General features: G+C 68.3%; 49 protein-coding genes (1 of these 49 running past the window's edge). 20 read left to right on the top strand and 29 right to left on the bottom strand.

Annotated elements, in window-relative coordinates:
* The 7 genes from ITJ67_RS01450 to ITJ67_RS01420 form a co-directional block, all read right to left on the bottom strand.
* A protein-coding gene (locus ITJ67_RS01450; RefSeq protein WP_160071026.1) for an N-acetylneuraminate synthase family protein crosses the window boundary here: on the bottom strand, window positions 1-830 show its 5' portion. Its footprint begins 1,417 nt before the window's first position; 830 of the gene's 2,247 nt are visible here — the first part of the coding sequence; it begins with the start codon at window positions 828-830; the stop codon falls past the left edge of the window.
* On the bottom strand, window positions 827-1,582 hold the full coding sequence (locus ITJ67_RS01445) for a cytidylyltransferase domain-containing protein (protein WP_194676507.1): 756 nt from the start codon (window positions 1,580-1,582) through the stop codon (window positions 827-829). The genes ITJ67_RS01450 and ITJ67_RS01445 overlap by 4 nt, the downstream gene beginning before the upstream one ends.
* Entirely contained in the window at window positions 1,579-2,544 is a 966-nt protein-coding gene (locus ITJ67_RS01440) for an RNA-binding protein (protein WP_160071028.1), read from the bottom strand. The genes ITJ67_RS01445 and ITJ67_RS01440 overlap by 4 nt, the downstream gene beginning before the upstream one ends.
* 65 nt (window positions 2,545-2,609) lie before the next feature.
* The gene (locus ITJ67_RS01435) at window positions 2,610-3,605 is read right to left on the bottom strand and encodes a CgeB family protein (protein ID WP_160071029.1); all 996 of its coding nucleotides are present in this window, start codon (window positions 3,603-3,605) and stop codon (window positions 2,610-2,612) included.
* Between the two features lie 69 nt (window positions 3,606-3,674).
* Window positions 3,675-4,217 carry a hypothetical protein gene (locus ITJ67_RS01430; protein WP_160071030.1) on the bottom strand — a complete coding sequence of 181 codons (543 nt, stop codon included), beginning with the start codon at window positions 4,215-4,217 and terminating at the stop codon, window positions 3,675-3,677.
* Entirely contained in the window at window positions 4,217-5,815 is a 1,599-nt protein-coding gene (locus ITJ67_RS20085; protein ID WP_160071031.1) for a polysaccharide biosynthesis tyrosine autokinase, read from the bottom strand. Before ITJ67_RS20085 ends, ITJ67_RS01430 begins: the two co-directional genes overlap by 1 nt.
* A gap of 150 nt (window positions 5,816-5,965) precedes the next feature.
* Window positions 5,966-7,108 carry a glycosyltransferase gene (locus tag ITJ67_RS01420; protein ID WP_160071032.1) on the bottom strand — a complete coding sequence of 381 codons (1,143 nt, stop codon included), beginning with the start codon at window positions 7,106-7,108 and terminating at the stop codon, window positions 5,966-5,968.
* 220 nt (window positions 7,109-7,328) lie between these two features.
* Here ITJ67_RS01420 and ITJ67_RS01415 point away from each other — a divergent pair, with 220 nt between their 5' ends.
* The gene (locus tag ITJ67_RS01415) at window positions 7,329-8,549 is read left to right on the top strand and encodes an O-antigen ligase family protein (RefSeq protein WP_194676506.1); all 1,221 of its coding nucleotides are present in this window, start codon (window positions 7,329-7,331) and stop codon (window positions 8,547-8,549) included.
* Between the two features lie 306 nt (window positions 8,550-8,855).
* Here ITJ67_RS01415 and lepB read toward each other — a convergent pair whose 3' ends face one another.
* On the bottom strand, window positions 8,856-9,527 hold the full coding sequence (lepB, locus tag ITJ67_RS01410) for a signal peptidase I (protein ID WP_160071034.1): 672 nt from the start codon (window positions 9,525-9,527) through the stop codon (window positions 8,856-8,858).
* 59 nt (window positions 9,528-9,586) lie between these two features.
* Window positions 9,587-10,735 carry an ATP-binding protein gene (locus ITJ67_RS01405; protein ID WP_160071035.1) on the bottom strand — a complete coding sequence of 383 codons (1,149 nt, stop codon included), beginning with the start codon at window positions 10,733-10,735 and terminating at the stop codon, window positions 9,587-9,589.
* A gap of 223 nt (window positions 10,736-10,958) precedes the next feature.
* Between ITJ67_RS01405 and ITJ67_RS01400 the strand changes: the two genes are divergently transcribed.
* Complete coding sequence (locus ITJ67_RS01400) at window positions 10,959-11,948, top strand: nucleotidyltransferase family protein (RefSeq protein ID WP_194676505.1); 990 nt, start codon at window positions 10,959-10,961, stop codon at window positions 11,946-11,948.
* Between the two features lie 43 nt (window positions 11,949-11,991).
* Here ITJ67_RS01400 and ITJ67_RS01395 read toward each other — a convergent pair whose 3' ends face one another.
* Together ITJ67_RS01395 and ITJ67_RS01390 are read right to left on the bottom strand one after the other, a co-directional pair.
* On the bottom strand, window positions 11,992-12,333 hold the full coding sequence (locus ITJ67_RS01395) for a PqqD family protein (RefSeq protein WP_160071037.1): 342 nt from the start codon (window positions 12,331-12,333) through the stop codon (window positions 11,992-11,994).
* A 114-nt stretch (window positions 12,334-12,447) separates the two neighbouring features.
* Window positions 12,448-14,064, bottom strand: coding sequence for a sugar transferase (locus ITJ67_RS01390; RefSeq protein ID WP_236558277.1), 1,617 nt, complete (start codon window positions 14,062-14,064; stop codon window positions 12,448-12,450).
* Between the two features lie 314 nt (window positions 14,065-14,378).
* Between ITJ67_RS01390 and ITJ67_RS01385 the strand changes: the two genes are divergently transcribed.
* Window positions 14,379-15,491, top strand: a complete 1,113-nt coding sequence (locus ITJ67_RS01385) for an LCP family protein (protein WP_160071039.1) — start codon at window positions 14,379-14,381, stop codon at window positions 15,489-15,491.
* 341 nt (window positions 15,492-15,832) lie between these two features.
* Window positions 15,833-16,840: a helix-turn-helix domain-containing protein gene (locus tag ITJ67_RS01380; protein ID WP_194676504.1), complete on the top strand. Its 1,008-nt coding sequence runs from the start codon at window positions 15,833-15,835 to the stop codon at window positions 16,838-16,840.
* 102 nt (window positions 16,841-16,942) lie between these two features.
* Here ITJ67_RS01380 and ITJ67_RS01375 read toward each other — a convergent pair whose 3' ends face one another.
* Both ITJ67_RS01375 and ITJ67_RS01370 read right to left on the bottom strand, forming a co-directional pair.
* On the bottom strand, window positions 16,943-17,965 hold the full coding sequence (locus ITJ67_RS01375; RefSeq protein WP_160071041.1) for a hypothetical protein: 1,023 nt from the start codon (window positions 17,963-17,965) through the stop codon (window positions 16,943-16,945).
* A 488-nt stretch (window positions 17,966-18,453) separates the two neighbouring features.
* Window positions 18,454-19,302: an endo alpha-1,4 polygalactosaminidase gene (locus ITJ67_RS01370; RefSeq protein WP_194676503.1), complete on the bottom strand. Its 849-nt coding sequence runs from the start codon at window positions 19,300-19,302 to the stop codon at window positions 18,454-18,456.
* Window positions 19,303-19,534: 232 nt separating this feature from the next.
* Here ITJ67_RS01370 and ITJ67_RS01365 point away from each other — a divergent pair, with 232 nt between their 5' ends.
* Complete coding sequence (locus tag ITJ67_RS01365; RefSeq protein WP_160071043.1) at window positions 19,535-19,756, top strand: hypothetical protein; 222 nt, start codon at window positions 19,535-19,537, stop codon at window positions 19,754-19,756.
* A 22-nt stretch (window positions 19,757-19,778) separates the two neighbouring features.
* On the opposite strand, the gene ITJ67_RS01360 is transcribed toward ITJ67_RS01365, so the two are convergent.
* The 7 genes from ITJ67_RS01360 to ITJ67_RS01330 form a co-directional block, all read right to left on the bottom strand.
* Entirely contained in the window at window positions 19,779-20,636 is an 858-nt protein-coding gene (locus ITJ67_RS01360) for a fumarylacetoacetate hydrolase family protein (protein WP_194676502.1), read from the bottom strand.
* A gap of 16 nt (window positions 20,637-20,652) precedes the next feature.
* The gene (locus ITJ67_RS01355) at window positions 20,653-21,822 is read right to left on the bottom strand and encodes a glycoside hydrolase family 88 protein (RefSeq protein ID WP_194676501.1); all 1,170 of its coding nucleotides are present in this window, start codon (window positions 21,820-21,822) and stop codon (window positions 20,653-20,655) included.
* A 32-nt stretch (window positions 21,823-21,854) separates the two neighbouring features.
* Window positions 21,855-22,517 (bottom strand): ferredoxin-NADPH reductase, encoded by a 663-nt coding sequence (locus ITJ67_RS01350; protein WP_160071046.1) that lies wholly within the window; start codon window positions 22,515-22,517, stop codon window positions 21,855-21,857.
* 2 nt (window positions 22,518-22,519) lie between these two features.
* On the bottom strand, window positions 22,520-23,437 hold the full coding sequence (locus tag ITJ67_RS01345; protein WP_228502158.1) for a carbohydrate ABC transporter permease: 918 nt from the start codon (window positions 23,435-23,437) through the stop codon (window positions 22,520-22,522).
* Entirely contained in the window at window positions 23,437-24,384 is a 948-nt protein-coding gene (locus ITJ67_RS01340) for a carbohydrate ABC transporter permease (protein WP_160071047.1), read from the bottom strand. The genes ITJ67_RS01345 and ITJ67_RS01340 overlap by 1 nt, the downstream gene beginning before the upstream one ends.
* 67 nt (window positions 24,385-24,451) lie before the next feature.
* Window positions 24,452-25,744: an ABC transporter substrate-binding protein gene (locus ITJ67_RS01335; protein WP_160071048.1), complete on the bottom strand. Its 1,293-nt coding sequence runs from the start codon at window positions 25,742-25,744 to the stop codon at window positions 24,452-24,454.
* A 63-nt stretch (window positions 25,745-25,807) separates the two neighbouring features.
* Window positions 25,808-27,736 (bottom strand): DUF2264 domain-containing protein, encoded by a 1,929-nt coding sequence (locus ITJ67_RS01330; protein ID WP_323741352.1) that lies wholly within the window; start codon window positions 27,734-27,736, stop codon window positions 25,808-25,810.
* 149 nt (window positions 27,737-27,885) lie between these two features.
* Here ITJ67_RS01330 and ITJ67_RS19495 point away from each other — a divergent pair, with 149 nt between their 5' ends.
* The 11 genes from ITJ67_RS19495 (at window position 27,886) to ITJ67_RS01275 (ending at window position 42,767) form a co-directional block, all read left to right on the top strand.
* Window positions 27,886-30,405 (top strand): heparinase II/III domain-containing protein, encoded by a 2,520-nt coding sequence (locus ITJ67_RS19495; protein ID WP_228502157.1) that lies wholly within the window; start codon window positions 27,886-27,888, stop codon window positions 30,403-30,405.
* Window positions 30,402-31,502, top strand: a complete 1,101-nt coding sequence (locus tag ITJ67_RS01320; protein WP_194676499.1) for a substrate-binding domain-containing protein — start codon at window positions 30,402-30,404, stop codon at window positions 31,500-31,502. Before ITJ67_RS19495 ends, ITJ67_RS01320 begins: the two co-directional genes overlap by 4 nt.
* A 216-nt stretch (window positions 31,503-31,718) precedes the next feature.
* A complete protein-coding gene (locus ITJ67_RS01315; RefSeq protein WP_194676498.1) occupies window positions 31,719-32,840 on the top strand; it encodes a TerC family protein in 1,122 nt (373 codons plus the stop codon).
* Between the two features lie 281 nt (window positions 32,841-33,121).
* Window positions 33,122-34,120 (top strand): LacI family DNA-binding transcriptional regulator, encoded by a 999-nt coding sequence (locus ITJ67_RS01310; protein ID WP_236558281.1) that lies wholly within the window; start codon window positions 33,122-33,124, stop codon window positions 34,118-34,120.
* Window positions 34,121-34,172: 52 nt separating this feature from the next.
* Window positions 34,173-35,822 (top strand): ABC transporter substrate-binding protein, encoded by a 1,650-nt coding sequence (locus tag ITJ67_RS01305; protein ID WP_194676497.1) that lies wholly within the window; start codon window positions 34,173-34,175, stop codon window positions 35,820-35,822.
* 124 nt (window positions 35,823-35,946) lie between these two features.
* Window positions 35,947-36,924 (top strand): ABC transporter permease, encoded by a 978-nt coding sequence (locus ITJ67_RS01300; protein ID WP_160071055.1) that lies wholly within the window; start codon window positions 35,947-35,949, stop codon window positions 36,922-36,924.
* Between the two features lie 9 nt (window positions 36,925-36,933).
* Window positions 36,934-37,953 (top strand): ABC transporter permease, encoded by a 1,020-nt coding sequence (locus tag ITJ67_RS01295; RefSeq protein ID WP_160071056.1) that lies wholly within the window; start codon window positions 36,934-36,936, stop codon window positions 37,951-37,953.
* Window positions 37,950-38,855 (top strand): ABC transporter ATP-binding protein, encoded by a 906-nt coding sequence (locus ITJ67_RS01290; RefSeq protein WP_104298238.1) that lies wholly within the window; start codon window positions 37,950-37,952, stop codon window positions 38,853-38,855. The genes ITJ67_RS01295 and ITJ67_RS01290 overlap by 4 nt, the downstream gene beginning before the upstream one ends.
* Window positions 38,852-39,790 carry an ABC transporter ATP-binding protein gene (locus ITJ67_RS01285; RefSeq protein WP_194676496.1) on the top strand — a complete coding sequence of 313 codons (939 nt, stop codon included), beginning with the start codon at window positions 38,852-38,854 and terminating at the stop codon, window positions 39,788-39,790. Before ITJ67_RS01290 ends, ITJ67_RS01285 begins: the two co-directional genes overlap by 4 nt.
* Window positions 39,787-41,289, top strand: a complete 1,503-nt coding sequence (locus tag ITJ67_RS01280; RefSeq protein ID WP_160071058.1) for a glycoside hydrolase family 32 protein — start codon at window positions 39,787-39,789, stop codon at window positions 41,287-41,289. Before ITJ67_RS01285 ends, ITJ67_RS01280 begins: the two co-directional genes overlap by 4 nt.
* Before the next feature lie 32 nt (window positions 41,290-41,321).
* Window positions 41,322-42,767 carry a glycoside hydrolase family 32 protein gene (locus ITJ67_RS01275; protein WP_194676495.1) on the top strand — a complete coding sequence of 482 codons (1,446 nt, stop codon included), beginning with the start codon at window positions 41,322-41,324 and terminating at the stop codon, window positions 42,765-42,767.
* A 19-nt stretch (window positions 42,768-42,786) separates the two neighbouring features.
* On the opposite strand, the gene ITJ67_RS01270 is transcribed toward ITJ67_RS01275, so the two are convergent.
* From ITJ67_RS01270 to ITJ67_RS01250, 5 genes are all read right to left on the bottom strand, one after another.
* On the bottom strand, window positions 42,787-43,755 hold the full coding sequence (locus ITJ67_RS01270; protein ID WP_323741351.1) for a PfkB family carbohydrate kinase: 969 nt from the start codon (window positions 43,753-43,755) through the stop codon (window positions 42,787-42,789).
* A gap of 32 nt (window positions 43,756-43,787) precedes the next feature.
* Window positions 43,788-44,117 (bottom strand): putative quinol monooxygenase, encoded by a 330-nt coding sequence (locus tag ITJ67_RS01265; protein ID WP_160071061.1) that lies wholly within the window; start codon window positions 44,115-44,117, stop codon window positions 43,788-43,790.
* A complete protein-coding gene (locus ITJ67_RS01260) occupies window positions 44,110-44,910 on the bottom strand; it encodes an ATP-binding cassette domain-containing protein (RefSeq protein ID WP_104305877.1) in 801 nt (266 codons plus the stop codon). Before ITJ67_RS01260 ends, ITJ67_RS01265 begins: the two co-directional genes overlap by 8 nt.
* A complete protein-coding gene (locus tag ITJ67_RS01255) occupies window positions 44,907-45,941 on the bottom strand; it encodes an ABC transporter permease (RefSeq protein ID WP_104332576.1) in 1,035 nt (344 codons plus the stop codon). Before ITJ67_RS01255 ends, ITJ67_RS01260 begins: the two co-directional genes overlap by 4 nt.
* A 66-nt stretch (window positions 45,942-46,007) precedes the next feature.
* A complete protein-coding gene (locus tag ITJ67_RS01250; protein ID WP_194676493.1) occupies window positions 46,008-47,117 on the bottom strand; it encodes a substrate-binding domain-containing protein in 1,110 nt (369 codons plus the stop codon).
* Between the two features lie 101 nt (window positions 47,118-47,218).
* Between ITJ67_RS01250 and ITJ67_RS01245 the strand changes: the two genes are divergently transcribed.
* Window positions 47,219-48,271 carry a LacI family DNA-binding transcriptional regulator gene (locus ITJ67_RS01245; protein WP_323741350.1) on the top strand — a complete coding sequence of 351 codons (1,053 nt, stop codon included), beginning with the start codon at window positions 47,219-47,221 and terminating at the stop codon, window positions 48,269-48,271.
* A gap of 149 nt (window positions 48,272-48,420) precedes the next feature.
* A complete protein-coding gene (locus ITJ67_RS01240; RefSeq protein ID WP_194676492.1) occupies window positions 48,421-51,309 on the top strand; it encodes a glycoside hydrolase family 32 protein in 2,889 nt (962 codons plus the stop codon).
* Between the two features lie 161 nt (window positions 51,310-51,470).
* Here ITJ67_RS01240 and ITJ67_RS01235 read toward each other — a convergent pair whose 3' ends face one another.
* The 4 genes from ITJ67_RS01235 to ITJ67_RS01220 form a co-directional block, all read right to left on the bottom strand.
* On the bottom strand, window positions 51,471-53,282 hold the full coding sequence (locus ITJ67_RS01235; RefSeq protein ID WP_194676491.1) for a glycoside hydrolase family 35 protein: 1,812 nt from the start codon (window positions 53,280-53,282) through the stop codon (window positions 51,471-51,473).
* Between the two features lie 63 nt (window positions 53,283-53,345).
* Window positions 53,346-54,293 carry a sugar kinase gene (locus tag ITJ67_RS01230; RefSeq protein ID WP_194676490.1) on the bottom strand — a complete coding sequence of 316 codons (948 nt, stop codon included), beginning with the start codon at window positions 54,291-54,293 and terminating at the stop codon, window positions 53,346-53,348.
* Entirely contained in the window at window positions 54,290-54,931 is a 642-nt protein-coding gene (locus tag ITJ67_RS01225; RefSeq protein ID WP_228502156.1) for a bifunctional 4-hydroxy-2-oxoglutarate aldolase/2-dehydro-3-deoxy-phosphogluconate aldolase, read from the bottom strand. Before ITJ67_RS01225 ends, ITJ67_RS01230 begins: the two co-directional genes overlap by 4 nt.
* Window positions 54,928-55,677, bottom strand: coding sequence for an SDR family oxidoreductase (locus tag ITJ67_RS01220; RefSeq protein WP_194676488.1), 750 nt, complete (start codon window positions 55,675-55,677; stop codon window positions 54,928-54,930). Before ITJ67_RS01220 ends, ITJ67_RS01225 begins: the two co-directional genes overlap by 4 nt.
* A gap of 96 nt (window positions 55,678-55,773) precedes the next feature.
* On the opposite strand from ITJ67_RS01220, the gene kduI reads away from it, so the two are divergent.
* On the top strand, window positions 55,774-56,607 hold the full coding sequence (gene kduI, locus ITJ67_RS01215) for a 5-dehydro-4-deoxy-D-glucuronate isomerase (RefSeq protein ID WP_194676487.1): 834 nt from the start codon (window positions 55,774-55,776) through the stop codon (window positions 56,605-56,607).
* 26 nt (window positions 56,608-56,633) lie between these two features.
* A complete protein-coding gene (locus ITJ67_RS01210; protein ID WP_194676486.1) occupies window positions 56,634-57,407 on the top strand; it encodes an IclR family transcriptional regulator in 774 nt (257 codons plus the stop codon).
* Window positions 57,408-57,671: the final 264 nt, after the last annotated feature.

The following is a 57,671-nucleotide window of genomic DNA, read 5'->3' as shown; positions in this document are numbered from 1 at the left end:
AGGATCTCCGACTCCCGCGACATTCCGGTCGACAGGATGAGCGGGAGCCCACGCGAGCCCGCATCGCGGAGCAGCTCGTGATTAGTGAGATCGGCCGAGGCGATCTTGAGGCCCTCGATGCCGTAGTCGACAAGCGCCTGGACGCTCGGTCCGTCCCACGGCGTGCACATGAGGTCGACACCGCGGTCGCGCGCGTGGTCGAAGACCGTGAAGAGCTTCTCCGCGGGGAGGGAGACGCGCGAGAGGAGATCCAGCGTGTACTGCGCCCCGAGGTCTTCACCGGCCGTCGACCCACCGCTCTGGCGATACAGCGCATCCATGTCCCGCAGCTGGAACTTCACGGCGTCGGCGCCCGCGTCGGCCGCGAGGTCGACGAGTCGCTTCGCGAGGTCGACATCGCCGTTGTGGTTGTTGCCGATCTCCGCGATGACAAACGCGGGGTGGCCGGCACCGATCTGGTGCCGACCGATGCGCAGCACATCATTGCGGTCGATGGCGACGGCGATCAGGTGGCCCGTCTCATCGACGAGCGGCAGATGCGTGATGCCGCCGTGCCCGAGCAGCGGAGCCAGGTCGGACGGCGTCGAGGTCGCCGGCGCGGTGCGGGTGCTCGTGTTGGCGACTTCGACGCACGTGACATCGAGGGAGGCCGTCGGGTTCGCGACGATCCAGCGGCGGAAGTCACCGTCGGAGAGGGAGCCACGAAGACGGCCGTGCTCGTCGACGCAGAAGACGATGCGCTGCTGGTTCGCGCTGATCTTCTGCAGACCAACGACGATCGGGTCCTCCGCGAAGACGATGTAAGGGGTGAGGTTGCGCTCGAAGATCACTGAGCGGAGTCCTTGTCTGTCGATGCTGCGGTGTGCGCTGACGGGGCGGCGGCCGCGTCAGGGTGAAGCTGGGAGAGCTGGTGGTCTGCGATGGAGAGATCGAGCTCGGTGTCGATGTCGACGCCCTCGAGGTCGTCCATCTCGAAGATGCCGATCGTGCCGCCGAGCCGGTTGTGGTCCCGCTCGTAGATCTCGGTCTTCGTGAGGTAGAGCGAGCCCGTCTCGCGGTAGAACATCTGCGTGCGCTGCAGCTCCTGGCGGCGAGGCCTCGCGCCGATCGTGAAGTGCGCCTTCGGCTGGTCCTCCTCGGATGCTCCGTACTGCCAGAGGAACGGCGTCTGAGGCACGGCACCCACCATCGAATCGACGCCGGTCGCCGCGAACTGCGAGATCGCACGGTCGAGGGTGCCCGGGAGCCGCACGGGCGAGGTGGCCTGAAGGAGCATGACGGCATCTGGTCGTCGCCCGGCAGCCGTGTACTCGGCGATGGCGTGCTCGACCACCGGCTCGGTTGCCGTCGTGTCTTCAGCGAGGTGCGCGGGACGCAGCCACGGCACCTGCGCGCCGGCTGCTCGCGCGATGGCGGCGAGGTCCTCGTCGTCGGTGGAGACGAGGACATCCATCTGCGGACGTGCTGAGAGGGCCTGCTCGATGGTCCAGGCGACCAGCGGCCTACCGGCGACGTGGCGCCTGTTCTTGCCGGGGATGCCTTTGGAACCTCCCCGAACGGGGATGACGCACAAGATCCTCATACTGTTTCCTCCAGAATCCGCGCGATGCTCGCGGCTATCAACTGTGCTGGCTCTGTCTGGGGAACAGGCGGGGCAGGAGTCGAATCGCTGCCCCACTGCGAAAGACCATACCGTGTCCAGAAGTCGCGCACCCACGCGGGCGGGTCGACGCACGTCACCCAGGCATCCTGGCCGGCGGCGGCGGCTTCGAGGACGCCCGTGGAGAAGACCGAGACGACCGGCCGGTCAAGGGTCGCGAGCGACTGACCGGAGCTCTCGAACCGCACTCCGCGCCGCTGCCAGGCGCGGTGCTGCAGGCGTGAAAGGCGGTCGGTCTCCGCTGGGTGCGGACGATACTCGGCACCCGTTGTCGTGCAGAACGTCCGAGCGGTCTTCGCCGACGTCCACCGCGACAGCTCAGCACCGTGCAGCTGTCCGAGGAACACCGGAGTCGCATCTCCGGGCCCTGCGGGACGACCGCTGCCGCGCCGCGAGGCATGCCAGAGCAGCTGCGCACCGACGACCTCATGCGTCACATCGTCTCGTCCCGACTTCCAGAACTCGGCGTCCTCCTGAGAGAACGCGAGCAGGTGGCTGCCGCGAGCCAAGGGCGGTGCGAACGGTGTCGTCAATCCATGCTGGGCCACGACGAAGCGTGCGCCGAGCTGCTTGCTCCACCGGTAGCCGAGAGCCCCTGCGGGAAGGAAGTGCCCCGCCGTGAAGACGGCGCGAACTCCGCGGAGCTCACCAGGAAGCTCCACCCCGTCGAGGCGACGGCTCGTCCAGCTGCCCGCGAGCATCCCACTGAGGTCTTTCGGCGCCAGAACGGCGACCTGTTCGCCTTCGAGGAAGCGCAACGGCTCCGCGTACGCCGCGACCGCGCTCGGGGTCGGCACGTCGATGAGGACAAGCAGACGCGGTTCGGGCCCATTGACGAGGAGGGTGAACTCCGGCTCCCCAGAGGGGCGCCGCACACGGCTCATGATCTGGCGTTTGAGGGACCTCGAATTCTGCCAGCGCTGCCACGCTTCGAGATCTTCTGGAATGTTCAGTCCCACAACGCCTCCAGGGCTCGAGCGCGGTGCTCGAGGGTGTGCTCGGCCAACGTCCGTCTACGAGCTGCCTCACGCACCTGATCGGCCCATGCAGGCTCGCGCTGCGCGCGACGCGCCGCGTCCACGATCTCCTCGACGCTCTCGAACACCAGCACCTCCTTGCCGACCTCGTAGAACTCGCTCACCTCGGGCCTGTCGACGAGTTCGAGCCCGCCGACACCGGCGGCCTCGAAAGTTCGCATCGTGAAGCCGTCCTGATTCGCGTGCACGTTCAACGTCGCGAGGCTTCCCGCCATCACGCCGTACGCCGCGCCTCGCGACAGGTCTCCGCTGGCAGGCACGCCTGCCGCGCGGAAGCGTCGCGTCCTCACGACGTCGGAGAGCCTCCGTGACCAGTCGCGGCCGTACGCGCGCACGGGAACCCCAGAGCCCTGGATGCCTCGCACCAGCTGCTCGCGATTCGGGTAGCGGGCACCGACCAACGTCACAGCCGGCACCTCGACGCGCACGAACGACTGGCTCGAGTCGAAGCCGAGGGGAACGAAGACTGCATCCGCGCCGTGTTCCCGAAGGAGGCGCACGTCGCCGTGGCTGTAGCTCGCGATGCGACCAGTCGACGCCAGGAACTCCGGGGTGTACCTGGTCCTGCGGATCTCGTCGTACAGCCAGATGACGGATGGCACCGACTCCGCGCTCAGCGCGTCCCACCAGGCTTCTCCGAGCTGGTCGCCCTTGATGACGAGGACCGCATCGAAGCTCTCTCCGCGCAACTGCTCCACGGCGCGCAGGGTGGCCTTCTCTGCCGCGGCACGAGACCGCAACGACTCCGGGAGGTCATGGAGCAGCTTGTTCTGAACCCGATCGGCGAACGTCGTGTGGCTGTCGTACCGGTGCACCCTCACCGAGTAGCCGATCGACTCGAACGCCGAGGCAACCGCCTTCCAGTACCCATGGAAGTCGGGACTCACGATGAGCAGGCGCTTCAGCATGCGCCAGCTCTCCCGCAACCCGCACTCGCACGGCGCAAGCGTGACATGTCCACGTTCATTCCCTCGAGGTCAGGTCGTCTGCAGACGGGGGGTCCGTGCGATCGCGTCGATGCCCGGGAGGATGGTCGCCAGGAGGGCATCGATCTCGGCAACTGCCTGCTTGGCCACCGCGGGGCCGCGGCCGTACGGGTCCGCGAAGTCGAGGTCGCCGCCCGGCGGGGTCTTGACATGCGCGAGGAAGGGCAGCGGCGCCGCGCGCCGCGGGATGGTCTCGAGCAGACGTGCCGCGCTGCGGATCGTGAACGTGTTTCGAACGGCCTTGGGCGATTCGCTGAGCATCCACGATCGGTGGGCACCCTCGAATGCGAGCACCAGGTCCGCGTCCTTCAGCATGGAGACGTCGACCTGCCGCGCCACGTGGGGCGTCGGCTCGACGCCCCGATCACGGACGGCCGCCGAGATGGTCGGGTCGATGTCTTCGCCGACGAGAGCGCGGACGCCCGCGCTCGACACCTGCCAGTCGCTCTCGGGCCCGAGCTGGGCACGCGCGAGGAACTCGGCCGCGGCCGAGCGCGCGATGTTCGCGTGGCAGACGAAGAGCAGGCTCGGCACTAAGCGCCTCTGCGCGATCGACGGCTCTGAGGCTGTTCGGTCGCAACGGCGGTCGGAGCCGAGGCCTGGACGGGGGCTGCCTGCGCCTGCTCGGGAACAGCCTGCCCGGTGGCCGGCTGGGACGGGCGAGACGGCGAGAGCGACTCCCGCTGCGGTGCGACCACGTCAGGCTGGGCGCCGAAGTGCTCCGAGGGGTCGGTGTGTCCCTTGACCGCCTTGAACTTCGGCATGCCCTTCTTGTCTGCCGTGACGTAGTAGCTGCGGTTGCGGCGGTACTCGTAGCCGTCTGCACTGTCGCGCGGGGGCACCATGTTGAGCACCGTTCCGAGCATGCGGCTGTGCACCTGCTTGAGCATGTCGCGCGCAGCCGCCACGTCCTCGCGGCGGGTCCGACCCGCGGAGGCGACCAGCACAACGCCGTCGACGCGCGTGGACAGCACGGCGGCGTCGGTGACGGGCAGCAGCGGGGGCGCGTCGATGACGACGATGTAGTCCTTGGAGAGCAGGCTCACGATGGATTTCATGGCCTCCGAGCCGAGCATCTCCGACGGGTTCGGGGGGATGCGTCCGGACGGCAGCACATAGAGCCCAGGGATCTTGGAGCCGACGAGCGCATCCTCGAGCGACACCTGGCCGCTGAGCACCTCGCTCAGGCCGATCTTGCCGTCGATGCCGAGGACAGTCGCGACCGTCGGACGGCGAAGGTCCGCGTCAATGAGGATCGTCGGCGTGTTCGATTGCGCCAGGACCTGCGCGAGCGAGGTCGCGACGGTCGACTTGCCCTCACCCGCGTTGGCGCTCGTCACGACGATGGAGCGGATCTCCTCATCGACGCTGGCGAAGCGGAGGTTCGTGCGGAGTCGCCTGAAGGACTCGGCGGCGATGGCGTCGGCGTCGTTCGTGCCGCGGTTCTTTCCCATCAGCTGCGGCGACTTCGGGATGCGGCCGAGCGTTCCCGCGCCGGAGGCCGTCGCGAGGTCCTTCGAGTCGCGGACCTTCACGTCGAGGGAGCGACGGAGAAGCGCGAAGGCGTAGGCGAGCACGAGGCCGATGGCACCGCCGATGATGAGGTTGTTGCGGAGGTTGGGGCTGACCGGTGATGTGGGCTCGACGGCGTTCTGCAGGGGAACGACGGTGACTCCGGAGGCTCCGCCGCCGACCTGCGTCTCGATCTCCGTGATGACGTCGGCCATCGCCTGCAGTGCCCCGTTGGCAAGCGCGACCGCCGATGAGGGCGTGCTGGCACTGGCGCTGACCTGGATGAGGTTGCTGCTTGGGGCAACCGTCGCGGAGAGGCGACCGTTCAGGGTTTCGCCCGCGGCGAGTCCAGAGTTGGGGTTCTCAGCGATCTTGTTGTAGACGGGCTGGCTCGTGATGAGGGGGAGGTACGAGTTCGCCTTGGCGATCGCCGCCTCCGAGCCGTTGATGTATCCGAGTTCCGCGGAGCCACCGGCGATGACAAATCCGGCTGAGTCGGCTTCGTACACCTTCGGCTGGATCTGCGTGTAACCGAAGGCGGCCAGCAGCCCGATGATGACTCCGACAGCGAGGATCTTCCAGCTCTTGCCGGTGAGACGCAAGAAATCGAGTACCGTCACAGCGCGTACGCCTCTCCTAGACACAACATTCCGCGCACGGGAATAAGACCCGGGCGCGAGGACAACTCACAGTAACAACTGGATGCACCGAACGCCATCCGCTGGCCGTTCATGCGGTCCAGGGATGCGACCTCGCGCGACACGCGCATGTCACTTCCCCCCGCGTCGCGTGGCCGCTTCGTCGACGAGCTCGCGCAGACGCTGCGCGAACGCCTGTTCCGAGAATCCGTGGGCGTGGGTCTTGATGGCCGCGACGTCCCAGACCTGGAAGCGAGAGGCCGCGACGGCGTCCGCGATCGCGGCGGCGGTCGGCACATCGAAGAACCGTCCTGTGGCACCCTCGCGCACCGTGTCGAGGTACCCGCCGGCTCGGAGGGCGATGCTGGGCTTGCCCCACGCTGCCGCCTCGATCACGGTCAGTCCGAAGTCTTCATGCGAGGGCGCGATCAGCGCACGGCTCCTGGCGTACAGCCAGCGAAGGTGCTCATCGCTGATGCCAGAGACGAGGCGGACGTTGTCGGGCAGCGTCGCCGACAGCTCAGCCCGCTGGGGACCGTCGCCCACGATGACGAGGCGCTCGTTCGGCAGGCCAGCCACGGCTCGAATCGCGGCGTCAACGTTCTTGTAGGGAAGCAGGCGCGACACGAGCAGGAGGTGTCCACCGCCGCCGACGAAGTCAGCGAGCTCTGGCATGGCACTTCGCGGCCCGCTGATATCAACGCTGTGCGGCGGGAACAGCAGCTCGGACGAACGCCCGTACACATCGGAGACTCGCTGCTGCACGATGGACGAGTTCGTGATGTAGGTGTCGACGCTGGCGGCTGCCTTCTGATCCCAGCGCTTGAGGAACGGCGTGAGCACGCGTAGGCCCATACGCGTGGGTGAGAGACGGCCGGCGTCTCCCAGGTACTGGTCGCTCAGGTAGAGATAGCGGGCCGGGGAATGGCAGTACGCGATCGTTCGTCCGGTAGTTCGAAAGCCGTGCGCCCACCCGGTCGTCGATGCGATCACCACATCAGCGTCGATGTGAATGCCCGAACTCGCGGCCGCCAGGAGCGGCAGCGCCTTGCGGTGGTCTCTCCGGAGCGGCCCGACCCTGTTCAGCGGCGACGTGACGATGTCGATATCGCGGAACTCGGGAAACGTCGTCTCCGGCTCGTAGAGCGTCGTGAAGACCTGCGCCTCGGGAAACGCTCGACTGAGGGAGAGCACAACACGTTCAGCGCCTCCGCGCTGCGTGATGTAGTCGTGGGCGATTGCGACGCGGGGACGCGGGGAGCCAGTCGCGCGCATTCCACCACCTCGGTTTTCGTTCATGGGCCACCAACGGGAGGTGAAATGCAGATTCCCCGAAAGCGGGTCCTGCAATTCCAGAAACCCGGCTCCCTACATTCTATGTAGGCAGGCTAAGCCCTGTGTCCGAGGAGCAGGGATCCCGCAGAACGACTCCCCCCTGAAACCGCTCTGCAGCGACGCTGTTGGCCAGCACCAGCAAACACCGTAGCATCGGAACGTGACAGAGCATTCTCCGTTGGCAGGGGCCAGCAGCAAAACTCCGGACTTCGTTCGAGATTCCATCTTTGCCGTCGGCAGCACCCGCATCATCGATGCCGTGCTGATGATGTTCTTCGTCGTCCGCATCGCGACACCCGGCATCGGATTGCCCGTGAACGACATCGCCGGGCTCCTCCTCGTCGCCGTCGCCGCCTTCCGCCGGCCCACCAGGCAGCTCAGCGGCACGACCTGGTTCGCGGCGATCAGTATCCTCCTCGTCACGTTCCTCGCCATCGTGGCAATCGCGACGGGCCCGACTCAAGCAGACATCACTCGCCTCGGCCGAATCCTCATCATGCTCTTCCTGGCCGGCTTCATCGCCAGCGGACGCATCGACATCGTCTCGGGACTCAAGGGTTTCTCGGTCGGGCTGCTCGCCAACATACCGCTCTTCTACGCGGGGCTCGCCCCGGATACCTACGGCGGTCTCCTGACGGGGTTCCTCAATGACAAGAACGTCGCGGGATTCACGTACGCGATCCTGACGGTGCTCCTCTTCCTGATCTACCGGCGCCTCTGGACCCGGATCGTTCTCACCGGCCTCGGCTTGGGGGCGGTCGTGCTGACCGACTCGCGAACCTCCATGGCCGCCCTGGCCGCGGCTCTCATCTGGCTGGTCTGCGCGCGCTTCCTTGGCCCGTTCTTCCGCATCATCCTCGCCGGAGTGCTGCTCGGCGGGTTCTTCTACGCCGAGGACAACCTCTCGCAGGTCGGCGCTTACGCCGCACGGTCCGGATCAGACGAGCTGCGGGAGCGAATCGACGCCGCATCGCTCGAGAAGACGCTGGCTGCGCCCTGGTACGGCCACGGACTGGGAGAAGCGACCACCGAACTCGCCGGAGATGTCTGGTTCTATCACAACTCCTACTGGGGGCTCATCACGGAGGGCGGCTACGCCTTCCTGCTCGCCATCCTCGCGCTCCTCGCGTTCGCTGGATTCCAGTTCCTGGGGAAGGGCAGGCAGACACCCGAAGCGCGCATCGTCGAGGCCGCGACCATCGTCATCCTGCTCTGCTCGTTCCGCCTGGGAGAGGTGTTCATCACCCTCCCGACCTTCATCGCCATCGGCATCGGCCTCGGCATCTACTCGCAGCGACACTCGGACTGGCTCGTCCGCCAGGCGGCAGCTGGTCCGGAGGTCGAAGGGGCGCTCTTCCCCATCCAGCAGCGCGTCAGCTAGGTCGCCGCACCCGGCAGCGTCCGGCAGCCCACGAGACGACGAAGCACCCGACCCGCACGCAGCGGGTCGGGCGCTCTGCTTCCAGCACAGGGGGCCGAGCTGGAAGCGTCTGGGCCGGGGCGTCTCCCCAGACACGAGAACCGGCCCGTGCCGCGAATCGGCGGCCCGGTGCCCCAGGCGCCAGCAGCGCGACAACACATCCATTGTGCTGCGAACACGGATGATGCTCACGCGAAGGGGAGCTTCTGGCGCGATTGGAGCACAAAACGGCCGACGACACCTCGCCACCGCAGTGCCGGTGATGGGTCAGACGGCGCCGAACCGCGGAATCGGCCACACGATGGAGAAGACCTCACCCACGACGTCGTCATCGCGGACGGTGCGCAGGCAGGATGCGTCCACTCCCCCGCCGCGGCACGCAGCGAGCGAATCGGACGAGTTGGTGCGGTTGTCGCCGAGGACCACGATCTGCCCCTCGGGCACCGTGAACTCATCGAAGCAGCGCAGAGAAGCCGGCGATGTGGAGCAGTCGAGCGTGCCTGGCACGAACTCGAAGTCGAGGTCGACGTAGGAGCTCTCGTCGAGCGCGGCGCCGTCCACGACGATGCCACCCGTCGCCGGGTCGACCGCCATGGTCTGTCCTCCGGTCGCGATGACGCGCTTCACGAGGATGTGCGAGAAGCCCTGCCCGATGCCGAAGACCTCACCCACCACGCGAGCAGCGAATCGCAGCGGATCGCTGGGAGCCTCTGGCGGCGCCTCGTCCCACGTGTCGGAGGCCGCGAACACGACGATGTCACCCGTGACCGGCTCGGCATCGCCGAGGTAGGCGAGGCGATTGACCAGGATGCGGTCGCCGACGGCGAGCGTGTCGTCCATCGAGGCGGACGGGATGGCGTACACCTTCACGAAGAACGCCTGCACGAGCGCGAGGACCGCGAATGCGGCGACAAGATGGAAGAGCGGATGCGACGTCACGCGTCGCAACCGTGAACGCGGTGCCCTTCTGACAGGGGCGTTCGCGAGGTCGTCGTCGCTCACTGACCCGCCGTATTGCCGACGACCGCGGCCTGCACCCGTTCGACGAGATTCGCCTCCACGAGACCTTCGAGGGCCACCTGCACCAGGTTGCGCGCATCCGGGACTTCACCGTACTGCTCGATGAGCGCTGCCGTGAGGGTCGTGAGGGTCGTCCAGTCGCCGAGGAGCTCCCAGAGGCCAGGCGCGATGCCGGCCAGCTGCCGGACGATGCGCGACTCGAGCGTGACCGCCTCGTTCGCGAACAGCAGCCAGTGGACGCCAGGAGCACGCCGGTAGGAGTCCTCTCGGACCGTGGCCGAGGGTGTCGTCGTGTCTGCCACGCTGTGACCAGATGTCCACGGTTGGACGTCGCCCTGAGCGGCGAGGATCTCGGGGACAAGCGCGACAACCTGCGAGGCCTCGGAGTACGTGACCCGGCGCACGCCGTCAGTCGCGTCGATGAGCTCGGCAAGCTGCACCAGCGGATCCGGCAGGGCCGGCAGGTAGCTGAGCTCCGGAACCATCGAGCCGATCGCGCTGCCTGTCGCGACGGGCGAGAGCTGCGGGCCGTCGACGAGCTCGTGCTCGTCGACGCGGTGCAGGAGGACGATCGCCGCGATCTTGAGCGGCGACTCCGGGAGGGGGCGCAGCCCGAGCTTCGCAGGTGAGAGCTGCGCCTTGGGCCGGGCCGAGTCCACGATGACCGAGAGCGGCTTGCGGTAGGGCAGGACGTTGCCGTCGAAGTCGACGGCGAGCGTCTCGTCCGTGACGTAGCCGAATTCGCGGCCGAGCGTCTTCGCGAGAGTTGTCTTGCCGCGGCCAGAAGGACCGACGAACGCGATGACTCGACCATCGTCGAGCGCGACCCCCGCCGCGTGGATCATCACCAGGCGACCGCCGTTGTGCTCGATCGCATCGAGGGTCACCATGGTCGAGATCTGCGAGGCCAGATCGGCGGCCGAACCGCTCACCACGTCGGTCGCTTCGGGTTCGCTGAAGGGAGCGAGCGCGAGACGATGTGATTCGTCAGGCTCACCTTCCCCGGGCTGGCCCGTCACGTCTGCCCAGGACTCCCGCAGATCCGCCTCGAACTCCGCCGAGATGCTCTCATCGAGGCGAAGCTCTACGTCTACGCCAAGGGGATTCAGGCGCAGTGTTCTCGTCATGCTGGCAACTGTACCAAGCAGGCTGAGCCCCAGACGGCTCAGGGGAGCACTCCCCGTTCCTGCGCCTCGAGCTGTCACCCGACAGGGAGGCTTCGAGAGCACCTTCGAGCCGGTCGGAATGTGCCTTCCGGCGCCCCGGAAGTGCACGCCCACACACTCGCAGACCTCGATATGCTCGCTCTGGCGAGTTCTCTCGGCTCGCGACGCAGATCTAAGGACCTCAGTGACCGCAGCAGCCGCGTCCCCGGACGCCGCGACCATCGCCTTCTCGGTGAATGATGGGGTCGCGCTGTCGACGGCGCTCACGCAGCATGTTGCCCGCGAGCAGGGCATCCGGATGCTCGTCATCAAGGGGCCGATCTCGGCAGATCTCGGACTGCGCACGCGTCGCTACTCCACCGATGTCGACATCATCGTCGAGCCCGACCGCGCGAAGGACCTCATAGAAGCACTCCGGGCGTACGGGTGGAGCCCTCGCCCCTGGCCCGACTTCCCGAAGCTGCTCGAGCAGCACTCCCGCACCCTCATCCACGAGTCCTGGCCCAACGACATCGATGTGCATCACTACTGGCCCGGCTTCCTCGGCAGCCCGCAGGAGGCTTTTGATCGCCTGTGGGTGCACCGCATCCAGGTCACCGTGGCCGGCCACCCCATCGACACCCCCGATCGAGCGGGCAGCGCGCTCGTCCTCGCCCTGCATTCCCTCCGCGAGGAGGGCCAGGTCTCAGCGGATTCGCGTCAGATGACGGAGTACAGCGAGCTCGTCAGCGCCCTGAAGAAGATGGACAGCTCCGACACGGAGTTCATCTCGGACGCGCGCTCGACCGCCTCCCTCATGGAGCAGATCCTGCAGGACGCAGTCGGAACGGACTCCACGCAGACCGCGCGTCGTTTCCTCACGGACCTCGGACACGACGTCCCGCTTGTCCCCAACTCGAACGCGAGCGAGGCGCTGCGCCTGTGGCGCCTCAACGCGAAGGCAGAGCATGCGATGACCGGGTGGATGCTCAAGCTGCAGCGGGCTCCTCTCCTCGAGAAGCCGGGCATCGCGGCTCGCGCGTTCTTCCCGTCTCGCGCGGATCTCGCGGCTATCGACCCCGAATTGCGCAACGGCTCGATCAGCGTCGTCAGAGCTTGGTGGAAGCGCGCGAGTCGAGGACTGCACGGTCTTGTGCAGGCCAGGCGCGACCTGAGGGCGTTCGACAAGCGCTAGCGGCGCCGTTCGTCCAGCCCATGCGGACCGCGCGTCGCAGCTGCTACGCGGAGGTGGGCGAGTCGAGGATCTGCAGCAGTTGGGCGTCCAGCAGCTGCGTTACGAAACCGAGCACCTGCTCGCCGATGACCTGCTCGTCGAGGCCGTAGTCGGCAGCGAGCTCCCGCACGATGAGCTCCAGCGAGCGGACGCCGTCGAACTCGTCCCAGATGACGGCCGCGGTCCCACTCAACACAAGCGGCTTGCAGCTCGTGTCGACGAGCGACAGCACGGTCACGTCTCCGCTTTCGTCGTCGCGAACAAGCGCCAGCTCAGGCACCGGGGCGATCACGGCCTCGAAGAGCTGCGCGCTCTCACGACGCTGATCACCTGTCCCCTGATCCATCCGGCCAGCCTACTGTTCGGCTGAGATCAGTCGCACGCAACAGACCGGCGCACGCAAAGAAGCAGCGGCGACCCATCTGATGGGTCGCCGCTGCTCGATGTGCGTGCTTCGTTCCTAGTAGGCGCCCTCGCTGGCGACGACCGCACGAGCAGTGCGGAAGAGGATGACGAAGTCGCCGGCCATTGACCAGTTCTCGACGTAGTAGAGGTCGAGGCGCACTGTCTCCTCCCAGGTCAGGTTGGAGCGGCCGCTCACCTGCCAGAGGCCCGTGATGCCGGGCTTGACCATGAAGCGACGGTGCACGTGGTCTTCGTACTGCTTGACCTCGCGGTCCAGCGGCGGGCGGGGGCCGACCAGCGACATGGAGCCGCCGAAGACATTGAACAGCTGCGGGAGCTCGTCGATCGAGTAGCGGCGGATGAACTTGCCGACCTTCGTGATGCGAGGGTCGTCCTTCATCTTGAAGAGGATGTCGTTGCCCGCGTCGCGGCGCTCGCTCTGCAGCTTCTTGAGCACCTCTTCAGCGTCGGCTCGCATGCTGCGGAACTTCCACATCGTGAAGCGACCACCGCTGTAGCCGACGCGTTCCTGCTTGAAGAACACGCCGCCAGGTGAGGTGACGGCCACGGCGATCGCCGTTCCGACGAGGAGGGGCGAGAGCACGAGGATGAGGAGGCCGGAGACGAGGATGTCGAATGCCCGCTTGAGGAGGAGCCCCATGCGCGTGAACTTCGGGGAGTCGACGTGCAACAGCGGCAGGCCGGCGACCGGGCGCGTGACGATGCGCGGACCGCCCACGTCGAGCAGACCGGGCGCGACGATGAGGAAGTGGCGGTCAGGGTCGAGGTCCCAGCCGACTTCGCGCAGCCACTGCGTCGAGGTGACGTCGTTGCCTGCGATGACGACGGTGTCGGCGCCGATGGCGTCGAGGGAGCCAGCCAGGTCTTCCGGGTTGCCGCCGATGGGGACATCCGTTCCCGGTAGGAAGTCGGGAGAGTTGGGGTCGAGCTCGCCGCTCTTCCCGTCGATGAGGCACGCGCCGACGACGTTGTAGCCAGCGGCTTCACGACGCGAGAGGTCGCGGTTGAGGTCGAGCACCGAGTAGCGCGAGCCGACGAGCAGCACACGTGCCTGCAGGTTTCCGCCCTTGCGCTGGCGGACGAGCCACTGGCGGCCGATCCAACGAGAGAGGAGAAGTGCGACGGTGCCGACAGGGAAGGCGATGAGCACGTAGCCACGTGCCAGCTCGAACGCCGAGAGGTAGGCGAAGATCGAGACGATTCCCGCGAGCATGAGCGAGGCGTTGAAGATGCCGCGGTACTCCTCGAACCCTGAGCCCAGGATGCGGTAGTCGCGGGTATCGAAGAGGGAGAGCATCCAGGCCCAGCCGACGACGATGACAGCCGAGACGAGCCAGTAGGACACTTCGCTGCTGATGAAGCCGCTGCCGCCGGCGGGAACGGCCGCGTTGCCGCCACCGAGCCAGACGAGCTGGGCTCCGACCATGACGACTGCCAGCACGGCGAGGTCGGTCAGGACGAGGAGCTGCGCGTACCCCTGGCGCCAGTTGGCGCGGCGCTTGATGTTTCGCTGGACGCGAGCGTTCGGATCTGAGGAGGTCTGCGCGAAGTGCGGTTCGACCGAGGGCACCGTGTCGCTGTCTCGCGAATCGTCAGTCGCGGTTGCGACTGGGATCTGCGAGGTAGCGGGCCCTGAGGTGGGTGGCGTCACGTGTGCTCCAATAAGAGATGAGTACTTCTTGGTGCGCAGACCGCGTCGGTTCCGGGAATGCGCTTCGGGTCTCCGCGGCCACTGGCCGCGCTCTGTATGGGCCTGTGGGCTCATCGTAGAGATCCTGGGTGCCAGCTGAGACTATCTCAACGTTCACGCATAACGAAAGGGTCACCCAGGTATTTTTTCCGCATCTCTGGCGTGTTTTCCTGACCGAAACATACTTGTTGTGCATTCACGTTCGATTTCAGGGAAGCGAGACACCGCTCGGCCCGACTCGTGCTCGAAACTTGCGTCGTGTCATACTCGCCTGCATGGAGCAGACCCCAGGACAGGCTTCGTCGCGCCCACGAAGCGACGACGACGCCCTCACAGATCTCTTCGAGCACGAAGCCGATGGCGGTTCGAGCGGCACGCGCCGCGGAGCCCGCGAGGACGGCAAGAAGAAGCGTCGCGGGCCGAAGATCCTGCTGTGGACGCTTGTCGGCGTCCTGATCGTCGCAGTGGCCGGCGCCGGGATCATCTGGTGGAATGTGAACCAGGCCTTCGATGGCATCGAGAAGATCGACAATGCCCTCCCAGATGACTACGAGGGACGCCCAGAGCAGGTCGTCACCGAGGCGGGCTCGCCCATGAACATCCTTCTGCTCGGCAGTGACTCGCGTGTGAGCGGGAGCACGTCGATCATGACCGACCTCGGCAGCCGCAGCGACACGATGATGCTCGTGCACATCCCCGCAGATCGCAGCGACGTGCAGGTCATCTCCATCATGCGCGACAGCTGGCTCGCGATCCCCGGCCACGGCGAGGCGAAGATCAACGCCGCCCTCTCCTTCGGCGGCGTCCCGCTCGTCGTCCAGACCGTTGAGGGCCTGCTCGGACTCCGCATCGACCACGTCGGAGTGGTCGACTTCGATGGCTTCGCTGGCATCACGGACGCGCTCGGCGGCGTGACCATCAACAACGATGTCGCCTTCAACTCCTCGCACATGCAGGGCAAGACCTTCGAGGCGGGGCCCATCACGCTGACCGGCGATGAAGCGCTCGCCTTCGTGCGAGAGCGCTACGCCTTCACCGACGGCGACTACCAGCGCGTGCGCAACCAGCAGGCCTGGGTCAAGGCGGTGCTCGACAAGATGCTCACGGCGGAGACCCTGACGAACCCGGGCAAGGTTCAGGAGATCATCACGCAGTTCTCCCCCTATGTAGCAGTCGACAACACCTTCGACCTGCAGACCATGCTGAACCTCGGCCTCTCTATGCGCGATATCCGCGGGAGCAACGTCCGCAGCTTCACCCTGCCGACCAACGGCACCGGCATGGTCGGCGACCAGTCGGTCGTGTTCCTCGACACGGTCAGCATCGGGGAGCTCAAGAAGCACCTCGTGACCGACACCGTCAGCGAGTACCAGCCCACCGGGCGATAGCCAGACCGCTCCGCTTCTCCGCCCCGCGCATCCGACTGGATGCGCGGGGCGATTTGCGTCTCCGTATCCACGTATCCCTGAATCCACCCGAGTCTGCGAACACCTACATGTCCGAGGCACATGCTCGGGAGCGAAGCACGTCTCCGTCGCGAGGCCGAGCAGAAGTCCACGACAATCGCCAGAACATGGCATCTCCCGCCGAAAAGTGCGACGTATTTTCTGGTGATGCGGCAAAGAGTGAGACTCAATACAGCTTCGTTCAACCCGCAGATCCTTCCGCGGTCACAGCAGGGGTTCTCCCCGTTCCACCGAAGCCCGCCGTGATGTGAGTCGGAAAGGAGATGACGGCCGTGATCTCGGAGCTCGATGTCGCACTGCGTGGTGAGAGGGCCGTCGACTGGCTCCAGTCACGAGGCCTGCAACTCGTGACCGCGGACGGCGAAGTGAAGATCTTCGCCGACCTCGCGACGAGCCCCACGATCGTCATCGGCCGCATCTGGGTGACCCCCATGGTGGTCCAGATCAAGCCGCGCCCCCAAGACGACAACGGCCTGGTCTTCCTGAGCTTCGCGATGCGCGGCACGACGAGGCTGAACGGCCAGAACGAATCCGAGGGCTCCGCACCGTCGCCGTTCTACGTCCACGAGTCCGCTGAGCCGATGCGCGTCGAATCCACCGACGCTTCCACTCGCCTCCTGTTCGGGATCCGACGGTCGAAGATCAAGGCGGTACTCGGCAACGACCTCAACTACACGGGACCGCGCACGCCGAACTCGCACCTGCGCAAGGTCCTGACCAGCGCAGCAATGGCATCCCTCGATGGGTCGATCGACGAGGACAACCCTGGCTTCCCCGCCTGGCGGACCGCGATCGAGAACCTCGTGATCGCGGTGTTGCGCTCGTCGATTCGCGAGAGCACCGTGGCGGGCCCCTCGAAGACCCTGCTGATGCGCGCCCACCAGCTCATCGCGGAGCAAGCTCACGACGCGAACTTCTCAGTGGTCGATCTCGGACAGCAGCTCGGCATCTCGCAGTCGCACCTCCACCGAGTGTTCCGGGAGACCGGCACGACGCCCGCGAGGCTGCTGCGCGAGACCCGTCTCGCGCTGGCGGAGGACTTCCTCGGGACGGGCGACCCGACGGTGCAGGATCTGAAGGCCGCGGCCGCCTACAGCGGGTTCAGGAACCTCCGGATGTTCCGCAGGGCGAGCGCAGACGAGTCAGGGCAGGCCGAGGCTCAGGCTGGAGCCGCGGCCGCAGAACCGCCCTCGGAATCCCCCTCGGAGAACGCGGCGGAGAACACGGCGGAGAACACCTCGGAGAACGCGTCGGGGTCCGCCCTGGTCTGAGTCCGCAACGACGGGCTACTTCGTCACCGATGAGCACAGGAAAGGCACCCGGCACGTGGCCGGGTGCCTTTCGTTGTTGCTCAGTGGGGCGTCAGCCGGAGATCACGCTCGCCACGTCACGATGACCGTGCCGTTGTGGCCGCCAGGGCCGATCGGCAGCACGTTGCTCGTGCCCGTGGTCGTGACGACCACGCCGCTCGCCGCTGTGAAGTTGGAGCCACCGCCACCGCCGCCGGCTGCCTCGACAACCAGGTTGGCGTTCGACTTCTGGATGGCGCCACCCGAGCCGCCGCCCGCGTAGCCTCCGCCACCAGCACCGGTCGATCCACCACCGACGGTGGCGCCGGCCGCGCCGTTCCCGCCGCCGTTGGCACCCGCGCCATGGTTCTGGCCTGCCGCTCCGGCCGAGCGCACGATCGTTGCACCGCTCGGGTTCGTGGCAGGGAAGTTGGCCGTCGAGACTCCGCCCGCACCACCGGTGGCGCCTGAGGCCGCGGAGCCCGGAGCACCGACGAAGACCTGACTGGTGGAGGTCTGGGTCACCTGGCGGGTCATGCCGTTCGAGCCTGCCGCGCTGGATCCGGTCGACGGCACCTGGGTGTTCGTCGCGTAGCGGTCGATCACCGTGTAGGTGTTCTGCGTTCCGCTGACCACGGAACGACCGCCGCCGCCACCGGCAACGACGAGCACGGTGCCCTCGAGTGCGATCGAAGACCCGCCACCGCCGCCGTAGACGGGGCCAGAGCCTCCGCTGCCGTACCCCGTGCCACCGACTCCTGCGGCAGTCGCGCCGCCGCCGACGATGATGTTGAGGTTGCGGCTCGTGGTCGACGCGGGCAGCGTGATCGTGCCGACCAGGCGCCCGCCCTGGTGGGCTGGGCTTGCGGACGTGGCGGTCGCGCCTCCACCGCCGCCGATGACGGTGAACTCGACGGTGCGCACCTGAGGGGTGATCCGGATGCTCGTGGAACCCGGCGTCGAGAGCGTGCGGGTTCCGCCCGAGCTGGACGCGACGGCGAGGGGTGTCGCTGCCGCGAGGGCGATGATGGGTGCCGACCATGCGGCTGCACCGAGGAGCTTTCGGCGGTTGAGTTCGGACGGGTTGGCGTCTGGATTCTTCGTCAAGATGACCTTTCTTGCACGCCGAAGGTCCACGTGAGAGTTCGGCGTGGTTGTGGGGGTTTGGGGGCCGCGGACCAGCGGGTCAGCGGAGGCGCGCACCTCGGTCGGCGTTGAAGCCGGTGGTGAAGGACGTCTGGGTGTCGTCGGTGGCGCCGGAGACCAGGTGGCCGCGGATGCAGATGCGGATGCGCGCAGCGGCCCAGCCGCGATGGCGGAGAGGCTGCCGGCTGCGACTATGAGGGTTGAGCGGCTCGCCGAAGATGCAATACGGGGGCGTTGTTCATACGTCCATTTCATTCTTGGAATAGCGCGCGACAAAATACTGACTTCCGGGCGCACAAAAGTGCCCGAGTCCGATGAGTTCATCGCGGCAGGCAACCGGCATCGGTCGACTGAGGGGGTAGAACGATTCTACGATTACACGGCTAAGTGCGCTAGTTAAGCGAAGTAACTAATCGGTAAACCGTGGACAGCGCCGTGGGAGCCCTCGCTCAGCACTGCAGCCTGAAGTAGTCCGATGCATCCGGAGCACCAAGATCACGGTCGCGGATGACCGTGAGCGGAGCCCGGCTATCGTCAGCGCAGACCTGCTCAGGCGATCCTGCGAGGTCATCGGTGTACTCGATCTGCAGGACGAGATCACCGTAGGCGCTCGCGTACGCGTCGCACTCCCCGTACGCGCCGCACTCCTCCGCGACGGCGAAGTCGAAGCCCAGCTCGGCTCGGCCGCGGTCGGCGAGCTCGGCCGCGTTCTTCTGCCCGATCGCGAGACCAGCAGCGTGGGCGGCGTCGACGTAGGCCGCCGCGAGCTCGAGGGCCCCGCTCTCGTCGATGCCAGCTCCCCCGCCGCTCGTGGACGCGTCGAAGCGCGTGAAGGTGTCGAGGTTGTCGATCTCGACGGCGTCGAAACCCGACTCGGCGCAGCCCGTGATGATCGGGGCCATCACGTCGAGGATGCCGTCGCGCTGCTCGGCCGTCGACGGGTCGAGGATGTACTCGTCTGGCCAGTCCGGGTCGACGATCGGCTGACCGGCGGCGTCGAGGAGCAGCAGTTCGCTGCGCTCGTCGAGCCAGGCCGCGGACTCCCCCGGCTGCGTCTGGAAGCCGTTCACGTAGCAGATGCTGTACGCCCCGGAGTCGGGTGCGGCAGTGGCGTCACGGGCGACGACGTCGAGGCCGCCGTCGATGTCGTACGGCTCGCCGAGCTGGTAGTCGAAGGTGCCGCTCGTGGGCGGGAGGGGCACGGTCGACTCGGCGGACGTCTTTGTCCCGCCTTGCGCGCAGCCGCTCAAGGCGAACACACTCACGACGAGAAGCAGAGCTGCTGGAAAGACGCGCATGGAGTCATCATGCTCCAAGGCACATCACGGTTCTTTGTGTATTCCCGCCGATTTCACCTCGCCTTTCACCCCGAGATCCTTTCTCTCGAGAAGAAGGCTGCGCCTAAGCTTGGTCGACTTATCACAAAGGAGTGCCGGTGTCCCCCATCACGCCCCACGCCCCCTTGCACGATGCACGCGCCACCGACCTCCCGGCGGCGGCCTAGGCGGCGGCCCCGGCAACGGTCGCTGCGTGGTTCACCAGCCAGACACGGTCCTGCAGTTCGTCGGATGGACACTCCTCGCCTGCAGCGCTGCCCTCTTCGCCCTCATGATCGTGGCGGCGGCGTTCGCATCCCGACGACAGAACCCCTCGAAGCGCAGGCTGCGAGTGCTCAGCGTGATCCTGGCCGCGCTGGCCGCCCTGAGCGCCGTCATCGGCGGCGTGAGCCTCGCGGCCGGGACTTTCGCGTGATCTCCCGTGAGACGGAGACGAGCTAGCCCGCGAACACCGTCGTGAGCTCGCCGATCCCCTCGACGCGGATGCGCACCGAGTCGCCATCGGCGACGGCTTGGTGGTCACGGAGCGCGTCCGGCAGCTTCTGCGGGGTGCCCGTCGCGATGACGTCCCCCGGCTGGAGCGTGATGGACTGCGAGATGTACGAGACGAGCTCGGCGAACGGGAAGATGAGCGTCGACGTGCTCTGCGAGACCGTCGTCTCCCCGTCCCGGATGACCTCGACGAGCAGGTCAGCGGGGTCGTCGATCTCGTCCGCGGTCACGATGGCGGGCCCGAGCGGCGCGAAGCCGTCGAAGCACTTCCCAAGCGTCCACTGGCTGGTGCGGTTCTGCCAGTCACGGGCCGAGACGTCGTTGACGAGGGTGTAGCCGACGACGTGCGAAAGTGCCTCCTCGGCGGATACGGCGTGCGCCGTCCGTCCGATGACCAGGCCGATCTCGCCCTCGTAGTCGACGTCGCTGCTCTGCGGGGGCAGGAGCACGGCGTCGTCTGGACCGAGCAGCGTGTTCGCGGTCTTCACGAACACGTCCGGGCGTTCGGGGTCGGGCTGCCCTTCCCCACCCGCGACCACATGGCCGCGATAGTTGTAGCCGACGCAGAGCAGCACACGCGGCGTCACGGGCGCGAGCAGACGCTCCCCGTCGCGCCACGGCAGGCCGCTGGGGTCGGCCGACGCGACCGCGGCGCGCGCATCCGCGAGCAGCTGCTCGTCGGAGAGCAGCTCGAGTGTCGATGCGACGAGACCGGAGAGGTCGAGGAGCCGATCACCCTCGGGCGACTCGACGAGGGCCGCGGGCACGCTCTGCCCTGCACGATCCCAGGTGACGATTCTCATGCGCCTGCTCCCCCGCTCACCAGTACCGCTGCCAGTCGGGGCGTGACGCGCGCGTCAGCGCCTCCAGGAAGAAGTAGTCGCCCCAGAGCGTTCCCTCGTCGACGCCCACGAGCTTCGGCATGTCGTACACGCCGTGCAGGAGGAGCGCGTCAGAGGACTCGGCCGGCCGCGGCGTCGCCTCGGCGATGAGCGCGTCGAGCTGCGCGTATGCGGCTTTGCGTGCGCGCGACGACCGCTCGGGGTCGGGCTCGACCGCGGCGAGCTCGAAGAACCCGCACGCGGCGATCGCGGCGGCCGAGCTGTCGCGGGGAGCGTCGCTGCCCTCGGTGTAGACGAGATCCCAGTAGGGGATGCCGTCGCTCGGCAGGTGCGCGAGGTAGTAGTCGGCGCACCTCCAGGCAGCCTCGAGCTGCCTCGGGTCGCCAACGGCCTGCGAGTTGAGCGCGAAGCCGTAGATGCCCCAGGCTTCCCCGCGCGCCCAGCACGACTCGTCGAACGCGCCCTGCTCGGTGCCCCCGCGCAGGGGCTCGCCGGTCTCCGCGTCCCAGTAGAACGTGTGGAACGTGGAGTCGTCGGCGCGGAAGATCTGCGTGCGCAGCTGCTCCGTGTGGCGGCGGACCGCATCCGCGTATCGGGGGTCGCCCGTCTGCTCGCCGACCCACGTGAGCAGCGGCATATTCATGAGGCTGTCGATGATGGCGCGGCCACGCTGCGCTGGGTCGCTGAGGTCCCCCCAGGCCTGCAGGATGCCGGCCGGCTCGAGGAAGCGCGTCATGAGCCGCTCCCCCGCCTTGATCCCGGCGGTGCGCCAGCGCTCGTCGCCGGTCTGCTTCCACGCGGTGACGACCGAGAGCGAGTACAGGAACCCGAGGTCGTGGGTCTCGAGGTCCTCGTCCCCGTAGAGACGACGTTCGAAGTCAGCGGCGTGCGCGAGGGCGGCTTCGTGGAAGGCCGCGTCGCCGGTGGCATCACCGGCGAGCCACATCATGCCCGGCCAGAAGCTCGTGGTCCAACCGCGGTTGGCCCCCTCGGCGAAGGCCTCGGTCGCGGGTCGCAGCAGGTAGCGGCCGTCGGTGGTCGTGTCGTCAGGGTAGGCGGCGCCGAACGCGACGATGTTGCGTCGGACGGTTTCGGTGGCCGCTGCCAGCGCGTTCTCCACGGTCGTGGATGCGGGCGCGAAAGTCATGGGGATTCCTTCGAGTGAGTTCGTGGTGTCCGTCAGGCCGCGGCGTGTGCCGGGGTCTGCTGCAGGGTGTATCGGCCGCCAGCCCAGACGACGTAGAGGCAGGCGGCGGCGGAGAGCCCGATGGCGATGGCCGGGGCCGCGGTGAGGACCGCGGCCTGGACGGCGACGATCGCGAAGGACGCGAAGGTCATCGGCCAGCGGCGCACGGCGAGGAAGAGGGATGCGCGCACCAGCACGAGCAGGCGCGTGTCGTCGGCCTGCGTGATGGCGACGAGCGACACCGCTGCGGTCGCGAGCGTCAGGATCGCGACGACGGCCAGCAGCGGAACGAGGAGGACGCCGATGCCGGTGGGGACGAGGACGAAGATGTCCACGAGCGCGACCGTGACGACGGCGGAGGTGACCGCCGAGATCACGAGGGCGCGCTTCCAGGTGCGGCGCACCCCGCGGAGGAACGCGCGGATCACGTCGCCGTCGCCCTCAGCATGCGCGCGGAAGGTCGCGAAGGCGCCGGCGATGCCCGGTCCCGTGAGCGCCGCGCTCGCCGCGAGCAGCGGCCACGACAGCGATGGGTCCGTCGTCACGAGCAGCACGAGGAACGGCAGGCTCATGATGGCGAGCATGGCGTTCACGCCGAGGGCGAGGTACGCGACGTTGAATGCCGTCGAGTAGATGCTGTGCGGGATGCGCTTCACGATCAGCCCTTCAGTCCGCTTGTGGCGACGCCTTCGACAAAGTACCGCTGGCCGAGGAGGAAGACGATCGCGATCGGGACAACCGAGATCGTGAGCCCCGCGAAGAGCACGCCGTAGTCGACGTCGTAGAGGCTGGAGACGAAGTTCTTCAGACCGAGCTGCATGGTCCAGAGGCTCGGGTCGCGCAGGTAGATGAGCGGTCCGAGGTAGTCGTTCCAGGTGTTCACGAAGGTGAGCAGCGAGAGGCTGGCGATGGCGGGAATCGAGAGCGGCAGCATGATGCGGCGCCAGATGCCGTACTCGCTGAGGCCGTCGAGGCGGGCGGCTTCGGAGAGCTCCATGGGGATGGACTCGTAGAACTGCTTCATGAGGAACACCCCGAAGGCGCCGAAGGCCTGCAGCAGGATGATCGCCCAGAGCGTGTTCGAGAGGTTCGCGTTGGAGAGCATGATGAACTGCGGGATCATGTACGACTGCCACGGCACGGCGATCGTTCCGACGTAGAGCAGGAACAGTGCATCGCGGCCGGGGAACTTGACTCGCGAGAAGCCGTAGGCGGCGAACGAGCCGGTGAGCACCTGAAGCGCCGTGACGGTGACCGAGAGGAACAGCGTGTTGCCGATCCAAGTCATGATGTCCGACTTGGTCCAGATGTCGATGTAGTTCTGCCAGACGAAGACCTCGGGAATCCATCTCACCGGCACCGAGAAGACGGCGTTCGCGTCCTTGAGGGAGCTCATGATCATCCAGAAGAAGGGCGTGAGCATGGCTGCCGCAGCGAGGATCAGCGCGATGTAGAGCAGCGCCTTCGCGAGCCCGGCCTTCTTCTTCTTGCCGGCTGCCGCGGGATGCGCGGGCGGGTCGATGAGGAGGCGACGTGAGTCCTCTTCTGGGAGGACGACTGCCATGGTCTGGGACATCAGTTGTCCTTCCGCTTGTTCCACAGGAACTGGATGATCGTGACGACGATGCAGAGGAAGAACAGCACGACGGACGCCGCTGACGCGTATCCGAACTCGTTCTCCTCGAAGCCCTTGCGGTAGATGAACTGTGAGATGACAGTCGTGGACTGTCCTGGCCCGCCCTCGGTGAGCACGAGGATGAGGTCGAAGATCTTGAAGGAGTTGATCGTCAGCATGACGGTGACGAAGAACATGGTCGGGCGCAGGCACGGGAGGGTGACGTTCCAGAAGCGCTGCCAGGCGTTGGCGCCGTCGACTCGGGCGGCCTCGTGCAGCTCGGGCGGCACCGTCTGGAGGGCCGCGAGGAAGAGCACCATGTAGTAGCCCATGTCGCGCCACGTGCTGATGATGACCACCGCCGGCATCGCCCACTCCGTTGAGGTGAGCCAGCCCGGCGGGTTGTCGATGCCGATGAGGCGCAGGCCCTCGTTGATGGGGCCGAAGTCCGGGCTGAAGAGCAGGTTCCAGACGAGCGCGATCGCGACGATCGACGTGATGTAGGGGAAGAACGCGGCGGTGCGGAAGAACGCGACGCCGCGGAGCTTGTTGTTGAGCAGCAGGGCGAGGCCCAGCGAGACGACGATCGTGAGCGGGATGTGCAGCACCGAGTAGTAGATGGTGTTGCCGAAGGCGACCTGGAAGCTGCCGTCGTTGAAGAGGCGCGTGAAGTTGTCGAAGCCGATGAACGTGGACGTGCCGAAGATGTTCCAGTTCGTGAGAGACATGTAGAACATCACGATGACGGGCACGAGCGTCAGCGTCGCGAACCCGATGAAGTTCGGCAGGATGAAGCTCCACCCGACGAGGGTTGTCTTCCTTCGCAGGCGGTTGCGCTGCTTGCGCGCCTCGGCTGTCAACTCCGGCGGGGCTGCCGACGGCGGCGTCGGTTCCGTGGTGGTGGTCATGATTCTCCTGGAGAGAGGGTGCCGGTCGGCCGGTGAGAGAGCACCGGCCGACCGACGGCAAGGGGGGTTAGTCGAGGCCGACTTCGTTGGCCACGCGGCCCTCGGCTTCAGTGATGGAGTCCTGAACCGACTTGGAACCGGAGAGGATCGAGGAGTGCATGTCGTTCAGGATGTTCTGGACGGCTGCGGTCTTCGAGTTGGTCGGGCTCTCGGGGAGCGTCTCGTGCGTCTGCACGGCGAACGCGGAGAGCTCGTCCTGCGGAGCGCCCTCGACGGCGAAGTACGCCTCGACGACGGGGTCGCTCAGGAGCGCCGGGGTGATGCCGATGCCCGCGAGCTTGGTTGCTGCCTCTTCGCTGGCGGCGTAGGCGAGGAAGTCCTTCGCGGCCTGCGTCTTGCCCTCGTCGATGTTGGCGTTGATGCCGAACCCTGCCGGGTCACCGAACGTGACGGGGGTGTTGTCCATGCCGGTGGTGGATGCATCCATCTGCGGGACGGGTGCGATGCCCCACTCGAAGTCGTCCGCTTCGCCGGAGGCCTGCTGCGAGATGAGGGTCGCGACGAACCACGAGCCCATGGGGATCATCGCGGCGTTCTGCTTGCCGAATTCGCCCTGGTAGGTGAGCTTGTTGGCCGTGACCGTGTTGAAGGAGGCCTGCGCGCCGTCGTCCTGGAGCTTGAGCGACTTGTCGTAGTAGGGCGCGAAGTAGTCGTACTCGCCGCTGAAGATGTCGCCGCCGGCCTGCGCGTTGGCGAAGCCCTGCACGGTCGACTGCCAGCTGTGCTGGTGAGCGCCCTTGGCGGTCGAACCTGCACTGGCGAGGTTCGTGGTCAGGAGGTCGGCGTTCTCGACGTAGTCATCCCAGGTCCAGCTGCCGTCGGGGTAGGCGACGCCTGCCTCGTCGAAGAGTGCCTTGTTGTAGTAGAGCACCCACGAGTCCTGGCGGTAGGGAACCGCCCACGTCGTGCCGTCGATGTTGTACGACTCGGCACCGCTGATGCCCTCGGGGAGCGCGACGTCGGAGACGTCGAGGAGCTGTCCGCCTTCCTGGAAGGTCGTGACGAACTTGATCTCCTTCTGGGTGATGATGTCCGGCCCGGAGCCCGCCGCGAGGTCGGCGGTGATGAGGGTGTTGTACTCGGCGGGGTCGTAGTCGACGACCTCGACGGTCACGTCGGGGTACTTCTCCGTGAAGCCGTCTGCGAGCAGCTGGAACTCGGGGGTGGATGCGACGCTCCAGCCCGACACCGACAGCGTGATGGGGCCGTCTGGGTCGACGCTCCCGCCGCCACTGCATCCGGTGAGGGCCAGTGCGGCGGCGGCGAGGCCCGCAGTGGCGATCATGGTGCGCTTCTTCATGGTGCTGCTCCTTTGCTGCAATGAACGAGATCCGCTTCGAATCTCTGAAAACCGACGCCCGGGCTACGAGAGGCGGTAGTTGGTGAGGTCGACGGTGCTGTGGGCTCCGTCTGACCAGGTGATGGCGGCTCGCTCTTCGGTGAGTTCGACGCCGGTGGTGCTGCTCGGGGTGTGGTCTGCGCCCGCGAGGGCGAGGTGCGCGGCGACCCAGGTGTCCGGTTCGACGGGGGCGTCGAGGATCGGGACCCGGGTGGATGCGCCGAGCGGGCTTGCATCCGCCCTCGTCACGGTTCGGGCCGTCGTGCCCGCAGTCAGACCGCGGAGCGCGCTCGTGACCTGCGCGTCCTGTCGGCTTGTGACAGGCCAGCCGCCCCAGCGGAGCTGCCAGTCGGTCGCGTCGACCCCTGTCTCGGTGTCGGTGACCCGGGCGAGGCGCACCTCCTCGGCGCCGCGGACGACGGAGACGACGGTGATTCGCGCGATGACGCTCGCTTCGCCGTCGAGGCCCGAACCATGGCGCTGCTGCTTCAGCGCGGGCTCAAGCGTGTGGGCGAGCCAGGTGGATGCGGCGACTCCGGCGGTGCCGTCCTCGCTCGTGGTGAGGAGCTCCATCGCGGCGCGATGGGTGGCCGTGCCGGTTCCGTCGACGAGCGCCACTGACTGCTCGAGGGGCTCGTGCCAGGCGAGGTCGTCGAGCAGCGGGCTCGTTGCGCTCGAGTAGGCGAGGCGGGCGTAGAGAGGCGAGTCGCCGACGAGCGTGTTCGGCTTCGCGTGGTCGGTGCCGTGGTTGGCGATGCGCACGATGCCGTCGCTGCTCGTGCCGGTGACGACCCAGCCGGGGGCCGCGATCGTGCGCACGAAGTCGCCGCGCTCGACGGGGAGCAGCTCGGGGTCGGCGACCCAGACGGGGTGGTCTGCGGGGAGCAGCACACCCAGGAGTCCCTTGGACGCCCAGTACGGGGACGCCGGCCCGGAGTAGGCCTGCGCGAGCTGCCGCCACTCGCCGTGCCAGCCCATAGTGAGCAGGCCGCGCTCGTCGGGCACTCCGCGCTGATCGAAGTGGGTGACGACCTTCTCGGCCGCGTGCCGCAGGGCGCCGAGCGACACGGAGGGGACCTCCGCGAGCGCGCCGACCCAGAACGGGGCCGCCGCTGCGAAGCGGTAGATGAGGCTGCGGCCCTGCAGGAGCGGCGAGCCGTCGCCGCCGATGAGGTGCACGGCGTCCTGCAGGAAGCGGTCGAGCGCGGCGACGTCGCCCGCGAGGCGGCCACCCGCGAGCTCGTCGGCTCCGCGCATCCGCGACCACAGGACCGGGTAGATGTGCAGCGCCCAGCCGACGTAGTGGTCGTAGGAGCGCTCTTCCCCGTCGGACAGCCACCCGTCGGCACGCACGAACGAGTCGTGCAGCGCGAGGTCCGCCGTGACGTCCTCGGGCGACCATGGGCCGCCGACGGAGCGGAGGAACGTCTGGACCACGAGGCGGAACCAGAGCCAGTTTGTGCGCGGGTAGGTGTCGTCGCCGACGGCGGGAGCGAAGTAGTCGATGACGCGCTGCTGCGTGAGCTCGTCGAGCGAATCCCAGATCCAGGGACGCGTGAGGTCGAGGATGAGGGCGAGCGACGCCGCCTCGACCTTCGCCTGGGGATGCTCCTCGAGCCGCACCCAGCGGTCGACGGCGTCGGGGTCCACACCGGTTCGGATGCCCTCGGAGAAGAAGGCGATAAGCGAGTCGACGCCCTGGCCGCGCTCCCCGGCGATGCGGAATCCGGCGAGGAGGAAGGTGCGTGCGAAGCCCTCGAGGCCGTCGATGTCGTGGCCGTAGCCACCCTCGGCGCCGGGAGGAGTGATGCGGCCCTTGCCTGGTGAGGCCCAGGCCATGGCTCCGGAGAGGAGGCGGTCGGCGTAGCCGGTCCAGTCGTCGCGAGTCCATGCCGACTGCGACGCTGACTGCGCCGCGGTGACGGGCGACGCGGGCGTGAATGCAGTGGACACGGATTCTCCTTTGAATTGCCGTCCGAGGGAGGATGAACCGTCTCCTCGGGGGTGGTGACATTTCCGAGCGTAGCAATCATTCTCGATCACAACAATGCGGTTATGATCGTGCATGATCGTTTACGATCGATTTGTGAAAGAGGTCAACGATGACAGACAACAGGCCTAGGCCGCCGCTTCGCGCTCACCTGACGCGCGCCTTCACGGCGCAGCTCGGGCTTCGAGGCGACCTCGATCTCTCGACCGCCCTCCGCGCGGTGATCGCTGCCCCGAACGACGCCCTCCCCGTAGCACCCGCATCCGCCTGGGAGCCGGGCGAACCCGAGCCGATCACGCTCGCAGCACTGAGCGCGCGCGCCGACGCTGAGCGGGGCACGCCCTGGCCGCAGCCGCTCGCAAGCGACGCCGCCCGCTACCACGGAGACGGCGACCGCCTCGCCTGGGAGACACCCGCCTTCGCGCGGCAGGAGCGCCTCACCCGCATCGCCGTCGCTGCTACCGCCGACCCGGCGATGCTCGGGGACGTCGTCGACGGCATCATCCTCCTCTGCGAGCAGAGCTCCTGGTGCTGGCCCGCCCACGACGACACGCTCCAGCGCCACGGCTCGGTCGTCGCTACCGTCACCGACCCCTACCTCGACCTTGGAGCAGGCGAGGTCGTCGGCCAGCTGGCCTGGGTCGACCAGCTGCTCGGCGACCAGCTCGACGCCCGTTACCCGGGCGTGCGAGCCCGCATCCGCCACGAGGCGCGCGTGCGGGTCTTCGAGCCGTTCACGCGCCGCCGTGACTGGCACTGGCTCGGTCTCGACGGCGACGCCCACAACTGGAACCCGTGGATCCACGGCAACGTGCTCGTCGCCGCGCTGCGCCTCCTCGACGACCCGGCGGAGGCCGACGAGCGTGCCCGCATCCTCGCGCTCGTCGTGGAGGGACTCGACCGGTACGTCGCCGTGCTCCCCGAAGACGGCGCCATCGACGAGGGCTACGCCTACTGGTGGAACGGCGCCTGCCGCCTGCTCGAGGCCCTCGACCTGCTCACCTTCGCGACCGGCGGCAGGCTCGACCCCGTGCCGAGCATCCCGGCGCTTCGCGAGACCGTGGCCTTCCCTCACCGCATGCATCTGGGCGCCGGCTGGTTCGTGAACGCCGCAGACGGACAGGCGAAGCCGAGCGCCGACCAGCCCTGGCACTCCCTCCACCGCGCCGCGGTGCGTGCGGGCGACCTCGACGCGCAGCGGTTCGCCGCCTCCCATCGGCGCCCGGATTCGCCAGCGGCCGTCGAGGCCGAGGGGCTCGGCCGGGTGCTGCGCGGCATGACGGATGCGGCCTGGCTGCAGGCGAGAGCCACGACTCCCCCGACCCCCGCCGCGACCTGGCTGCCGTCCACCCAGATGCTCGTCGCCCGCGAGCGCGAAGGGTCGAGCGCCGGGCTCTCCGTCGCCACCAAGGGCGGGCACAACAACGAGCACCACAACCACAACGACGTGGGCAACTTCCTGGTCGCCTCCGACGGGGTGCCCGTCATCGTCGACGCCGGCCGCCCCAGCTACGACGCCCGCACCTTCAGCGAACGCCGCTACGAGCTGTGGCCGATGCAGAGCGAGTGGCACAACGTGCCGTTCGTCGCCGGGCACGGCCAACCGACGGGGCGCGAGCATGCCGCCACCGTGATCGACGTGCAGACGGGGGATGCCCCCTCGCTCGAGCTGGAGCTCGCCGGCGCCTACGACGTCGCTGAGCTCGAGTCCTGGCGCCGCGAAGTGCGCCTCGACCGCGAGCGCGCCGAGGTCCGCATCCACGACGCCTGGCGGTTCGCACAGCCCGGCCGTGCACCCGCACCGGCCACGGCCGCCCCGCCCGCAGACCCCGCAGCACCCGCAGAGTTGTGGCCAAACGCGCTCGCGCACGACACCAACCGCACTCCGCCACAACTCTCCGCCACGGAAGCCGCGCCCGCACCGGCCACCCCGCCCACACCCGCGACCCACGCCCCCGCACCAGCCGCATCCGCCCCGCCCGCAGAGTTGTGGCCAAACGCCATCGCCCGCGACACCAACCGCACTCCGCCACAACTCTCCGCCGCGGAAGCCGCGCCCGCTCCGCCCGCCACACCCACACCCGCAACCCACGCCCCCGCGCCAGCTCCGGCTCCGGCTCCAGCCTCCGCATTCGCCGCACCCGCAGCACCCGCAGAGTTGTGGCCAAACGCCATCGCCCGCGACACGAACCGCACTCCGCCACAACTCTCCGCCGCGGAAGCCGCCGGTGCGACGCAGTTGCGGCTGCTGCTCGCCGGGGAGGTCGCGCTCGACAGCGACAGCGACAGCGACAGCGACAGCGACGGCAACAACAACAACAACAACAACAACAACAACAACAACAACAACAACGGTGACAACCACAGTGACAACAACGGCCCCGCTCATCGCGGCGCGACGGTGACCCCGCTCGCCGGGGCCCCGCGCATCCGCATCACGTGGGACGAGGGCGCGCACGCGAGCCTGACGCCCATCGAGCTCGAGGATCCGATGCTCACGGACGTGTGGGGCCCTAGACTCGTGCGACTCGACCTCGACGTCGCACACCGGTCAACGCTGACCGTCACCGTGCGACAAGAGCACTCGACACTGCCCCTCGGGCAGACAGAAGCTGTGGGGGTCACAGAATGATGGAACAGGGATCACGACTCGCGACCGAGCGTCGGGACCTCATCCTCGAGCGACTGCTCGCGTCCGGCGCGGTGCGAGTCGCCGAGCTCACGGATGCTCTGGATGTCACCCCTGTCACGCTGCGACGCGACCTGCAGCAGCTCGAAGCGGAGGGGCTGCTCGTGCGCGTGCACGGCGGCGCGGTGCTCCCACCCGACGGGGCACCGGCCCTGCAGGCGCGCCAGGCGAACAACGGCGCGCAGCAGACCATCGGCGTGCTCGTGCCGTCGCTCGACTTCTACTGGCCGCGCGTCATCCGCGGCATGGAGCAGGTGGCTCGCGAGCAGGGTGCGAAGCTCCTGCTCCGCGGTACGTCCTACGAGATGCAGGATGAGCGGCCCGTGCTCGAGCGCATGGTCGAGCACGAGGGCGTCACCGGCCTTGTCGTCGCGCCCAACACCGACACCGACCACGCGCGCGAGGTCATGGAGTGGCTGCACGAATCCGGCCTGCCGTTTGTGCTCGCCGAACGTGACGCCGTCGTCGGCCCCGACCGCACCCCGGCCGAATCTGTCACCACCGACCACGCGCTGGGCGCAGTGCTCGCAGCCCGCCACCTCGCGCAGCTCGGGCACCGCAAGGTCGGCCTCTTCATCTCGCGGAACTCCCCCACCTCGCGCAAGATCATCGCGGGCTGGTCCGCCGCGTGCCGCGAGCTCGGCCTGACCCCGGGCGAGCACGTCGAGCGCATCCTGCCCGACCGCCGCGACCCTCGATTCTCGGGGGCAGTGGATGCGGTGCTCGATGCCGTCCTCGAGGCCGGCGTCACGGCCTTGCTCGTGCACTCCGACCGCGAGGCGATGGCGATCATCGACGTCGCGCTTGCGCGCGGGCTGAGCGTGCCGGAGGACCTGTCGGTGGTCGCCTACGACGACGAGGTCGCCGACCTCTTCACGCCGGCGCTGACCGCGGTTACCCCGCCCCGGTCCTCGCTCGGGCGGGCCGCCGTGACGACGCTCCTCGCGCGCATCGCCGACCCGACGCGCCCCGTGCACCGCACCGTGCTCAGCCCCAGCTTCAACTCGCGACTCTCCACGGCGCCGCCTCGCGAAAGCTGAGCCGTTTGCGGGCGTTCTCCCAGCCTTCCCGCCCGCGCATCCCCCTAAGCTCTTCCGAAGCAAGGGGAGTACTCCCGTCTGCGGTGTGCCCGTCAATACGAGCGTGATTCCACGTTCCGGGGCACCGGTTCCGCCATGTCAGCGTCGCTGATCTGGCCGGAGTGGAGGAGACCTTGGTGTCGTTGTTGAACACCAATCCCCCTTTGGAGTACCCCCATGCAGGTCACCACCACTGTCTGGCTCATCACGATCGCGGTGACGATCGCCTTCTTCGTGTACGAGTTCTTCGCCCACGTGCGGAAGCCGCATGAGCCCACCATCGGCGAATCCGCCCGCTGGTCGGCGTTCTACATCGGCCTCGCGCTGCTGTTCGGCGTCGGCATCGGATTCGTCACCGACTGGCGCTACGGCGGCGAGTACTTCGCCGGCTACCTGACCGAGAAGGCGCTGTCACTCGACAACCTCTTCCTGTTCCTCATCATCATGACCGGCTTCGCGGTGCCCAAGATCTACCAGCAGAAGGTGCTGATGATCGGCATCGTCATCGCGCTCATCATGCGCGGTGGCTTCATCGCCGTCGGGGCCGCCCTCATCGAGAACTTCTCCTGGGTCTTCTACCTGTTCGGCGCGCTGCTGTTCGTGCTCGCCTACCAGCAGATCAAGGGCGACCACGGGGATCCCTCGAACAACGCCTTCATGCGCTTCGTGCGCCGCATCCTGCCCGTCACGGATGAGTACCACGGCGACAAGATGACCGTGAAGAAGGACGGCAAGCGCTTCGTCACCCCGATGCTCCTCACGATCGTCGCGATCGGCTTCATCGACCTGGTCTTCGCGCTCGACTCGATCCCCGCGATCTACGGGCTCACCAACGAGGCGTACATCGTGTTCACCGCGAACGCCTTCGCGCTCATGGGCCTGCGCCAGCTCTTCTTCCTCATCGGCGGACTGCTCGAGCGCCTCGTCTACCTCAGCCAGGGCCTCGCCGTCATCCTCGGCTTCATCGCCGTGAAGCTCGTCTTCCACGCCCTGCACGTCAACGAGGTTCCGTTCATCAACGGCGGCGAGCCGCTGCTGTGGGTGCCGGAGATCCCGATCTGGTTCTCGCTCACGTTCATCGGCGCGACCATCGCGGTCGCCACGATCGCGAGCCTCCTCAAGACGCGGAACGACCGCAGCAAGTCCGAGCGCTCCACCGTGCAGGACGAGCCCATCGAGACGGCCGCCGATGCTGCGGATGCGCCCCGCGCCGCCAGCGCCGGGTCGAGCGGTGCGAGCGCGAGCGAAGTGACCGCGAGCGGGTCCCCCGTCTCCGGCGGCGACTCCCGCGACGCCTAGCGAGCCGCAGAACCCCGACACCGCAAACGCTGCCCGACGTTTCGCCCTCTGAGACCACTCTCAGAGGGCAAAACGCCGGGCAGCGTTGCAGATGGGGCGAAAGCTGCGATGCGACGCCTCGGCCAGGACAGGGCCAGCGCTCCAGTTGACGCGCGTTAGTGAGTGTCGTACTGTGCTCCTATCGCTCGCATTAACGCGGGTTAGTCAATGAAGACAGGATTCCAATGAGCGGTCAGAATGCGTCGACACACGGGGGTCCCGCGCGTGCGAAGGCAGTCACCATGGCCGACGTGGCACGCCACGCGGGCGTCAGCCGGACGGCGGTCTCCTTCGCTCTGAACGGAACGGACGCGGCCATCCCGGAAGGCACCAGGCGTCGCATTCGCGATGCCGCCGCCGAGCTCGGGTACCGCCCGAATGCGGCAGCCAGGGCGCTCGCCGTCCAGCGCACCGGATGGTACGGACTCGTCACGGAGATCGTGACGGCCCCGTTCGCCGTCGACATCGTGAAGGGCGCCCAGTCGGCTGCGTGGGAGCTCGGCAGCTTCCTCCTCATCGCCCCGAGCGACGAGGAGCCGACCATGGAGTCGCTCGCGATCGAGAAGCTGCTCGAGCAGCGGGTCGAGGGCATCATCATCGCCGCGACGTGGCACCGCGGCATCCGCGTGCCGGACAACGCGCACGACGTGCCCTGCGTGCTGGTGAACTGCTACGACCTCGACAACCGAGTGCCGAGCATCGTCCCCGACGAACGCCAGGGTGGTCGCACGGCAGCTCGTGCGCTCCTCGACGCCGGACACGAGCGCATCGGCCACATCACGCTCGCCCCCGGCATCGCGGCGACGGTCGGCCGCCTCGCAGGCCTCCGCGACGAGATGCGCCTGGCGGGGCTCCCCCTCGGCGACGAGCTCATCGAGTCGAGCGACGGGACAGCGGATGGCGGTTACGCCGCGGCCACCAGACTCCTCGATCTGCCCGAGCGCCCGACAGCGATCTTCTGCGGCAACGACCGCGTCGCGATGGGCGCCTACGACGCCATCAAGGAACGCGGGCTCCGGATTCCCGAGGACATCTCCGTCGTGGGCTTCGACGACCAGGAGATCCTGGCCGGCTACCTGCGACCCGGCCTGACCACCGTCGCCCTTCCCTTCGAGGAGATGGGCGCGGCAGGGGTGACCATGCTCACCTCGCTGGCAGCGGGCGAGGCGATCACCGATCGACAGATCGAGATCGCCTGCCCGCTGCGCTCGCGCTCGTCCATCGGAGGTCGAATCCGATGATCGAGCAAATCCCTCCCCTGCGAACTCCTACGCACGCGAAGAAAGAGACACCATGACCCTATCCATCAGACAGCGCGTCGTCACCGTGGTCGGCATGGGCGCCGTTGCCGCGGTCGCCATGTCCGGCTGCACTGCGTCCGCTTCCGGCGCCGGTGAAGCACTCCTGACGATCCCTCGCGAGGACATGGGAACGTTCAGCCAGAACTTCAACCCGTTCTCGCCGACCGCCGCCCCGATGACGCAGCAGGCGATCTACGAGTCGATGCTCATCTACAACCCCGCCGCTGGCGACACCGTGCCGTGGCTCGCCGAGTCCTGGGAGACGAGCGGCGACGGCCTCACGCAGACCTTCGACCTCCGCGACGGCGTGCTGTGGTCCGACGGCGAGGCGTTCACCGCCGACGACGTCGTGTTCACCGTCGACCTGCAGCGCGAGCTGCTCGGCGGATTCGACTATCTCGCCGACGCCAAGGCCGTCGACGCGGACACGGTCGAGTTCACGCTCTCGAAGCCGTACAGCCCGGCACTCTACGAGCTGGGCCAGCTGACGCTCGTCCCCGAGCACATCTGGGCGGCCGAGGAAGATCCCGGCAACTTCGAGAACCCTCTGCCCGTCGGCACCGGCCCCTACACGGAGGTCACGAACTTCCAAGCGCAGTCGTTCGACCTCCTGCCGAACCCGAACTACTGGCAGGAGGGTGCGCAGAACATCCCAGGCATCCGGATGCTGGCGTTCGCCGGAAACGACGGGGCCAACCTGGCGGCCATCAACGGCGATGTCGACTGGGCACCGCAGTACATTCCGAACATCCAGACCGCGTTCGTCGACCGTGACCCCGAGAAGCGGCACTACTGGTTCCCGCCGACGGGATCGATGATCAACTGGCAGCTCAACACGACTCTCCCGATGTTCTCCGACGTCCGCGTCCGGCAGGCGCTCTCCATGGCGCTCGACCGCAAGCAGATCGTCGACGTCGGGATGTCCGGCTACACGACGGCGGCGGACTGCACCGGGCTCTCTGGCGCATACGACACCTGGCGCGACGAGGCGGTTGCGAGCTCCTGCGGCTGGGCCTCGCTCGACCTCGCAGCGGCGGCAGACCTCCTCGATGCCGCGGGATACCCGGAGGGCGCAGACGGGACGCGGACCACCCCGGACGGCCAGCCGTTCTCGTTCACCATCTCCGTCGGCTCGACGTCGAGCGACTGGCTCTCGGTCGCGAACATCATCGCGCAGAACCTGGGCGAGCTCGGCATCCAGGCGACCGTCGATTCGCCCGACTGGGCCTCGGTCGTCGCCGGATACGAGACCGGCGACTTCGAGACCGGCATCGTCTGGAGCGCCGCCGCGCCGACTCCGTACCAGTACTACCGCAACACGATGTCGACGGAGACCGTCGTTCCCGTCGGCGAGCAGACCTTCGACAACTACCACCGCTTCGGCAGTGCGGACGCCGATGCGCTGCTCTCCGAGCTGGCCAGCGCCTCCGAGCCGGAGCAGCAGGCCGCCGCGACCTCGGGCCTGCAGCAGCTTTTCGCGGAGCAGACCCCGGTCGTCCCCCTGTTCTCCGGCCCTGAATGGGGTGCGTACACGACCGAGCGCTTCGTCGGCTGGCCGACGGAGGAGGACCCGTATGCGACCCTCGCGACCCGTTCCTCCACCACTGTGCTCGTACTCACGAAGCTGACGCCCGCCGAGTAACAGCCGCCTTCTCTCGCCGCCGGCCGGGCCACATCCCGGCCGGCGGCCCAGCCGCCGCCTGCCCTGAAGGGGCCGCGCCGCCGCCCCATCAACTCCACCCGCTCCATCCATCGAGGAGGATGTCGTGAGCTTCATTCTGCGCAGGCTCGGGTTCTACCTGCTGGCCTTCTGGGTCTCCATAACCCTCAATTTTCTCCTCCCGCGTCTCATGCCGGGGGACCCCGTGACGCGCATGCTCTCGCGTTCTCAACAGCGCCTCGACCCTGAGCAGGTCGATTCACTCCGCGAGATGCTCGGCGTGAACGGTGGCCCATGGTGGCAGGAGTACCCCGAGTACCTGGTCCGGATTCTCACCGGCGACTTCGGCGTCTCCATCTCGAGGTTCCCGACGCCCGTGACGGAGGTCATCGCCCAGCAGCTGCCGTGGACGCTGCTGCTCGGCGCCGTCTCGCTGTTCATCGCCGTGATCATCGGCAACCTCCTCGGCATCCTGGCCGCGTGGCGTCGGGGCGGAGTGCTCGACTCGATCGTCCCGCCCTTCCTGGTCTTCATCGGCTCGTTCCCCTACTTCTGGCTCGCGATGGGCGCGCTCTACGTCTTCGGAGTCATGCTCGGGTGGGCCCCGCTGCGCCACGCGTTCAGCGTCGGCCTCACCCCGTCGTGGGATCCGGTGTTCATCAGCGACGTCGCGGCGCACCTCGTCCTGCCTGCGCTCTCCATCGTGCTCGTGTCGATCGGCGGGTGGATGCTCGGCATGCGCAACACGATGATCGCCACGAACTCAGAGGACTACATCCTCATGGCGGAGGCGAAGGGGCTCAGCTCGTCGCGTGTCATGCTCCGGTACGGGGCCAGGAACGCGCTGCTCCCGAGCGTCACCTCCATCGGGATGAGCCTCGGCTTCATCGTCGGCGGCGCCCTGCTCACCGAGGTCGTCTTCGCCTACCCGGGCGTCGGCTACCAGCTGCTCGCCGCCGTCCAGGGCCTCGACTACCCGCTTATGCAGGGCCTGTTCCTCACGATCACCGCCGCGGTGCTCCTCGCGAACTTCCTCGTCGACCTCATCTACGTCCGACTCGACCCGCGCGTTCGCGTGCGCTGAGAGGTACCCATGTCGATCCAAAGCCCCGAGTCGCTCGCGCACGCCTCAGCCGTCCGCGACGCGAGCCAACCGCCGAGCACCAGCTCGATCGCCACCCGTCTGCCGGATGAGCAGAACCGCTCGCGCGGACGTCAGCTGACGCGCCTGCTCCGCGCCCTGCTGCGCAACAAGAAGGCGCTGTCCGGGCTCATCATCCTGCTGGTCTTCGTGGTGCTCGCGCTCGCCGCACCCGTGATCTTCCCCGGTGACCCGTCCCGGATCGGGTCGGGCGGAGCAACGCCACCCAGTGCGGACCATCTGCTGGGCACGACCGCGAAGGGGCAGGATGTGCTCGCGCTCACCGTCTGGGGAGCTCGCTCGAGCCTGCTCGTAGGGTTCGTCGCGGGTGTGCTCTCGACACTCGTCGGCATCGTCGTCGGTCTCACGAGCGCCTTCTTCGGCAAGCGCGTCGACGATGCGCTCTCGCTGGTGACGAACGTCTTCCTCCTGATTCCCGGCCTGCCGCTGCTCGTGCTGCTCGCCGCGTTCCTCCCGCCGGGACTCGGCACGGTCATCGCGGTGCTCGTCATCACGGGCTGGGCTGGCAGCGCTCGGGTGCTCCGCGCTCAGGGCCTCTCGATCCGCGGCAAGGACTACATCGGCGCCGCCATCACCTCCGGAGAGCGACCGCTGTCGATCATCCTGCGGGAGATGCTGCCCAACGTGGCATCGATCGTGATGACCACGCTCCTCGCCTGCATCATCGGAGCGATCGGCGCGCAGGCCGGCCTCGAGTTCCTCGGGCTCGGCGACCCGAACACCCTCTCGTGGGGCACCAACCTGTTCTGGGCGTCCAGCGACGGCGCGCTCATGATCGGCCAGTGGTGGATCTTCGTCCCCTCCGGTCTCGCGATCGCGCTCGTCGCTTTCGCCCTCGCCCTCTGCAACTACGCGGTCGACGAGGTCACCAACCCACGGCTCCGGAGGCCGCGCACCGCGCGGACCGCAACGGCGCCCACGACCGTCGACCGCAAGGAGCAGGCACGATGAGCGTCCTCGAAGTCCGCGACCTCACGGTCGACTACGTCAGCGACGAGCGGTCCGTCCGCGGCGCCGACCGCGTCTCCTTCTCGATCGCGCAGGGTGAGATCCTCGGCCTCGCCGGGGAGTCCGGCTGCGGGAAGTCGACGTGCGCGAACGCCATCATGCGACTGCTGAAGGAGCCGGCCCGGATCACGGGCGGCAGCATCCTCTTCGACGGGCAGGACGTGCTGAGCATGGACGCCGGGCGCCTTCGCGATTGGCGCTGGCGGGAGGTGGCGATGGTGTTCCAATCGGCGATGAGCTCGCTCAACCCGGTGATGCGCATCGGCGACCAGCTCGTCGACACGCTGCGGGCTCACGAGCGGATCTCGAAGCGCGACGCTTGGCGCCGCGCCGGGGAGCTCCTCGAGATGGTCCGGGTGGGCGCGGACCGTCTCCGCTCGTACCCGCATCAGCTCTCCGGCGGCCAGCGACAGCGGGTGGTCATCGCGATGGCCTGCTCGCTCCGCCCCCGCCTGCTGATCCTCGATGAGCCCACGACGGCCCTCGATGTCGTGGTGCAGCAGGACATCCTGCAGCAGATCCGGGACCTCCAGCAGGAGCTCGACTTCGCCGTGCTGTTCATCACCCACGACATGTCGCTCATGCTCGAGCTGTCCGATCGCATCGGCATCATGGTCGCCGGCCGCATCGTGGAGGTCGCGCCCGCCGCGGTCATCCGAGACGGCGCGCGGCATCCGTACACCCGGGCGCTGCTCGGGGCGTTCCCACCCATCAGCGGGCCGAGGACGAAGCTCTCCGGCTTGGCTGAGGGCGTGCGCTTCACCGATGTCCCCGACCTCGTCGAGGTCGCCCCAGGCCACCTCGTCGCTCCGAGCGGCGCACTGATCGAGGAGGAGACGCGATGAGCGTCGTCACCGAGCACGAACCCGTCCTGCGCGTGCGGGGCCTCTCCAAGCGGTTCCCCGGCGCTGGCCTCTTCGGCCGTCGCGGCGCGGTGGACGCCCTGTCCGACGTCGACCTCTCGATCGGCCGCGGTGAGATCGTCGCGCTCGTCGGCGAGTCCGGGTCGGGCAAGTCGACGCTGGCGCGGTGCGTCGCGCGCCTCGAGCAGCCGACGGCGGGAACCGTCGAGCTCGACGGAGTGGATGTCCTGCGCTCCGAGCGCCGCTCGGCCTCCCGCGCATACCGGAACCGCGTGCAGATGGTGTTCCAGGACCCCTTCGGATCGCTCAACCCGGCCCACCGCGTCGGCGCGGTCCTCGAACGGACCTTCCAGCTGCACGGCATGGGCCATGGCGACGTGCACGAGCGCTGCGCCGAGCTCGTGGAGTCGGTCGGCCTGGATCGCCAGGTCCTGAGCGCATTCCCGCACGAGCTCTCGGGCGGCCAACGGCAGCGCATCGCGATCGCGCGCGTGCTGGCCGTGGAACCCGATGTCATCCTCGCCGACGAACCGACGTCGATGCTCGACGTCTCCGTGCGCATCGGCGTGCTGAACCTGCTCGCCGGGCTCAGGGACGAACGGGGCATCGCCATGCTCTACGTGACGCACGACCTCGCCTCGGCGAGGTACCTCGCCGACCGGATCCTGGTCATGCACCGCGGTCGGATCGTCGAGGGCGGCGAGTCGACCACGCTGCTCGCCAACCCCAGCCACCCATACACGCGCCTGCTCGTCGGCGCCGTCCCCGACCCCAATCGGGGCTCCGCACCGGACATCGGCGTTCGCGCCCGCCTGCGCGAGGAGATCGCCGCGTGGACCTCCGCGCCGGCACTCTCGCGCCGCATCGTCGACGCCGACAACGACCACTGGGTGCTCGCACCCGAGGAGAACGAATGACCGACACCACTGTCCGCGCCGACGAGCAGCTCGTGAGGGCTCAGTCGGACCGGCTTCGCCCAGCGTTCCACTTCACCTCGCCCGGCGGCTGGCTCAACGACCCGAACGGAGTCGCGCAGGTCGATGGGCTCCACCACCTCTTCTACCAGCACAACCCGGAAGCTCCGGTGCACCACCGCATCCACTGGGGTCACGCCGTCAGCGACGATCTTGTGCACTGGCGCGATCGTCCGATCGCGCTCCGCCCCGGAGAGGGCGCCGACGGCGACGGCTGCTGGTCCGGTGTGCTCGTCGACGACGCTGGCACGCCCACGCTGGTCTACTCGGGCCGCCAGGGGCTCCGCGAGCTGCCCTGCCTCGCCGTCGGCACGGCGGATTTCGAGGAGTGGTCGCCGCTGCCGGAACCGATCATCTCGACCCCTCCCGAAGGTGACCTCACTGCGTACCGCGACCACTGCGTGTGGCGCGAGGGCGACGTGTGGCGCCAGCTCATCGGCTCGGGTGTGCGCGGAGACGGTGGGTGCGCGTTCCTCTACGAGTCCCCGGACCTCCGCGAGTGGCGGCTCATCGGCCCGCTCGCGTCGCTCCCCGCGGGCCCGGTCGCTCTCGACGACCCGGACTGGACGGGAACGATGTGGGAGTGTGTCGACTTCTTCCGGCTGCTTCCCGGCGAATCGGCTGGAACCGCGGCGACCGCAGCGCCGGATGCCGCGAGCGGCGACCCGCATGCGCTCATCTTCTCCGCCTGGCACGAGGGCGCGACCCTGCATCCACTGATCGCCCTCGGGACCTATCGGGATGACCGGTTCCAGATCGACCGTGTCCAGCGGCTCGATCTCGGGAGGCGCCACGCCTACGCCCCGCAGACCTACCGCGACGAGGCGGGCCGACGCATCCTCTGGTCGTGGATGCAGGAGGGACGCACCGACGAGGCCATGATCGCCTCGGGCTGGTCGGGGGCCATGGCTCTCCCCCGGATCCTGTGGCTCGACCGTGGCGGGGTCGTCCGGCAGGAGCCGGTTCCGGAGTTCGCCGCTCTTCGAACGCACGAGCTCGCCGGCGACTGGTCTGGCGACGCCCTCGACATCGAGGTGGATGCGCTCGTTGGCGACGGGCGGCGACTGGCCGTGACCGTTCTCGCAACCCCGGACGGTGAGGAGGCGTGTGTCGTCGAGCTCGCTCGCCGGGACGGAGCGCTGCACCTGAGCCTCGATCGATCCCGGTCCTCCGCCGACACGACCGCGGACCGTTCGCGCCTCGCCGGCACGGTGCCGGAGCCGAGCACCGCCGACGACCGCGAGCGCCCCTCGCGTCTGCGCATCGTCGTTGATCGGTCCTCGATCGAGGTGTTCTGCGATGGCATCGCCCTGACGGCTCGTGTCTACCCCACCCGCACCGATGCGCTCGGCGCGAGAGTCGAGGGGGACGCCGCGGTCACGCGCGCGACCGCGTGGCACATGGCGGGCGCCGAGGAGCACGACCGGATCCAGCTGCGCTGAACGCGGCACCGACCCACCCCAGAGGGAACCTGATGACAAGCACCGCACCGACCACCTTCCGTCCCGCGTTCCACGTGAGCGTGCCCCGCGGGTGGAAGAACGATCCGCAGCGCCCCATCCGCGTGGGCGACGAGTACCTCTACTACTACCTCGCGAACGACGACTACGTCGAAGGCGGGATCGGAACATCGTGGCGTCTCGCGACCACGCGGGACCACGTTCGCTTCAGCGATCAGGGCACGGCGATCCCCAAGTTCGCGAACGGGAACGGGGACTGCTGGTCGGGCTCCGTGGTCGTCGATGCGCACAACACGGCCGGGTACGGACGTGATGCGGTTGTCGGGCTGGTCACGCAGGCGCCGGCCGGCGTGCAGGCGGTCTACCTCTGGGTCTCGACGGATGGCGGGCGCACCTTCACGCCAGGCCCGCCCGAGCCCGTCCTCCCGAACCCCGGGGTCGTCGACTTCCGCGACCCGAAGGTCGTCTGGGATGACGACCGTGCGCGCTGGTGCATGCTCCACGCGGAGGGTGACACGATCGGCTTCTACGTGTCGGCTGATCTGCACGGTTGGCGGCGAGTCGGCGAGCATCGCATCGAGGGCATCGGCCTCCTCGAATGCCCCGACCTGTTCCGGATGCGCGCGAGCGACGGCACGCGCCACTGGGTCCTCGGTATGAGTGCGAACGGCAAGGCGAGGGGCCTGCCCGCGACGTACGCCTACTGGGTCGGCGAGTTCGATGGATCGGCCTTCACCTGCGACGAGCGGGAGGCGCTGTGGCTGGACCACGGGTTCGACTTCTACGGGGCCGTCACCTACGACGCGCACGACGCGGGCGGAGACGTCGACGAGTCGTTGCGCCGCGCCATCGGCTGGGCGAACTTCTGGGACTACCCGCACAATGCACCGTCGATGGTATCCGACGGGTACAACGGCGACGACATGATCGTGCGAGAGCTTCGCCTGCACCGACGCGGCAGCGGTTACTCGCTGAGCGCTCAGCCACCGGCCGCGCTCCTGGAGCACGCCACTCGCCGCCATTCGCTGGGGACTGTGGCCGTCGCCGGATTCTCGGACCTCGAGGTGCGGGCGGTGGCGTACGAGCTGCGCTGCGAACTGCGCTGGGACCCGAGCTCGCCACCCACCGGTGCCGGGCTGGAGCTCCGTCGCGCGAGCGGGGGTGCTCGGCGCATCGGGGTGGGAGTGTCCTTCGCGGATGCCTCGATCTCCGTGGACCGAGGTGAGACGTGGAGCCCGAGTGGCGGCGCGACGACAACGAGCATCGACGCGTCGGCGGGATCGCTCCCCCTTCGGATCCTCGTCGACCGGTCCAGCATCGAGGTCTTCGTCGGCGAGGGGTTCGAGGTGCACTCGCATCGCGTGTTCCCGCTGCCAGCCGACGACGGCATCCGGCTGCTCGCCGAGGGCGGTTCAGCAACCTTCGCGGACCTCGAGATCATCGAGCTCGAGGTCCGCTGAGGCGCAGGCGCCCGCGTGCTCAGTCCAGCACGGCCGCGACGGGCACACGCGGCCGGGGCTCTTCAGCCAGCTCCGCGGATGAGGGCGGGTCCGCGCCCGGACGGGAGACGGTGATCGCCGCCGCCCTGGCCGCTCGCTCCAGCAGGCTGCTCAGGTCTCCGCGATCGAGGCGGCGGAGGGCCCCGCGAGCAGCGCCGTCCCTGAAGCCGAGCCGGAGCAAGCCCTCGATGATCGCCGACATGAACGTGTCGCCGGCGCCCACCGTGTCGGCCACGGCCACCGAGGCCGCGGCGACGTCCGTCGTTCCGGCCTCGGTCACTGCGGTGGCACCGCTGCCCCCTGCGGTGACGACAACGACCGAGGGGCCCATCGCTCGCCAGGCGCTGGCGACGTCGAAGAGGCGTTCCCCGGGGTAGAGCCAGGCGAGGTCCTCGTCGCTGGCCTTCACGACATCCGCGAGCGCCACGATCTCCTCGACTCGCCCACGGACCTCGCGGTGATCGCCGAGGAGTGCAGGCCTGATGTTCGGGTCGTAGGTGATAAGTGCACCTTCGCGCAGCCGGCGGATCGCCTGCAGCACCTCGCGTGCCCCCGGCTCGAGCAGTGCCGCGATGGACCCGGTATGCACGATGCCGGTAGTCACGGCGTCCTCGACTCGGACGTCCCAGTCGAGCTGGAAGTCGTAGTGCGCCGAGCCCGACTCGTCGAGGAATGCGGTCGCCGTCGACGTGGTGCCGACGCTCGGTCCCCCTCCGGTCAGAATCTCGACGCCGGACGCGTGCAGCCACGCGCGAACGCTCTCGCCGCGCCGGTCGTCACCGATTCGCGTCAGCAGGCGGGGACGGCAGCCGAGTCGTCCAAGCGCGAGCGCCACGTTCGCGGGGCTGCCCCCTGGGCTCTCATCGATGCTCCCGTCCACCCGGTGGACGACATCGACGAGAGCCTCGCCGATGACGAGGATGCTGGCGGTTGATAGCCCGGGCGCCACGTCTGCTGTGTCTGTGGCGCCTCGCATCTCGATCAACGCCCCGTCGAGCGCAGGAAGCTCAGCTCGCTCTGCGCCTCTTCGATGAGCGGGGTGAGCCGCTCGTTGAAGGCCTGCCCAGCAGGATGCGCCAGGTGGGCCTGGAATGCGGCGTCGTCCTCGTAGATCTCGAAGACCAGGAATCGGGCCGGCGCCTCCTGCCTGCGGTAGACCTGGAAGTCCAGATTGCCTGGCTCGGCTCGCACGACCTCGGCGTAGTCGAGGATCAGCTCCAGGACCGCGGCCTCGGCGCCGGGCCTGGCCGTGAACTCCGCGTAGAGCGTCGTCTGCTCAGCGGCCGATGCGCCGCCCTCGCCCTCACGCATCAGCGGCGCCCGTCATGATCGCGACGGCGTCGGTCATGCTGTGCGACTGCGGCGTTATGGTCGCGGCTCGCTTCCCGAGTCGTTGGATGTGGATCCGGTCGGCGACCTGGAAGACGTGCGGCATGTTGTGTGAGATCAGGATGACGGGAACGCCCTGCTCGCGAAGCCGCTCGATGAGCTCGAGCACCTGCTTCGACTCCCGGACGCCCAGCGCCGCCGTGGGCTCGTCGAGCACGACGACCTTGGATCCGAACGCCGCCGCCCGGGCGACCGCAACCGCCTGCCGTTGACCGCCTGACAGGTTCTCGACGGCGACCGTGACGTCCTGCAGCGTCGAGATGCCGAGGCGCTGGACCTGCTCGCGGGCTTCCTTGCGCATCCCCGAGGTGTCGAGGGCACGGAACACTGTGCCCGCGATGCCCGGCTTGCGCCGTTCGCGGCCGAGGAAGAGGTTGGATGCCACGTCGAGCGCAGGCGACACCGCGAGGTTCTGGTAGACGGTCTCGATGCCAGCGTCGCGTGCATCCTGCGGTCGCTTGAAGTGGACCGGCTCGCCGTCCAGCAGCAGCTCCCCCTGGTCGGGCACGTAGGCGCCGGTGAGGCATTTGATGAGCGTCGACTTCCCGGCGCCGTTGTCGCCGATGATCGCGAGCACCTCTCCGGCGTGCAGCTGAAGGCTCACCCCATCGAGCCCCACGACCTTGCCGAAGGTCTTGACCAGCCGCTTCGCCTCGAGGACAGGGACTCCCTTCGGTGCTGTCGTGGGCTCGACCGCGTCTGCTACGAGGCTCATTTGCGTACCTTCCTGATCCACTGGTCGACGGAGACCGCGACGATGACGAGAATTCCGATGGCGAGGGTCTGATAGAGACCGTCGACGCCCGCGAGGAAGAGACCGTTTCGGAAGACGCCCACGATGATCGCCCCGAGCAGCGTTCCCCAGATGATTCCCCGCCCGCCGAAGAGCGAGGTTCCGCCGATGACGACGGCGGTGATCGAGTCGAGGTTGAGGTCGGCGCCGGCATTGGGGCTGGCGGCACCCGATCGTCCGATCTGGATCCACGCGGCGACCGCGAGGACAGCACCAGCGACGACGTAGACGCTCATGAGCACCTTCGTCGTGGAGATGCCGGCCAGTCGCGCGGCCTCGGCATCGTCGCCGACCGCGTAGACGTGCCTCCCCCACGCGGTTCGCCCGAGCACATAGGCGACGAGCACGTAGAGCGCGAACATGATGATGACGCCGACGGTGAGCATGACGTCGCCGACCGGGAACGCGGTGGCCGTCCACGTGAGCAGCTCTGGCATCTCCGCCTTGCGGATCGTCTGCCCGCCGCTGTAAAGCAGCGTCAGCGCGACGAAGACGTTCAGCGTGCCGAGTGTCGCGATGAAGGGCGGCAGCTTGACCCTCGTGACCAGGAATCCGTTGAGGGTGCCGGCGGCCAGCGCGGCGAGCAGGCCCGCGAGCAGCGCCAGAGGGGCCGGGAACCCGTTGTGGACCGCGGTCTGCGCGGTGACCATCGACGCCAGGATCATGGCCGCCCCGACCGACAGGTCGATGCCTGCGGTCAGGATGATGAGCGTCTGCGCGATGGCGACCGTGCCCACGACGGAGACCTGGTCGAGGATGAGCGACAGGTTCCCCGGGGCGAAGAACCTGGGGTTGATCGTCCCGAAGACGATGATGGCGATCACGAGCACGACGGCCGGGCTGATGGCCGGATAGCGGTGCAGGACACCGCGGACCCGATCGAGCGGGGTCCGCCGGTCGAGGAATTCGGCGGCGAGGTCGAGGGATGAGGTGGGAGGAGAGGTCTGAGTCACGAGTTCACTTCCTTGCAGTGGCGAGAGGCGTCGCGGTGCCGTGCGGCTGTCGCGACGGGTGCTGGACTACTTCGTGCCCCAGCAGAGCTCCGCGCCCTCGGTCGTGTCGATGGATTCGACGCCGTCAGCGGGCTGGTCAGTCACCAGTGAGACACCCGTGTTGAAGAAGTCCAGGCCTTCGCTGGTCTCCGGGGTGCTGCCCGTTCCGACGAGCTCGGCGATCGCCTCGACGCCGAGCTCCGCCATCTTCACCGGGTACTGCTGGCTCGTGGCGTCGATGATGCCGTCGGCGACCTGGCCGACACCGGCGCATCCGCCGTCGATCGAGACGATCGTCACATCGTCCTTGCTCTTGCCCGCGGCCTCGAGCGCCTGGTAGGCGCCGTATGCGGCGGGTTCGTTGATCGTGTAGACGACGTTGATGTCCGGGTTCTTGGCAAGGAGGTTCTCCATCGCCGTGCGCCCACCGTCCTCGGCACCCTGGGATGCCTCGTTCCCGACGATGGTGTACTTGCCGCCCTGTCCGCCGGAGTAGTTCCCCTGCGGGGCTTCGTCGCCGTTCACCGTGTCACTGCCGAGCTCGATACCCATGCCCTGGAGGAACCCCTGGTTTCGGTTGTAGTCGACCGAGACCGCCTTGTCGTCGAAGAGGTCGATGAGGCCGATGACGGCCTCCTTGCCCGCAAGCGAGTCCGCTGCCCACTCGCCGACGTACTGCCCAGCGAGGAAGTTGTCGGTCGCGAAGGTGATGTCGACGGAGTCCGCCGGGTCCGGCACCGTGTCGAGGGCGATGACGAACAGGCCGGCGTCGCGAGCCTTCTGGACCGCGTCGAGCACGGCAGGCCCGTTCGGGGTGATGAGGATTCCCGCGTCGCCCTTGGAGATGGCCGCTTCGATGGCCTGGATCTGCGTGTCCTCGTCGCCGTCCTCCTTGCCTGCCGCGAGGGTGAGCGTCACCCCGTTCGCATCCGCTGCCGTCTGCGCGCCGTCCTGCATCGCGATGAAGAACGGGTTCGAGTTGGTCTTGACGATGAGCGAGACGCCGATGTCGCCCTCTCCCCCACCCTGCGCGGCCTGGTCGGCCCCGGCGCATCCCGTCAGCGTCAGCGCTGCGATGGCGAGCACCGAGGAGGCGGCGAGAAATGGCTTTCGAGCGATTGGATTGCGGTTCTTCATTGAATTCCCCTGATCGTCTGCGTTGATTGACAACGTTGTCAACCACGTTTGTACTCCATGCGCCGAGTAGAGTCAACGGGCCGTCGAAAGAAAGGTCGATCGTGACAACAGCACCCCGGCGAGACGACCCGGCGAGCGGGCGCTCGCGCACGACCATGAAGCAGGTCGCCTCCCTCGCAGGGGTCGGGGTGAAGACCGTCTCCCGCGTCGTGAACAACGAGCCGAACGTGTCCGCGACCACCACCGAGCGAGTGTGGAACGCCGTCAGGGCCCTGAACTATCACGTAGACCTCGCCGCCGGAAACCTCAGGAGAGCCGACGGACGGAGCCGGACGATCGGCCTCCTCGTCGGCAGCGTCGACAACCCGTTCGCAGCCGCGATCCACCGGGCTGTCGAGGACGCGGCACTGCACCACAGCGTGGCCGTGTTCGCATCGTCGCTCGACGACGACGCCACTCGCGAGGAGGGCGCCGTCAGCGCATTCATGCGACGGCGCGTGGACGGCCTGATCCTCACGACGACCCAGCAGCCCACCTACCTCACCACCCTCCGCGACCGGGACATCCCGGCCGTGTTCGTCGACCGCGTTCCCCCGGGACTCGACCTCGATGCCGTCTCGAGCGACAACCAGGCGGCGGCAGCGCGGGCGACGGCACACCTGATCAACCACGGCCACCAGCGGATCGCGCTCCTCACCGACCGCCTCTCGATCCAGACGGCCGAAGAGCGCCGTCGAGGCTTCCTCGAAGCCCTGGGTGAGGCCGGCATCCCCACACGGCTCGCCACGATCGTCACGGAGCTCCACGACGAAGAGACCTCGCGCGCGGCACTCGGCCGACTGCTCGACTCCGAAACGCCCCCGACAGCGGTCTTCAGCTCCCAGAACCTCGTCACCATCGGGGCCCTGCGAGCCCTCCGGGAGCGGGGCCTGCAGAACGAAATCGCGCTGGTCGGCTTCGATGACATCCCGCTTGCAGACCTGCTGGTTCCCGGCGTCACCGTGATCGCCCAGGACCCGCAGCAGATCGGGCAGCGCGCAGCCGAGCTGCTCTTCGACCGCCTCGGCGGCGACCGTGGCCCCGCCCAGCGCGTCACCGTCCCAACCCGCCTCATCGAGCGCGGCAGCGGCGAGATCCTCGCCCCCGCCTCCTGACGAGACCCTCACCCCCTGCCGTCGAGGTCGACACCACTCAGCTCTTGATTTGTCCGGTGGACAGTCTCTAGCATCGCTCGGAATGGACTGACATCGTTGTCAGTCCAGTCCGTTGCATTCGACGCACTGAGAAGAAATCGAGCGAATCCATGACATCGACGTCACCGAGACACCCGAGAAGGACGCGGAAGACTCTCGCCGCGCTGGCAGCGACCAGCATCGCGTTCGCCGTCCTCACCGGGACAGCCACCACGGCCACCGCCGAGGAACCGGCCGAGGCAGGGCAGGAGCAGTTCCGCCCGCAGTTCCACTTCTCCCCCGAGAAGAACTGGATGAACGACCCCAACGGCATGGTGTACGTCGACGGCGTCTATCACCTCTACTACCAGCACAACCCGGAGGGCACACGCTGGGGGAACATGAGCTGGGGCCACGCAACCTCCACCGACCTCATGCGCTGGGAGGAGCAGCCGCTCGCACTCCCCCAGACCTTCGACGATTCCGGAGTCGCGATCGAGGACATCTTCTCCGGATCGATCGTCGTCGACGAGACCAACAGCTCCGGTTTCGGCACCGGAGACAAGCCCCCGCTCGTCGCCATCTACACGAGTGCGTACACGCAGGATCACCCGACTCACCCCGGGATCCAGGCCCAATCGCTCGCCTACAGCAGCGACGGCGGGTACACCTGGACGAAGCACGAGGGCAACCCGGTCTACGACCGCGACTCCGCCAACTTCCGAGACCCGAAGGTCCTCTGGTACGACGGTCCGGCCGGCGCGTACTGGGTCATGGCTGCCGTCGAGGCGGTCGACCACAAGGTGATCCTCGCGAAGAGCACCGACCTGCGCTCCTGGGAGCACCTCTCTGAGTTCGGACCCGCGAACTCGACGGAGGGCATCTGGGAGTGCCCGGAACTCTTCGAGCTGCCCGTCGACGGCAACCCGGACGAGACGAAATGGGTCATGGTCGTCAATCTCAACCCGGGGGCTGTGGCTGGCGGCAGCGGGGGCCAGTACTTCGTCGGCGACTTCGACGGCGTCGAGTTCACGAGCGAGACCACGGTCGAGCCAGGCACCACGGTAGAGGGAACCCCGTTCGCGACCTTCGACGGCGGAGACTTCAGCGGGTGGACCGTCACCAACGAGGCTGGGAACGAGGCGGACGGGCCGTGGGGGCTTGCGCCGGCGGCCGGGACGCTGCCGGGCCAGGGCCCCGTCAAGGGGGCCATCGGAGCCGGCTTCGCCAACGGCTTCCACGGTGGAGACTGGCCGGTGGGCTCCCTCGAGTCCCCGCAGTTCACGATCGAGTCCGACGTCATCAACCTGCTCGTCGGCGGAGGCAACCACCCGTACGTGGACGGCTCGCAGCTCGGCAACGAACCGCCGACGGGCACCACCCTCTTCGACTTCGAGCTCGCCGATGGCGAGAACCTCCTCGGCTCAGGCTGGGAGGCGACGGGCGACTTCGCCCTCGACCCGGCACGCAGCCCCTCGAAGACGAGCGGCGAGTACGCGCTCGGCGACAAGCGCGTCAACACGTGGGAGGGCGGACCGCTCGGAGACGACAACACGGGCACGATCACGTCGCCCTCGTTTACTCTCGACGGGGATTTCGCTTCCTTCCTCATCGGCGGAGGCAACCGCAGCGACGGCACCCTCCAGGTCGAGCTGCTCGTCGACGGCAGCGTCGTGCGCACGCAGACCGGGGCCAACGCCGGGCAGATGACGTGGCAGTCGTGGGACATCAGCGAGTTCGTCGGCAAGGATGCGCAGCTCCGCGTTCGAGACGAGGCGACAGGCGGCTGGGGGCACCTCACCTTCGACCACCTCGTGATCGGCGACGAGCCCTCGCAGCTGCGCTCGGAGGAGACCGCGGTCAACCTCATCATCGACGGCGAAGTCGTGCGCACGGCCACCGGCAGGAACAGCGAGACGCTCGACTGGTCGAGCTGGGATGTCTCCGACCTCCGCGGCCAGCAGGCCACGATTCAGGCGGTCGACCAGAACAGGTCGGGCTGGGGTCACCTGATGCTGGACCAGATCATGTTCGCCGACACGAGCGTCCCCTCCACACTCGAGAGCTACGACTGGCTCGACTGGGGCCGCGACTACTACGCGACGGTCTCGTACTTCGGCACCCCGGAGGGGAGTCGGATCATGCAGGGCTGGATGAACAACTGGGACTACGCCAACGACATCCCCACTTCGACGTGGCGCAGCTCGATGACGCTCCCGCGCGAGGTCGTCCTGACTTCGACTCCAGCGGGACCGCGCCTCAAGCAGCAGGTCGTCCCCCAGGTCGATGAGCAGCTCGACGTTGCAGGCGCGGCCACGCGCACGGACGTCGCCCTCGATGGGGCGGTGGATCTCGGACTCTCGGGAGACGTCGTGAAACTCGACGTGACCCTGGAACCGGGCGAGGCGCAGCGGGCGGGAATCACGGTCTTCGGGGACGCCGAGTCGGGAACCCGCATCGGCTACGACACCTCACAGGGACGCCTGTTCGTCGACCGGACGAACTCCGGCAACGTCGACTTCCACCCCGCCTTCGCATCGGTGGAGGATGCGCCGGTCGCCCTCGACGACGACGGCTCGGTCACCTTCTCCCTCTACCTGGATCGCGCATCCGTCGAGCTCTTCACGGCGGACGGGATGGTGACCATCACCGACCAGGTGTTCCCGAACGAGGGCGCAGACGCCATCACCGCCTGGTCCGAGGGCGGAGCAGCGACGCTGCGCAGCATCACCGTCACGCCGGTCACGCCGACGATGTGGCAGGAGCCCGGCGTCGCCACCCCGCCGACCGCGACGGCCACGGCAGCCCCGACCGCGAGCGCCACTTCCTCGCCGTCAGCTGCACCCACATCCATGCCCACATCCACGCCTCAGGGTGGTTCGGAGACCGGGACGTCGACTCCGGAGGGGCTGGCGTCGACCGGTGCGGACTTCCCCCTGGCTGCTGTCCTCTTCGGCCTGGCGCTTGTCGGCGGAGGAGCGGTACTGGGTGCTCGACGACTCGGTCGCCGACGTCAGTAGCAAGAGCCTCCCGGCGACGCGGGACTAGGGGCCTGATCGCCGATCGCTGCCCGGCGTTTCGCCCTCTGAGACCACTCTCAGAGGGCGAAACGCCGGGCAGCGTCGGAGATGGGGCGGGCGCAGGGGCCGGCGGGTGTGCGGGCGCGGCGCGGAGGCGCGGGTTACTCCTCGAGGGGGCCGAGCGTGGCCTGAGCGACGAAGCGAGCGATGGGGGACGCCGTCACCTCAAGCTCGACGATCGCGACCGTGTTGACGCCGGCGCGGAGCACCGAGCCCGGCACGTAGAGCGTCTGCTGCGGTCCGCTGCGCCAATAGCGCCCGAGCAGGAAGCCGTTGACCAGGGCGTACCCCTTGCCCCACTTGGCCGTGTCGAGGTAGAGGTCGCTGGGCGCTTCGAGCTCGAACTCGCCGCGAAACCCTGTGAGTCCGAGCGGCGTGTCGGGATGAGCCAGTGGCGCGGATGTGCCGGCGGTGCCGACGGCAGCAGCGGAAGCACCACCAGCACGGGATGCACTGGCGACGGCCGAACCGATCGCGGCTCCGGCCTCTGCAACGTCGATGGGCGTCGCCGTCCAGCCCTCGACGGGAGCCCCGTCGAGGAGCGGCGTGCCGATGATGCCCTTCTCCTCGCCGATGCGTTCGGCGTAGTTGACGCGACCCTGCTCCTCCACGAGCACGCGCAGGCGCGTGCCGGCGGGCACGACGATCGATGTCTCGTGGAGGGTGCGCGACAGCGCGCCGAAGGGGACGCCGTCGATGGAGAGCCACGCGAAGTCGCGTACTTCCTCGAACTCCAGCAGGCGGGGTGCGGATGTGCTCGGCAGCTCGGCCGCGTAGGCGACCAGTGCGCTCAGGTGCTGCAGTGCGTCGAAGGTCGGGGGCACCGTGTGGCGTTCGCGGCTGACTGGCGGGAGCCACGCATCCGGAGCCACGATGGAGAGCGGCACCTCGAGCTCTGGGGCTGGGACCGCGAGCGCGGGGGTCTCCGCCGGCACGTCGGCGTACTTCGCGATGACGTCCCTGAACGCGAAGAACTTCGGGGTGGGGTTCCCGGCCTCGTCGAGCGGGGCGTCGTAGTCGTAGGACGTCGCGATGGGCAGGTACCTGCCCTTGTGGTTCGCGCCGTTGGTGAGGCCGAAGTTGGTGCCGCCGTGGACCATGTAGAAGTTCACGGAGGCGCCGGCGGCGAGCAGCGCGTCGAGCTCGCGCGCCGCATCCTCGACGCTCGTCGTGTGGTGGAAGGCGCCCCACCAGTCGAACCAGCCGTCCCAGAACTCGGCGCACATGAGCGGGCCGGTCGGCTGGTGGCGTCGCAGGGTGGCGAGGCGCTCGTCGGCGCGAGACCCGAAGGAGCCGGTGAGGTGCACGCCGTCGACGCTGCCGTCGCTCAGCATCTGGTCGGTGGGCTGGTCGATCGTCGTGAGCGGCACCGTGATGCCGGCCTCACGGGTGACCTCGACGAGCCGCTCGAGGTAGGCGGTGTCGTTGCCGTAGGCGCCGTACTCGTTCTCGATCTGCACGAGCACCACGGGGCCGCCGACGTCGATCTGCCGCGGCGCGACGATGTCGTAGACCCGCCGCAGGTAGGTCTCGACCTCGTGCAGGTACGTGGGCTCCGAGCGTCGAAGCCCGACTCCGGGCAGCGCGGTGAGCCAGGTCGGGAGCCCGCCGTTGTGCCATTCCGCGCAGATGTAGGGGCCAGGGCGCACGATGGCATGCATCCCTTCGGCCGCGATCAGGTCGAGGAACCGGCCGAGGTCGTTCCAGCCGGTCGCATCCCACTCCCCCTTGCGGGGCTCGTGGGCGTTCCAGGCGACGTAGGTCTCGATCGTGTTGAGGCCCATGAGCTTGGCCTTGTGGATGCGGTCGGCCCACTGCTCGGGATGCACGCGGAAGTAGTGCAGCGCCCCGGAGAGCACGCGGTGGGGTTCGCCGTCGAGGAGGAAGTGCTCTTCGCCGATCTCGAAGGTCATGTGAGCAGACTCCAGTCTTCTGTCTTCGCTGACATCGGGGGTGTTTCTGGGAACTGGGGTGGCTCAGCGTTGGACGGCGTCGCCGACGCCGTCCACGAGCTCGCGCAGCTCACCCCAGCTCGGCAGCGACTCCCAGTCGCCGTCGCTGCGGCAGGCGCTCGCTCCGCACGCGGCGGCCGTCAGCATGCGCTGTTCCAGGGGTGCCGCGCGGGTGAGCTCGACGAGGTATCCGGCGGCGAAGGCATCGCCGGCGCCGACCGTGTCGACGACGTCGACCGCGAAGGCCGGCACCTCGACCTCGAGGTCGCCGTCGATGCCGGACGCGCCGTGCTCGCCGCGCTTGATGACGGCCTGCCTGGGCCCGAGGGACTGCAGGGCTCGAGCCTGCTCGAACGGGGACGCCTCGCCGACGAGCATGGCGGCCTCGTCGTCTCCGGCGAAGACGACGTCGCTGAGCGCGGCGAGCTCGCGATAGCGAGGAGCCGCGGCCTCAGCCGACCACAGCTTGCTGCGGTGGTTGACGTCGAACGACACGATCACGCCGTGCTCGCGAGCGAGGCGGACGGCGCTCAGCACCGTCTCGGCGGCGCTGTCGCTGAGGGCGAGGCTGATGCCCGTGACGTGCAGGACCTGGGCGCCCACGATGGCCTCGCTCGGGACGTCGGCCGGTGTGATGCGGCTGCCGGCGAGTCCGCCGCGGTAGTAGGTGACGCGGCTGCGGCCCGGGCGGGGCCGGTCCTTGAGCATGATCGCGGTGGGTGCATCCGCGTCGACCGTCTCGTGCAGCTGCACCTGTTCGGCCCTGAGGGCACGGAGGATGCGTCTGCCGACGGCGTCATCGCCGACCCGACCGATCCACGCGGCCTCGACGCCGAGTCGGGCGGCGGCGATGGCGACGTTGCTCTCTGCGCCGCCGAAGCTCATCTCCGCGTCGGACTGCAGGTCGAAGCCACCGGTCCGGCGCGCGATCACCAGCCCAAGCGCCTCGCCGATCGTGACGATGCCGCTCACGTGCGGCCGACCTTGGCGGCGCTCACGCGGGTCGCGATGTCGGCTGCCGCGCTGGCTGCCTCGGCGACCGCGTCTGCGCCCTCGTCGAGCAGCTTCGAGCTGCCGAGCCAGCTTCCGCTCGCCGCGAAGACCGCCGGATGCTCGAGGTGCTCGGCGAGGTTGGCGAGGCTGATGCCGCCGCTCGGCATGAACGTGATGCCGCGGAACACGGAGGCGTACGTGCTGAGCAGGGACAGCCCGCCGAAGTTGCCGGCCGGGAAGAGCTTGAGCTGCGACAGTCCGAGGTCGCGGGCCGCCGTGATGTCGCTCGGCGTGAGCGTTCCGGGGAGGATCGGAACGTCTGCGTGCTGCGCGACTCGGACGACCTCCGCCGACAGGCCGGGCGAGACGAGGAACTGCGCCCCCGCATCCAGCGCCTGCTTGGCCTGCTCGGTGTCGAGCACGGTGCCAGCACCCACGATGAGGTCGGGGCGTCCCGCGATGTGGCGCAGCGCATCCAGTGCCCCGTCGCCGCGCAGCGCGATCTCGACGATGCCGATGCCGCCCGCGACGAGACCGTCGGCGAGCGCCTCGGCCTGCGCCTGCGTGCTCGGCGTGGAGAGGGGAACGACGGAGTGGCCCTCGAACAGGGCGCTCATCGTGCGAGCCATCCGCCGTCGACGGGGAGGACGACGCCCGTGACGTAGGAGGCGGCCGGGCTCGCGAGGAACACGGCGGCACCGCCGAGGTCTTCAGCCTCGCCCCAGCGGCCCGCGGGGATGCGCTCGAGGATGGAGCGCGAGCGGTCGCTGTCTTCGCGCAGCGCCTCGGTGTTGTCGGTCGCGATGTAGCCGGGGGCGATCGCGTTGACGGTCACGCCGCGGGATGCCCACTCGTTGCTGAGGGCGTGGACGAGGCCCGCGATGGCCGACTTCGACGCCGTGTACCCGGGCACGTTGATGCCGCCCTGGAAGCTGAGCAGGCTCGCGGTGAAGATGATGCGTCCGTCGCCGCGCTCGACCATGGCCGCGCCGACGATCTGGCTGAGCACGAACTGGCTCGAGAGGTTCACCTGGATGACCTCGTCCCACCAGTCGAGGGAGTGCTCGGCTGCGGGCGCGCGGCGGATGGTGCCCGCGTTGTTGACAAGGATGTCGGCGTGCTTCACGGATGCGCCGAACTGCTCTACGGCGGCGCGGTCGGTGAAGTCGACGCCGTGCCCCTCGAAGCTGCGGCCGAGCGAGCGGACACGTGCCCCGACTTCGCCGCCGTCGGCTTCCTGCTGGGAGGACGCGGCGATGATGTCCGCCCCTGCCTCGGCGAGTGCCGTGGCGATGCCGAGGCCGATGCCGCGGCGGGCGCCGGTGACAACCGCGGTCTTTCCAGTGAGGTCGAAGCTGGTCATAGCGACCCTTTCGCGTGAGGCCAGGTCCACCTGGCGGAACTCGGTTTCATTCACCTACTATAGACGTGCCACGAACGAATCACGAGAGGAACTCCCTTGTCTCAGCAGTACCGCCCGGGTCGCCCGGAAGACATCCCCACCCTCGACCAGCAGGCGCTCCGTGACCGCTACCTCGTCGAGCAGCTCCTCACGCCAGGTGAGATCCGCGTCGTCGCGACGCACTTCGACCGCGTCGTCACCGTCGGCGCCGTCCCCACCGACAGCCCCCTCACGCTCGAGACCGTCGACGAGCTGCGCAGCGAGAACTTCCTCGACCGCCGCGAGCTCGGCATCGTCAACACGGGCGGCGCCGGCGTCGTCGTCGCCGACGGCGAGCGCTACGAGCTCGCGAAGACCGCCGTGCTCTACCTCGGCCGCGGCACCGTCGAGGTCACCTTCGAGAGCAACGACGCCGCAGACCCCGCCAAGTTCTATGGCTTCAGCGCCCCCGCGCACACGGCCTACCCGAACACCCTCGTCACCCCCGAAGAGGGCACGATCCGCGAGCTCGGCGACCAGGTCACGTCGAACCGTCGCACGCTGCGCCAGTGCATCCACGAGAACGGCGTCAAGAGCTGCCAGATCGTCATGGGCGTCACGAGCCTCCACGCCGGCAGCATGTGGAACACCATGCCAGCGCACACACACGACCGTCGCACCGAGGTGTACCACTACTTCGACCTCGAAGAGGACCAGCGGGTCGTGCACCTCATGGGCGACCCCAAGGAGACGCGCCACCTCATGGTCGCGAACGGCGACGTCGTGCTCTCCCCGAGCTGGTCACTGCACTCCGGAGTAGGATCTTCCAGCTACTCGTTCGTGTGGGCGATGGCCGGCGAGAACCAGTCGTTCGACGACATGGACTCTGTCCCGATCACCGCGATGCGGTGACGACTCCAACAACGAGGGTGGTCAGGATGGACGACGCAGGCCAGTCGCCGACCCCGCCTGCGGGCGCAAGCGAGAAGACGCTGCTTGTGCTCGCGGCGGCCCTCGCGCATCCGCGCTTCACGGACATCGTCGCCGAAGCCGGACTCGCGAAGGCGACCGTCCACCGCATCCTGGGCACCCTCGTCGCGCAGCACTACCTCGGGGGCAACTCCGAGCAGGGCTACCGGGCCGGCCCCAACCTGCTCGCCCTCGCGGGCCGGGCGCTCGCGAGCGTCGACATCTCGCAGGTCGCGGGCCCCATCGTCGACGAGCTCGCCGCCTCCGTCGACTGCACCATCCACGTAGGCGTCGCGACGGAGAGCGAGATGGTCTACCTCATCCGTCGCGACTCGGCGAAGCCGTACCGCATGCGCTCGCGCGTCGGCCTCGGCGTGCCCCTGCACAGCTCCGGCATGGGCAAGGTCGTGCTCGCCGACTGGGCGCCGGAGCGAGTGGATGCGCTTGCCGCGCGCGTCGGCCTGCCGCGGCGCACCGACCTCACGATCACCGATCTCGGCCTGCTGCACGAGGAGCTCGCCCGCGTCCGCGAGCGCGGCTACTCGACGGACCTGGGCGAGAACGAGACGGGCACCGTGTGCGTCTCTGCGCCCATCCGCGACCACACCGGCGCCGTGACGCACGGCCTCTCGGTGTCCTCGATCGAGCTCGAGTACCCGGGCCTCAGCATCGAGGCGCTCGCGCCCGCCGCGATCGCGGCAGCCGACCGCATCTCCCGCGAGCTCGGGGCCCCCGGGGCGTAGAGCCAAGCCGCCAATTCTCGGCGATCGCCGCTGGCGCCTGACCAACTTCAGTGCAAACTTCGTCGCTGACACGGTTCCCGCAGCTGATGTCGCCGTTTCTGCACTGATGTTGGACACCGTTCTTGCCGCGACGGCTCCGTGCGCCAGTCCGCCGTCGGTGTGCGCTCCGGCGGCGACATCCGGCACCCCTGACCAACTTCAGTGCAAACTTCGTCGCTGACACGGTTCCCGCAGCTGATGTCGCCGTTTCTGCACTGATGTTGG

Origin of the sequence: Pseudoclavibacter sp. VKM Ac-2867, assembly GCF_015351275.1 — a bacterium.
GTDB lineage: Bacteria > Actinomycetota > Actinomycetes > Actinomycetales > Microbacteriaceae > Pseudoclavibacter.
The sequence above is the reverse complement of the archived record's forward strand: the minus strand, read 5'-3'. Positions and strand labels throughout refer to the sequence as shown.

Bases quoted from the DNA above. Each gene is read 5' to 3' on its own strand.
- ITJ67_RS01445 (WP_194676507.1), bottom strand. From the start codon at position 1,582: ATGAGGATCTTGTGCGTCATCCCCGTTCGGGGAGGTTCCAAAGGCATC.
- ITJ67_RS01440 (WP_160071028.1), bottom strand. From the start codon at position 2,544: ATGAGCCGTGTGCGGCGCCCCTCTGGGGAGCCGGAGTTCACCCTCCTC.
- ITJ67_RS01435 (WP_160071029.1), bottom strand. From the start codon at position 3,605: ATGCTGAAGCGCCTGCTCATCGTGAGTCCCGACTTCCATGGGTACTGG.
- ITJ67_RS01420 (WP_160071032.1), bottom strand. From the start codon at position 7,108: ATGCGCGCGACTGGCTCCCCGCGTCCCCGCGTCGCAATCGCCCACGAC.
- ITJ67_RS01405 (WP_160071035.1), bottom strand. From the start codon at position 10,735: ATGACGAGAACACTGCGCCTGAATCCCCTTGGCGTAGACGTAGAGCTT.
- ITJ67_RS01395 (WP_160071037.1), bottom strand. From the start codon at position 12,333: ATGGATCAGGGGACAGGTGATCAGCGTCGTGAGAGCGCGCAGCTCTTC.
- ITJ67_RS01385 (WP_160071039.1), top strand. From the start codon at position 14,379: ATGGAGCAGACCCCAGGACAGGCTTCGTCGCGCCCACGAAGCGACGAC.
- ITJ67_RS01380 (WP_194676504.1), top strand. From the start codon at position 15,833: ATGACGGCCGTGATCTCGGAGCTCGATGTCGCACTGCGTGGTGAGAGG.
- ITJ67_RS01370 (WP_194676503.1), bottom strand. From the start codon at position 19,302: ATGCGCGTCTTTCCAGCAGCTCTGCTTCTCGTCGTGAGTGTGTTCGCC.
- ITJ67_RS01360 (WP_194676502.1), bottom strand. From the start codon at position 20,636: ATGAGAATCGTCACCTGGGATCGTGCAGGGCAGAGCGTGCCCGCGGCC.
- ITJ67_RS01355 (WP_194676501.1), bottom strand. From the start codon at position 21,822: ATGACTTTCGCGCCCGCATCCACGACCGTGGAGAACGCGCTGGCAGCG.
- ITJ67_RS01345 (WP_228502158.1), bottom strand. From the start codon at position 23,437: ATGTCCCAGACCATGGCAGTCGTCCTCCCAGAAGAGGACTCACGTCGC.
- ITJ67_RS01340 (WP_160071047.1), bottom strand. From the start codon at position 24,384: ATGACCACCACCACGGAACCGACGCCGCCGTCGGCAGCCCCGCCGGAG.
- ITJ67_RS01335 (WP_160071048.1), bottom strand. From the start codon at position 25,744: ATGAAGAAGCGCACCATGATCGCCACTGCGGGCCTCGCCGCCGCCGCA.
- ITJ67_RS19495 (WP_228502157.1), top strand. From the start codon at position 27,886: ATGACAGACAACAGGCCTAGGCCGCCGCTTCGCGCTCACCTGACGCGC.
- ITJ67_RS01320 (WP_194676499.1), top strand. From the start codon at position 30,402: ATGATGGAACAGGGATCACGACTCGCGACCGAGCGTCGGGACCTCATC.
- ITJ67_RS01315 (WP_194676498.1), top strand. From the start codon at position 31,719: ATGCAGGTCACCACCACTGTCTGGCTCATCACGATCGCGGTGACGATC.
- ITJ67_RS01310 (WP_236558281.1), top strand. From the start codon at position 33,122: ATGGCCGACGTGGCACGCCACGCGGGCGTCAGCCGGACGGCGGTCTCC.
- ITJ67_RS01305 (WP_194676497.1), top strand. From the start codon at position 34,173: ATGACCCTATCCATCAGACAGCGCGTCGTCACCGTGGTCGGCATGGGC.
- ITJ67_RS01295 (WP_160071056.1), top strand. From the start codon at position 36,934: ATGTCGATCCAAAGCCCCGAGTCGCTCGCGCACGCCTCAGCCGTCCGC.
- ITJ67_RS01290 (WP_104298238.1), top strand. From the start codon at position 37,950: ATGAGCGTCCTCGAAGTCCGCGACCTCACGGTCGACTACGTCAGCGAC.
- ITJ67_RS01285 (WP_194676496.1), top strand. From the start codon at position 38,852: ATGAGCGTCGTCACCGAGCACGAACCCGTCCTGCGCGTGCGGGGCCTC.
- ITJ67_RS01280 (WP_160071058.1), top strand. From the start codon at position 39,787: ATGACCGACACCACTGTCCGCGCCGACGAGCAGCTCGTGAGGGCTCAG.
- ITJ67_RS01275 (WP_194676495.1), top strand. From the start codon at position 41,322: ATGACAAGCACCGCACCGACCACCTTCCGTCCCGCGTTCCACGTGAGC.
- ITJ67_RS01265 (WP_160071061.1), bottom strand. From the start codon at position 44,117: ATGCGTGAGGGCGAGGGCGGCGCATCGGCCGCTGAGCAGACGACGCTC.
- ITJ67_RS01260 (WP_104305877.1), bottom strand. From the start codon at position 44,910: ATGAGCCTCGTAGCAGACGCGGTCGAGCCCACGACAGCACCGAAGGGA.
- ITJ67_RS01250 (WP_194676493.1), bottom strand. From the start codon at position 47,117: ATGAAGAACCGCAATCCAATCGCTCGAAAGCCATTTCTCGCCGCCTCC.
- ITJ67_RS01240 (WP_194676492.1), top strand. From the start codon at position 48,421: ATGACATCGACGTCACCGAGACACCCGAGAAGGACGCGGAAGACTCTC.
- ITJ67_RS01235 (WP_194676491.1), bottom strand. From the start codon at position 53,282: ATGACCTTCGAGATCGGCGAAGAGCACTTCCTCCTCGACGGCGAACCC.
- ITJ67_RS01225 (WP_228502156.1), bottom strand. From the start codon at position 54,931: ATGAGCGCCCTGTTCGAGGGCCACTCCGTCGTTCCCCTCTCCACGCCG.
- ITJ67_RS01220 (WP_194676488.1), bottom strand. From the start codon at position 55,677: ATGACCAGCTTCGACCTCACTGGAAAGACCGCGGTTGTCACCGGCGCC.
- ITJ67_RS01210 (WP_194676486.1), top strand. From the start codon at position 56,634: ATGGACGACGCAGGCCAGTCGCCGACCCCGCCTGCGGGCGCAAGCGAG.